Annotated in this window: 56 protein-coding genes (2 of these 56 running past the window's edge); 18 read left to right on the forward strand and 38 right to left on the reverse strand. The window is 45.4% G+C overall.

Features of this window, described 5'->3' with window-relative positions:
• On the forward strand, positions 1–110 hold the 3' portion of the coding sequence (locus tag AZI86_RS02490; protein ID WP_061833518.1) for an aminotransferase class V-fold PLP-dependent enzyme. Its footprint begins 1060 nt before the window's first position; only the last 110 of its 1170 coding nucleotides appear in the window; its start codon lies beyond the left edge, outside the window; its stop codon occupies positions 108–110.
• Here the strand turns inward: AZI86_RS02490 and AZI86_RS02495 are convergent.
• From AZI86_RS02495 to AZI86_RS02505, 3 genes are read right to left on the reverse strand one after another with little or no spacing between them, the layout of a single operon-like run.
• Positions 103–615, reverse strand: coding sequence for a MarR family winged helix-turn-helix transcriptional regulator (locus AZI86_RS02495; protein ID WP_061833519.1), 513 nt, complete (start codon positions 613–615; stop codon positions 103–105). The genes AZI86_RS02490 and AZI86_RS02495 overlap by 8 nt on opposite strands.
• Before the next feature lie 12 nt (positions 616–627).
• Positions 628–3840 (reverse strand): efflux RND transporter permease subunit, encoded by a 3213-nt coding sequence (locus AZI86_RS02500; RefSeq protein ID WP_081111759.1) that lies wholly within the window; start codon positions 3838–3840, stop codon positions 628–630.
• A 2-nt stretch (positions 3841–3842) separates the two neighbouring features.
• Positions 3843–5291: a TolC family protein gene (locus AZI86_RS02505; RefSeq protein WP_253715596.1), complete on the reverse strand. Its 1449-nt coding sequence runs from the start codon at positions 5289–5291 to the stop codon at positions 3843–3845.
• Between the two features lie 158 nt (positions 5292–5449).
• Here AZI86_RS02505 and AZI86_RS02510 point away from each other — a divergent pair, with 158 nt between their 5' ends.
• A complete protein-coding gene (locus AZI86_RS02510; RefSeq protein ID WP_081111760.1) occupies positions 5450–6148 on the forward strand; it encodes a TetR/AcrR family transcriptional regulator in 699 nt (232 codons plus the stop codon).
• A gap of 54 nt (positions 6149–6202) precedes the next feature.
• On the opposite strand, the gene AZI86_RS02515 is transcribed toward AZI86_RS02510, so the two are convergent.
• The 3 genes from AZI86_RS02515 to AZI86_RS02525 all read right to left on the reverse strand — a co-directional run bounded on the left by AZI86_RS02515 (position 6203) and on the right by AZI86_RS02525 (position 9512).
• Positions 6203–7393 carry a hypothetical protein gene (locus tag AZI86_RS02515; protein WP_157684607.1) on the reverse strand — a complete coding sequence of 397 codons (1191 nt, stop codon included), beginning with the start codon at positions 7391–7393 and terminating at the stop codon, positions 6203–6205.
• A 109-nt stretch (positions 7394–7502) separates the two neighbouring features.
• On the reverse strand, positions 7503–8342 hold the full coding sequence (locus tag AZI86_RS02520; RefSeq protein ID WP_061833521.1) for a S1 family peptidase: 840 nt from the start codon (positions 8340–8342) through the stop codon (positions 7503–7505).
• A 111-nt stretch (positions 8343–8453) separates the two neighbouring features.
• A complete protein-coding gene (locus tag AZI86_RS02525; protein ID WP_061833522.1) occupies positions 8454–9512 on the reverse strand; it encodes a sigma-54 interaction domain-containing protein in 1059 nt (352 codons plus the stop codon).
• A 202-nt stretch (positions 9513–9714) separates the two neighbouring features.
• Here AZI86_RS02525 and AZI86_RS02530 point away from each other — a divergent pair, with 202 nt between their 5' ends.
• On the forward strand, positions 9715–10599 hold the full coding sequence (locus tag AZI86_RS02530; protein WP_061833523.1) for a tyrosine-type recombinase/integrase: 885 nt from the start codon (positions 9715–9717) through the stop codon (positions 10597–10599).
• 7 nt (positions 10600–10606) lie between these two features.
• Here AZI86_RS02530 and recO read toward each other — a convergent pair whose 3' ends face one another.
• Complete coding sequence (gene recO / locus AZI86_RS02535; RefSeq protein ID WP_061833524.1) at positions 10607–11206, reverse strand: DNA repair protein RecO; 600 nt, start codon at positions 11204–11206, stop codon at positions 10607–10609.
• Positions 11207–11249: 43 nt separating this feature from the next.
• Positions 11250–12236, reverse strand: a complete 987-nt coding sequence (locus tag AZI86_RS02540; protein ID WP_061833525.1) for a hypothetical protein — start codon at positions 12234–12236, stop codon at positions 11250–11252.
• Positions 12237–12446: 210 nt separating this feature from the next.
• Between AZI86_RS02540 and AZI86_RS02545 the strand changes: the two genes are divergently transcribed.
• From AZI86_RS02545 to AZI86_RS02555, 3 genes are read left to right on the forward strand one after another with little or no spacing between them, the layout of a single operon-like run.
• Positions 12447–13568 (forward strand): fatty acid desaturase, encoded by a 1122-nt coding sequence (locus AZI86_RS02545; protein WP_061833526.1) that lies wholly within the window; start codon positions 12447–12449, stop codon positions 13566–13568.
• A 56-nt stretch (positions 13569–13624) separates the two neighbouring features.
• Positions 13625–14764 carry a hypothetical protein gene (locus AZI86_RS02550; RefSeq protein WP_157684608.1) on the forward strand — a complete coding sequence of 380 codons (1140 nt, stop codon included), beginning with the start codon at positions 13625–13627 and terminating at the stop codon, positions 14762–14764.
• Positions 14764–15096: a hypothetical protein gene (locus AZI86_RS02555; RefSeq protein WP_061833528.1), complete on the forward strand. Its 333-nt coding sequence runs from the start codon at positions 14764–14766 to the stop codon at positions 15094–15096. Before AZI86_RS02550 ends, AZI86_RS02555 begins: the two co-directional genes overlap by 1 nt.
• 79 nt (positions 15097–15175) lie before the next feature.
• On the opposite strand, the gene AZI86_RS02560 is transcribed toward AZI86_RS02555, so the two are convergent.
• The 6 genes from AZI86_RS02560 to AZI86_RS02585 all read right to left on the reverse strand — a co-directional run bounded on the left by AZI86_RS02560 (position 15176) and on the right by AZI86_RS02585 (position 20378).
• A complete protein-coding gene (locus AZI86_RS02560) occupies positions 15176–16660 on the reverse strand; it encodes a YiiX/YebB-like N1pC/P60 family cysteine hydrolase (RefSeq protein ID WP_061833529.1) in 1485 nt (494 codons plus the stop codon).
• Positions 16661–16731: 71 nt separating this feature from the next.
• Positions 16732–17151, reverse strand: a complete 420-nt coding sequence (locus tag AZI86_RS02565) for a hypothetical protein (protein ID WP_061833530.1) — start codon at positions 17149–17151, stop codon at positions 16732–16734.
• Positions 17151–18002, reverse strand: coding sequence for a murein L,D-transpeptidase catalytic domain-containing protein (locus AZI86_RS02570; RefSeq protein ID WP_061833531.1), 852 nt, complete (start codon positions 18000–18002; stop codon positions 17151–17153). Before AZI86_RS02570 ends, AZI86_RS02565 begins: the two co-directional genes overlap by 1 nt.
• A 53-nt stretch (positions 18003–18055) precedes the next feature.
• Complete coding sequence (locus tag AZI86_RS02575; protein WP_061833532.1) at positions 18056–18556, reverse strand: hypothetical protein; 501 nt, start codon at positions 18554–18556, stop codon at positions 18056–18058.
• 10 nt (positions 18557–18566) lie between these two features.
• Positions 18567–19241, reverse strand: coding sequence for a hypothetical protein (locus AZI86_RS02580; protein WP_172797992.1), 675 nt, complete (start codon positions 19239–19241; stop codon positions 18567–18569).
• Between the two features lie 261 nt (positions 19242–19502).
• Positions 19503–20378 (reverse strand): LysR family transcriptional regulator, encoded by an 876-nt coding sequence (locus AZI86_RS02585; RefSeq protein WP_253715601.1) that lies wholly within the window; start codon positions 20376–20378, stop codon positions 19503–19505.
• Positions 20379–20499: 121 nt separating this feature from the next.
• Here AZI86_RS02585 and AZI86_RS02590 point away from each other — a divergent pair, with 121 nt between their 5' ends.
• The 3 genes from AZI86_RS02590 (at position 20500) to AZI86_RS02600 (ending at position 23520) form a co-directional block, all read left to right on the forward strand.
• The gene (locus tag AZI86_RS02590; RefSeq protein WP_253715603.1) at positions 20500–21501 is read left to right on the forward strand and encodes a TerC family protein; all 1002 of its coding nucleotides are present in this window, start codon (positions 20500–20502) and stop codon (positions 21499–21501) included.
• Between the two features lie 193 nt (positions 21502–21694).
• The gene (thpR, locus tag AZI86_RS02595) at positions 21695–22306 is read left to right on the forward strand and encodes an RNA 2',3'-cyclic phosphodiesterase (RefSeq protein WP_061833535.1); all 612 of its coding nucleotides are present in this window, start codon (positions 21695–21697) and stop codon (positions 22304–22306) included.
• A 98-nt stretch (positions 22307–22404) separates the two neighbouring features.
• Positions 22405–23520: a Fic family protein gene (locus tag AZI86_RS02600; RefSeq protein ID WP_081111761.1), complete on the forward strand. Its 1116-nt coding sequence runs from the start codon at positions 22405–22407 to the stop codon at positions 23518–23520.
• Positions 23521–23548: 28 nt separating this feature from the next.
• Here the strand turns inward: AZI86_RS02600 and AZI86_RS02605 are convergent, their stop codons facing one another.
• The 7 genes from AZI86_RS02605 to AZI86_RS02635 form a co-directional block, all read right to left on the reverse strand.
• Complete coding sequence (locus AZI86_RS02605; protein ID WP_061833537.1) at positions 23549–23974, reverse strand: hypothetical protein; 426 nt, start codon at positions 23972–23974, stop codon at positions 23549–23551.
• A gap of 113 nt (positions 23975–24087) precedes the next feature.
• On the reverse strand, positions 24088–24612 hold the full coding sequence (locus tag AZI86_RS02610) for a NuoI/complex I 23 kDa subunit family protein (RefSeq protein ID WP_061833538.1): 525 nt from the start codon (positions 24610–24612) through the stop codon (positions 24088–24090).
• Complete coding sequence (locus AZI86_RS02615) at positions 24609–26189, reverse strand: 2Fe-2S iron-sulfur cluster-binding protein (protein ID WP_061833539.1); 1581 nt, start codon at positions 26187–26189, stop codon at positions 24609–24611. The genes AZI86_RS02610 and AZI86_RS02615 overlap by 4 nt, the downstream gene beginning before the upstream one ends.
• Positions 26170–27462 carry an NADH-quinone oxidoreductase subunit NuoF gene (gene nuoF / locus AZI86_RS02620; RefSeq protein ID WP_061833540.1) on the reverse strand — a complete coding sequence of 431 codons (1293 nt, stop codon included), beginning with the start codon at positions 27460–27462 and terminating at the stop codon, positions 26170–26172. The genes AZI86_RS02615 and nuoF overlap by 20 nt, the downstream gene beginning before the upstream one ends.
• Positions 27462–27935, reverse strand: a complete 474-nt coding sequence (locus AZI86_RS02625) for a complex I 24 kDa subunit family protein (protein WP_061833541.1) — start codon at positions 27933–27935, stop codon at positions 27462–27464. The genes nuoF and AZI86_RS02625 overlap by 1 nt, the downstream gene beginning before the upstream one ends.
• A 1-nt stretch (position 27936) precedes the next feature.
• Entirely contained in the window at positions 27937–29619 is a 1683-nt protein-coding gene (nuoD, locus tag AZI86_RS02630) for an NADH dehydrogenase (quinone) subunit D (RefSeq protein ID WP_061833542.1), read from the reverse strand.
• Positions 29606–30145 (reverse strand): NADH-quinone oxidoreductase subunit B, encoded by a 540-nt coding sequence (locus AZI86_RS02635; protein WP_061833543.1) that lies wholly within the window; start codon positions 30143–30145, stop codon positions 29606–29608. Before AZI86_RS02635 ends, nuoD begins: the two co-directional genes overlap by 14 nt.
• Before the next feature lie 248 nt (positions 30146–30393).
• Between AZI86_RS02635 and AZI86_RS02640 the strand changes: the two genes are divergently transcribed.
• Positions 30394–31821, forward strand: coding sequence for a S8 family peptidase (locus tag AZI86_RS02640; protein ID WP_061833544.1), 1428 nt, complete (start codon positions 30394–30396; stop codon positions 31819–31821).
• A gap of 60 nt (positions 31822–31881) precedes the next feature.
• Here AZI86_RS02640 and AZI86_RS02645 read toward each other — a convergent pair whose 3' ends face one another.
• Both AZI86_RS02645 and AZI86_RS02650 read right to left on the reverse strand, forming a co-directional pair.
• Positions 31882–32307, reverse strand: coding sequence for a ribonuclease H family protein (locus AZI86_RS02645; protein WP_061833545.1), 426 nt, complete (start codon positions 32305–32307; stop codon positions 31882–31884).
• A gap of 21 nt (positions 32308–32328) precedes the next feature.
• Positions 32329–33141: a S1 family peptidase gene (locus AZI86_RS02650; RefSeq protein WP_061833546.1), complete on the reverse strand. Its 813-nt coding sequence runs from the start codon at positions 33139–33141 to the stop codon at positions 32329–32331.
• A gap of 218 nt (positions 33142–33359) precedes the next feature.
• On the opposite strand from AZI86_RS02650, the gene AZI86_RS02660 reads away from it, so the two are divergent.
• A complete protein-coding gene (locus tag AZI86_RS02660) occupies positions 33360–34781 on the forward strand; it encodes an ArnT family glycosyltransferase (RefSeq protein ID WP_061833548.1) in 1422 nt (473 codons plus the stop codon).
• On the opposite strand, the gene AZI86_RS02665 is transcribed toward AZI86_RS02660, so the two are convergent.
• Positions 34782–35498, reverse strand: coding sequence for a hypothetical protein (locus AZI86_RS02665; protein ID WP_061833549.1), 717 nt, complete (start codon positions 35496–35498; stop codon positions 34782–34784). It abuts the gene before it with no gap.
• A gap of 216 nt (positions 35499–35714) precedes the next feature.
• Between AZI86_RS02665 and AZI86_RS02670 the strand changes: the two genes are divergently transcribed.
• The gene (locus AZI86_RS02670) at positions 35715–36530 is read left to right on the forward strand and encodes a hypothetical protein (RefSeq protein WP_061833550.1); all 816 of its coding nucleotides are present in this window, start codon (positions 35715–35717) and stop codon (positions 36528–36530) included.
• 59 nt (positions 36531–36589) lie between these two features.
• Here AZI86_RS02670 and AZI86_RS02675 read toward each other — a convergent pair whose 3' ends face one another.
• Positions 36590–37327 carry a helix-turn-helix domain-containing protein gene (locus AZI86_RS02675; protein WP_061833551.1) on the reverse strand — a complete coding sequence of 246 codons (738 nt, stop codon included), beginning with the start codon at positions 37325–37327 and terminating at the stop codon, positions 36590–36592.
• Positions 37328–37461: 134 nt separating this feature from the next.
• On the opposite strand from AZI86_RS02675, the gene AZI86_RS02680 reads away from it, so the two are divergent.
• Together AZI86_RS02680 and AZI86_RS02685 are read left to right on the forward strand one after the other, a co-directional pair.
• Positions 37462–39219 (forward strand): ABC transporter ATP-binding protein, encoded by a 1758-nt coding sequence (locus AZI86_RS02680; RefSeq protein WP_061833553.1) that lies wholly within the window; start codon positions 37462–37464, stop codon positions 39217–39219.
• Positions 39212–41023, forward strand: a complete 1812-nt coding sequence (locus AZI86_RS02685; RefSeq protein WP_253715605.1) for an ABC transporter ATP-binding protein — start codon at positions 39212–39214, stop codon at positions 41021–41023. The genes AZI86_RS02680 and AZI86_RS02685 overlap by 8 nt, the downstream gene beginning before the upstream one ends.
• On the opposite strand, the gene AZI86_RS02690 is transcribed toward AZI86_RS02685, so the two are convergent.
• Both AZI86_RS02690 and AZI86_RS02695 read right to left on the reverse strand, forming a co-directional pair.
• On the reverse strand, positions 40954–41931 hold the full coding sequence (locus AZI86_RS02690; protein ID WP_061833554.1) for a VWA domain-containing protein: 978 nt from the start codon (positions 41929–41931) through the stop codon (positions 40954–40956). The two genes, AZI86_RS02685 and AZI86_RS02690, sit on opposite strands and share 70 nt — an antisense overlap.
• Positions 41932–41959: 28 nt before the next feature.
• Entirely contained in the window at positions 41960–42742 is a 783-nt protein-coding gene (locus tag AZI86_RS02695; RefSeq protein WP_061833556.1) for a GYF domain-containing protein, read from the reverse strand.
• Positions 42743–42971: 229 nt separating this feature from the next.
• On the opposite strand from AZI86_RS02695, the gene AZI86_RS02700 reads away from it, so the two are divergent.
• The gene (locus tag AZI86_RS02700) at positions 42972–43892 is read left to right on the forward strand and encodes a chemotaxis protein CheX (protein WP_253715608.1); all 921 of its coding nucleotides are present in this window, start codon (positions 42972–42974) and stop codon (positions 43890–43892) included.
• A 15-nt stretch (positions 43893–43907) separates the two neighbouring features.
• Here the strand turns inward: AZI86_RS02700 and AZI86_RS02705 are convergent, their stop codons facing one another.
• The gene (locus AZI86_RS02705) at positions 43908–44312 is read right to left on the reverse strand and encodes an acyl-CoA thioesterase (protein ID WP_061833560.1); all 405 of its coding nucleotides are present in this window, start codon (positions 44310–44312) and stop codon (positions 43908–43910) included.
• Between the two features lie 72 nt (positions 44313–44384).
• On the opposite strand from AZI86_RS02705, the gene AZI86_RS02710 reads away from it, so the two are divergent.
• The 3 genes from AZI86_RS02710 to hrpB are packed head-to-tail and all read left to right on the forward strand — an operon-like array spanning position 44385 to position 48322.
• Positions 44385–45131 (forward strand): HAD family hydrolase, encoded by a 747-nt coding sequence (locus tag AZI86_RS02710; protein ID WP_253715610.1) that lies wholly within the window; start codon positions 44385–44387, stop codon positions 45129–45131.
• Positions 45132–45788, forward strand: a complete 657-nt coding sequence (gene rsmI / locus AZI86_RS02715) for a 16S rRNA (cytidine(1402)-2'-O)-methyltransferase (RefSeq protein WP_061833564.1) — start codon at positions 45132–45134, stop codon at positions 45786–45788. It abuts the gene before it with no gap.
• An 11-nt stretch (positions 45789–45799) separates the two neighbouring features.
• Positions 45800–48322, forward strand: coding sequence for an ATP-dependent helicase HrpB (gene hrpB / locus AZI86_RS02720; protein WP_061833565.1), 2523 nt, complete (start codon positions 45800–45802; stop codon positions 48320–48322).
• A 346-nt stretch (positions 48323–48668) separates the two neighbouring features.
• Here hrpB and rpsD read toward each other — a convergent pair whose 3' ends face one another.
• The 10 genes from rpsD to alr all read right to left on the reverse strand — a co-directional run.
• Positions 48669–49295, reverse strand: coding sequence for a 30S ribosomal protein S4 (gene rpsD / locus AZI86_RS02725; RefSeq protein ID WP_061833566.1), 627 nt, complete (start codon positions 49293–49295; stop codon positions 48669–48671).
• A 424-nt stretch (positions 49296–49719) separates the two neighbouring features.
• Positions 49720–50148 carry a DUF962 domain-containing protein gene (locus tag AZI86_RS02730; RefSeq protein WP_061833567.1) on the reverse strand — a complete coding sequence of 143 codons (429 nt, stop codon included), beginning with the start codon at positions 50146–50148 and terminating at the stop codon, positions 49720–49722.
• A gap of 33 nt (positions 50149–50181) precedes the next feature.
• Positions 50182–50688: a serine O-acetyltransferase EpsC gene (gene epsC, locus AZI86_RS02735; RefSeq protein ID WP_061833568.1), complete on the reverse strand. Its 507-nt coding sequence runs from the start codon at positions 50686–50688 to the stop codon at positions 50182–50184.
• Positions 50688–51650, reverse strand: coding sequence for a 3'-5' exoribonuclease YhaM family protein (locus AZI86_RS02740; RefSeq protein WP_061833569.1), 963 nt, complete (start codon positions 51648–51650; stop codon positions 50688–50690). The genes epsC and AZI86_RS02740 overlap by 1 nt, the downstream gene beginning before the upstream one ends.
• Positions 51650–52384 (reverse strand): hypothetical protein, encoded by a 735-nt coding sequence (locus AZI86_RS02745; protein ID WP_061833570.1) that lies wholly within the window; start codon positions 52382–52384, stop codon positions 51650–51652. The genes AZI86_RS02740 and AZI86_RS02745 overlap by 1 nt, the downstream gene beginning before the upstream one ends.
• Positions 52381–54168 carry a tetratricopeptide repeat protein gene (locus AZI86_RS02750; protein ID WP_061833571.1) on the reverse strand — a complete coding sequence of 596 codons (1788 nt, stop codon included), beginning with the start codon at positions 54166–54168 and terminating at the stop codon, positions 52381–52383. The genes AZI86_RS02745 and AZI86_RS02750 overlap by 4 nt, the downstream gene beginning before the upstream one ends.
• A gap of 1 nt (position 54169) precedes the next feature.
• On the reverse strand, positions 54170–55540 hold the full coding sequence (locus tag AZI86_RS02755; protein WP_061833572.1) for an MlaD family protein: 1371 nt from the start codon (positions 55538–55540) through the stop codon (positions 54170–54172).
• Entirely contained in the window at positions 55537–56301 is a 765-nt protein-coding gene (locus tag AZI86_RS02760; protein WP_061833573.1) for an ABC transporter ATP-binding protein, read from the reverse strand. Before AZI86_RS02760 ends, AZI86_RS02755 begins: the two co-directional genes overlap by 4 nt.
• Positions 56301–57128: an MlaE family ABC transporter permease gene (locus AZI86_RS02765; RefSeq protein ID WP_061833574.1), complete on the reverse strand. Its 828-nt coding sequence runs from the start codon at positions 57126–57128 to the stop codon at positions 56301–56303. The genes AZI86_RS02760 and AZI86_RS02765 overlap by 1 nt, the downstream gene beginning before the upstream one ends.
• Positions 57128–57671, reverse strand: the final stretch of a protein-coding gene (gene alr, locus AZI86_RS02770; protein ID WP_061833575.1) for an alanine racemase. 629 nt of this gene lie beyond the right edge of the window; 544 of the gene's 1173 nt are visible here — the last part of the coding sequence; its start codon lies beyond the right edge, outside the window; the stop codon is at positions 57128–57130. Before alr ends, AZI86_RS02765 begins: the two co-directional genes overlap by 1 nt.

Here is a 57671-nt window from a genome sequence, read left to right on the forward strand (position 1 = left end):
CCGACAGTCGTGGCCCTCGCCTGCGTTTCGGATTTAGTCTTTACCATGATAAAGAAGACGTGCAAAAAGCCCTAGGGATTCTTGCACGTCTAAAAAGCTCACTTATTTAGTAATAGCGCCCGTGTGCTTAACCATTTTTTCCAAGATGCTGCTGACCAAAGGGCGCTCATCCGCACTGAATTGCCCCCAGAAGCTTGAAACTTTCGGCACCCATTGCGGGATCAATTCACGAATCAAGGTCTGACCTTTATCCGTAAGCTTGATCACGAACGAGCGACCGTCTTTTTCATGCATTTCCCTTTTAACCAGCTCGGCCTTTTCCATACTGTTGATAAGGCCCGAGATGGTTGCTTGCGTTACCCCCACACGATGTGAAAGCTCTGAAGGAATAATTCCGGCAGGTGTATCGTTAAGAATGTAAAGCAGCGTAAAACGACCGCTTGAAAGATTGTAAGGAGCTAAGAAACTATCAAACTGATTTTCTAGTTCCGTTGCCACTTTAAGGAATTGCAAGTTCGAATACAAAACCCATGGGTCGCTGTTTTCGTGCAGTCGAGAAATAGAGCTTTGCAACTCTTCATGGGACGGCAATTCCTGAATAAATAACTTTGCCATAAATACCTCCGTTTAACCTTTTGATAACTCTAAATCAGTCGCTTCTTGAGCCGGAACTTCAGAGGCAACTTTAATTTCTTTATGTCGGTCTTCTTTTTTATGAGACGTAAATCTTGCGCCTAAATTATTAGCCCACAGACGGAAACGATCCACGTATGTGAACACCGCTGGAACCACAATTAACGTCAGAATGGTTGAAGAAATCATACCACCGATGATCGCAACCCCCATCGCCGTACGAGATTTCGAAGCTTCATTCAAACCAATCGCCACCGGTAAGGTACCAGCAATCAAGGCAAAGGAAGTCATCAAGATCGGACGAAGACGTGTTTTACCGGCTTCGACCAGGGCTTCCCTGCGAGACTTACCCGTCGCCATCATTTGATTCGTGTAATCCACAAGCAAGATACCATTTTTACCCGCAACCCCGATCAACATAAAGAAACCGAAGATCGCAAAGATCGTCATTGTTTCGCTCATCAAGAACAAACCAAGGAATGCTCCGCACAGTGCTAGGGGCAAGGCCACCATGATTGTGATGGGCGTAATAAACGATTCATACAGACTTGAAAGGATCAAGTAAATGAACAGAATCGCAAAACCGATTGCCAGAACCGTTGAAGTCATCAACTCTTGCATGTTTTCCGCATCACCCGCCAACGTCAGACGAACGCTGCTTGGTAAAGCGTCAGGCCCGGTTGATGCCGCTTTCAAAGTGTCGTTAACGACATCACTTAAACCTGCACCTGGAGCAAGACCCGCCGTGATCTGGATATAACGACCACGGTCTTGACGTTCAATCGACGCCGGACCGGAAGTCAATTTTCCATCAGCCACGTCAGACAAGCGGACTAACTTGCGATTGACGTTAGGTACGAAAACCGCATTATAGCTTTCAGCTAAGTCACGTTGTTCAGGTAACAAACGAACGCGGACTTCATATTCACGCCCCCGTTCACGGAATTTTGCCGGTGTCATACCTTCAACTTGAGCACGCAGTTCCGCCCCCATTGTTTTTGTATTGATACCGTAAAGTTTTGCTGCACCGGATTTCAAGTGGACTTGCATTTCTGGTTTACCCGGACGGAAATTCGTATCCACGTCTTTAAGGCGAGGATCGGCTTTTAAGCGCGCTAACACTTTGGTCGCTGCCGCTTCAAGCTCTTTAGGGTCCGCAGAAATAATATTCAATACGAAGGGTTGAGAGCCCATCCCGCCCGAAGCGTCGTACTTTTTAACAACCGGATTGGCATCCGTAAAATCTTTTAACTGCCCACGGATTTTATCGCGGAATTGTTCCGTCGTCAGAGGTCCTTTTTCTTTGCCATGTTTCATACGAACATAGAAAGAAGATTTATTAGATTCCCCGTACAGACTTCCCACGATCATCGCCGTGTAATCCACTTCGGGATTGCCGCGAATAATCGCATCAACTTCATCGGCGCGTTTATTCATACCCTCTAAACTTGTTCCCGGAGTCATTTCTAAAGTCACCGTGAACTCTCCACTGTCGTCATCCGTGATGAACGCTCCTGGAACTTTGGTTACAGTATAAATACTGAGGAAGAACACCATCAAAGTAGCGCCAATAGTTAACAATGGATAATTCAAGGTCACGCGCAAAAGTTTTTCATAGATCGTCTCCAACCAAGATTGGAAGCGGTCAAACCCGCGCACCATGCGACCCAAAGTTTTCCCATAAAGAGTGTTATGATTTTGATGTTGCGGAGACGTATGTCCACTGCCACCAAAGTACGCAGTCAACATCGGGATGATCGTCATCGCGACAAACCAGCTGATGGCCATCGAGAACACGACCGTCATACCAAACTGTTTTAAGAACTGACCAATGGTCCCTGACATCGTTCCCACCGGAACGAAAACCGCGATAACCACCAGAGTGATCGCTGCCACGGCCATCTGGATTTCCGTGGTTCCGCGTTCGGCCGCCGTTAATGAGTCTTCACCCAATTCCATACGGCGGTAAATATTTTCGATAACGACGATGGCGTCGTCGATCAAAAGACCGACAGCTAACGTCAACGCCAGCATCGAAACGATGTTAATCGAAAAACCCGCAAGCTTCATGATCATGAACGCACCGATCAATGAGATCGGCAAAGAAAGCGCGGTGATAAACGTCGAACGGACACTTCCTAAGAAGAAGAACACCGTGATGATCGTTAAGATAATACCGATGATAATGGTTTCGTTAACGTCATAGATATTGTTTTTAATTTTAATCGAACCATCAGAAACGACTTGCATAGAAGGCGCACCTTCCATCTTAGCAAGTTCCGGACGCAATTTTTCGATTTGTTTTACAACGTCATCGGCAACCCGAACCGTGTTGGAACCGGATTGACGGTAAACTTGTAAGAAGAGAGATTTTTTTCCATTCATAAAGGCACGCGATTTTTCATCCGCCATGGTATCAACCACGCGACCTAAATCCGCCACCCGTGTCGGAACTTCATTCCCGTAAAGATTTACAAGCGTGTCCGAAACTTCTTGAACCGATTGGAATTCACCCAGTCCACGGAAAACAAGTTCTTTACCACCTTGATCGACTTTACCGCTGGGAATGTTTTCACCCGAAGCGCCGACTTGCGCCGCAACTTGGCTGACCGAAAGCTCACGCGCACGGAGTTTATTGCGATCTAAAAGAACGTGGATTTCTCTTTCGCGGCCCCCGAAGATTTCGATGGCACCGACGTTATTGACCTGTTCTAAGCGCGGTTTAATAAACTGATCGGCCACGTCAAAAAGCTGGGCGTCCGTAAGATTGTCACCCGTTAATGACACCATCAAAATCGGTGTGTCCGCGGGGTCAAATTTACGGATGACGGGATCTTCCACTTCGTCGGGAAGTTTTGGTTTGGCGATATTTACTTTATCGCGCACTTGCTGTTCAGCGTATTTCACGTCCACCGAGCTATTAAACTCGACGATAACCTGAGAGACACCTTCCAAACTTTTTGAAGTCAAACGCTTGATACCAGAAATCGTACTGACTTCCTCTTCAATCGGACGACTGACCAGTGTTTCAATTTCCGCTGGACCCGCACCTTGATAAACAGTTTGTACTGTGACCACGGGAATACTGACGTCCGGATAAAGATCCACGCTCATGGATTTAAACGAAGCCCAACCTACGACCACGATGGCAATCGTGACACAAGTAATAAGGATGGGGCGGCTGATGGATAGCTTTGGTAAACTCATGACTAGATCCCTCCTTCAGGAGAGTTTTGATAAAGTTTGATGCGAGCTTGAAGACCTAAAATAAGAGCTGCGGATTTCACGCGATTCACTTCGGACTGAGAATAGTCTTGTTCAAAAAGAAGAACTTGATAAGTCGTGGTTCTTCCCTGACGAAGACGAGTTCTTTCATTATCCAGTTTCGCTTTTTGTGCATTAACTATATTCGTAGCTAAGCGGAAACCTTCTTTGGCTTCACCTAATTGTTGAACGAGGTTGTTCCAATCTTGTTCTTGAACGAATTGTTTGTATTGCAATGAGTACTCGGCCGCACGTTCCGCTTTTAAAGCCCCGGCACGAGCGTCAGAAGCTGCCCCCACATTTAACGGAATGCTGACGCGCACACCAACAAACGCCGTGTCTTTTTCAGTTTTACCCGCATTTTTCATGGCTTCGTTTAATTCTTCATCGCGACCGTTTAATGCCCAACTGCCGTAAAGATCGACTTGCGGCTTATTTTTTTCGGCACTTAAAGCCGAAGACGCTTTGGCCGTGCGGGCTTGCGCCGCGGCAGCTTGCACATCATAACGATTTCCCGGTTTTTGCGCCGGGATCGCGACCGATTGCAATCCGTCATAGTTCATGACGTCTAAGCGCTCGACCGCCTCTTCAGATCCGCGATTCATAAAAGTATTGAAATTGCGGCGGGCCGCTTTTTCTGTGTTAACGGCTTGTTGCAATTGGAAGGTCGTTTGTTCCACCAAGGCCTTCGCTTGTAAAACATCGGCGTTTTCACCTAAGTTCATGCGGGCTTTACGGCTGACATAATCAAGGATGCTTTGTGCGGCTTGAGACGCTCTTTTCTGAACCTCCACGACTTCTTGAGCCGACGATAAATTCCAGTAGGCCGCTTCGGCTTCAACCAAATAGGATTGGCTTTGTCCTAATGAACCTAATTTTTGGGCCTCGTTTTGTTGGCGCACCAATTCTTCATTCGCGCGAGCGGTGCGGCCGAAGCCATCCTTCCATAATGGCATTGTTAATTCTAATTGAGGTGTCGCATCCCAAAAGCTTACAGAGCTTGGATATCCCGGAGCACTCAGTCCCTCCACCTCGGTATTGTCGATGGCGTACATTAATTTTGTCTGAAGACCGAAGCTAAACTCTTGGGAAACTCCTAAAGAGTAGTTTTGCATTTTGAGACGATCATAAGTCACTGCGGCCCCAAAAGATTCTTTGCCGTCATGTCCTACGCGGGCATTAGCAAGAAGCTTCGGGGTGAAATACAGATCTGCTTCACGAACGCTGAGAGCCGACGCTTCGGCCTGCTGATCAGAAGCTTTTAATCCTAAACTCTGTTGTTTGACTTGATTTAAGTAGTCGTTAAGACTCATTGCCGAGGAGGGATTTGCTGAAAGGATCGCAGCTGTAATTAGTAACAAACTGCCTACTTTCATCAATTCAGGTTTTTTCATAAGTACGATCTCCGTTATGTAATCGTTTACATACATAAAGTAGCCCAAAGCTTATAAGTATGCAATCAATTACTTAGTTGAGATTTTAAAACGCTTATGATACATTATTTAAAGATAAGGCATTTCAGCAACTTAGGTGCTTTCTCAGGAGGTTTTCAATGTCAGAAACATCTCAAACTAAGAAAATAGGTGCTCAAGTTGAGGACCAACAAGGGGACCAATGTCTAGGACTCGGCGGTATCGTCGATGCCCTTACTGGCAAATGCAAAAAGCGGGATCGCACGGCTTCTGAAGAGCGTTTGGTACTAGCAGGCTTAGAAATCTTCTCTAAATATGGCTTTGATGGCGCAACTACTAAGATGATCGCTAAAAAAGCAGACGTTAATGAATCTTTGATTGGCCGCTACTTTGACGGCAAAGAAGGTTTGTTGATGCATATCACGCAAAAGTTTATCGCTGAATTGATTAATCGCGATCTTGCCTATGAGCCTAAAGACAATTTAGCTGATGAACTTGAAGCCTATGTTCGCGACCGCATTCGCAATGGTTGTCAGCACGAGGACTTTGCGAAAATCATTATTGGCCATTCCCTCACCGATCGAAAATTTAAAAAGAAGGCGATGGAAACAATACCTATGCAGCTTGATCCCCGCCTTATTCAACGTGTGCAAATGCTTGCAGATAAAGGCAAGCTCAAGCCCGGAACGAACGTCGAAGAGCTTTGTCATGACCTAGATACATATATGGATGGCGTTTTCTTTTTTGAAAGAGTCTTACATGAAACTCCACTAGAAAAGTTGATGGAGCAGACCGTGCGATTTGTCAGGACTTATTCGAAGCTTTTCACCGTGGCTTAATTTTTTCCTAAAAATTTGAAAGCAAAAAAGCCCTCTATTAAGAGGGCTTTTTTTTTAGTTCGCTGTGGGATTTGGCAGGTCGGTGAAATCACCACCCACTGGAGGTGGCGGAACATCTTCAGTTCCGTCACCGGTTTTCTTCTCTTCAACCTTAGCACTTTGACCTTTGTTTTTATCACGCTCTTGTTGTTGACGACGCTCTTCGGCCTCTCGTTTGGCACGTTCTACGCGCTCACGGCCTTCGGCGGTCTTACGTTTGATCTCTTCATCACGACGGCTTTGATCGCTGCCGCTGTCTTTCGCCTGGTCTTGTTTTACAACAGGCTTGTCTTCAGACTTTTTAGTGTTCTTAGATCCGACATCCTTTTTAGGAGTGACTGCTGGAATCTCTTCGCGTTTTTTGTTTTGATTTTGCGCTTGTTTTGCACGTTCACGAGCTTGGCGCGCGTTTTCTTCGCGAATCATGTCATTGAAGTTACGCTCTTCTTCTTGACGACGCTTTTCTTCAGCACGACGAGCCCGTTCATTTTCAATTCGCTGATTGGCGGCGCGGTCTTTCTGACGTTGGATTTCTTGTTGACGATTCTGCTGTTCTTGACGACGAGCTTCAGCCGCGCGAGCTTGATCTGCCGCACGTTGAGCTTCGCGGCGTTGAGCGATTTCAATTTGACGTTGTCTTTCCGCTTGAGCACGCGCCTGAGCTTCACGACGGTCCGCTGCTTCCTGAGCTTTGCGACGCGCATTTTCTTTTTCCAATCGCGCATAAGCATCTTTATCAAAACCTTCGTTATTTAACTGACCACGTTCAAAAGCCTGGCGGCAGTCATCCACGATAGTGTCTGAATTAGTACGCGATAAACGATAGATACATTTAGGAATGGCTAAACTTAAAGTGTCGGTAGTTTCATCACAAATATGGATAGCGGCCATACGCTCAAAACCCGCACTGCCTAAGATGGTCACGCAAGATGTGTGAATCGATTGGCCTGGGTAACGGTCTAAACAGATGCCGATAGCTCGGTCTGATGAATAACCGCGATCTAAGTCATTATATAGATCGGTCGCACATTGAACGAAGGCCGCATCATTTTGCATACGACAAGTGATCTTTGCATCATTCATTGTACGCGCGCCGGCGTTGGCATAGATCTCATCTACGCAAGAGCTGAATGGCATAGGATTGCTTTTGGCATATCCCATTGTCGATACGAACAGAACACCACACATTAGTAATAGCTTTTTCATAGATCCCTCAATCTTTCCCCTGTAATTATTGCAACCCCGGGGCCAGCTCAACGCCTAATTATGAGATTTTGAGGGGTAAGACAGTGTTAAACTTTGAGACACTTGCCGCTTAGCGCAGCTTCTCCATGGCAGCTTTAAGCCATTCTTTATAAGCCGGCATATACATCGCGTAAGCTTCGCCCATGCACATGGTATCGTCCGTATCGCCACGCACGGCCGAGTTTACGCCCGCGATTTGCAATTCGCCGCCGACCTCAAAAAACACCGGACCGCCAGAGTCGCCGTAACACATGCCTTGTTCTTTTTGTGAAATCCACATGCGATCACGGCCACTTAAATAGGAGTTGGTCACGACATCGTGGGAATAGCTTTTATTAACGGTACGTAAGAAACCCGAGCCACCGCCACTGCCTTTTTTCCCCGTACTGCCATAACCAATCAAAGTGACCGAATCAGAGCTTAAGACAGAGTTTTCTTGATAGATCTTATTGATAGGATAATCCGCTGGAATATTTTTTTGAATTTTCACTACAGCTAAATCGTCAGTGGCGGCCTTACCCGTATAGCCTTCATGCACGACCGTCGTTACAACCGGAACACCATCTCGGGTGACATTGATTCCCGATTCACAGCTGATGTCGTTATTAAATACGGCGACCGCTTTGTCGACATTTTCCACACAATGAGCAGCGGTCAAAATTAAATCCGAGGCAATGGGGGCGCCCGTACAGATACTGCTGCCTTCACTTTTCGTGATAACCAAGATAACTACTTTTTTTGCTAAGGGCTCGGCATTAGACACGCGGGCACCACCGACAATACCGTCTGCACTGCTTGCAGGTAAACAACCTTTGGGACTGGCGGTGCTGGCCCCATCGGGTTGAGTGCACCCGGAAACGGTTGCCAGGGAAAACGCCAAACCAAGAAAATATAAGGAAACGTTTCTCATCACACACTCGAAAAAAAAGCCATCCTCGAGGGGAAGATGGCTTAGGGAGAGACCTTGGGAGTGGAAAAAAGAAGGGAAACCACTCCCAAGGTTATAAGTAATATTTAAAGACTACTTTGCGGGCTTCGTGTGAACCGCGAATTTTTCAAACTCGCCGTACTCATGAAGTTTGTTGTAAAGAGTCTTGATGGTGATACCCAAGTTGTTAGCGGCTTGAGTTTTATTACCACCAAAGTGCGCCAAAGCTTTCAGGATGTAGCGTTTCTCAAGATCGTGCAAAGTCATTTGCGGATCGTATTCGATAACGTCTTTTTCCGCTTCGCCATTACGGATATTTTCTGGAATATCGTTCAGCATGATCATGTGACCTTCAGACAAGATCTGAAGACGTTCACATACGTTTTGCAGCTCACGAATATTTCCTGGCCAGTCATACTTAGTAAGAACCTTCATGGCTTCTTCGTTCACGGAACGACCACGGTTCAAATAAGCATGTTGAGAGTTGTTCAAGAAATGGTTGATCAACGCCGGGATGTCATCTTTACGACGACGTAAAGGAGGTGCGGAAACCACGATCGTATTAATACGATAGAACAAGTCTTCACGGAAATTACCTTTGATAACTTCTTGATCCAACTCACGATTGGTCGCACAGATCAAACGGATGTCTACTTTTACGGGGTCTTTACCACCCACGCGGTAAACTTCACCTTCTTGGATGAAACGAAGAAGTTTAGATTGGATCGCCGGATCCAATTCACCGATTTCATCAAGGAACAATGTTCCGCCGGTAGCCACTTCTGCTAAACCGATCTTACGAGCATAAGCACCCGTGAAAGAGCCTTTTTCATGACCGAAAAGTTCCGACTCTAAAAGCGTCTCACGAAGAGCACCGCAGTTGATCGCAACAAAAGGTTTGTTTTTACGACCTGAGCGTTCGTGGATAGAACGAGCAATAAGCTCTTTTCCGGTTCCAGATTCACCCAATACTAAGATGTTCGCCTGGGACGGAGCCACGCGGTCGATCATCTTCATTAAATTACCCATGACTTCGGATTGATAGACGATGGTCTTGTTTTCAATCACTTTTGAAGTTTGGTTTGTGTTCCACATGACTTGGTTTGCATTCTGAGAAGAGGGCAAAACAGTCGTCGAGTTGTTATCGTTCATGAGTATCCACCTTTCGGTAACGTCCTGATTAAGAAAATTTGGGTGGGTGTCTCAAACTGATTGGCTCAACTTGATACACCGCGGCAACGCATTGAGTTATAACCTTGGTCTGGTAAGTTTTGCAAGAAAATATTACGCGCCGTTGCATTATTTTTAAATTCGAGGGCTTTTTTGGGCAGCTCGATACCGAAAGGAGGAGGCTTTGGCAGGTCATTTTGAGCTCCGAAAAAACATAGATAAATATTTGAAATATATGACTTTTGTTAAATCAGCCTCCCCCCTAACGATCAAGCATTACAGCCTAGATCTTAAGCAGGCTTTTGATTACGAAAATAATTCGCGAATTTTTACCGAAGCCGAATTACTGACCACGGCAAGGGCTGCCTTTAATGGTTGGGCTGGGCTGTCCCTCGCCTCTCGCAACCGCAAGGCAGCCACATTAAAGAGCTTTTTTTCCTGGGCTTTTGAAGAGAATCTGACTGAAAGGGATTTGTCCTTTCAGATCACCGCGCCGAAAGTTCCCAAAAAGCTGCCACACTTTTTAAGTGTGGATGAGGTGCTTTCCGTTCTTAAAACTTTTGAAGGCGAAGACGCCGCCCCTTTAAAAGAGAAGGTCCTGTTTCTTTTATTGTATGGCGGAGGGTTACGCATCAGCGAAGCCTGCGCCTTAAAGTGGGCGGACATTCACTGGGCTCAAAAAGTTTTCCGTATTAAAGGTAAAGGATCTAAGGAGCGAGTGGTCGCTTTACCAAAACTAACATTAGAAGTTTTAGAAAGATGGCGTAAAGAATCGGGCGATGAAGAATATGTCTTTGGCGCAGAGCCTTTAAACACACGCACCGCTTACGAGATGGTTCGCCACAGTGGCAAGCGTGCAGGACTTTTAAAACCTTTGCATCCCCATGCTCTTCGTCACAGCTTTGCTACTCACTTGTTAAGCAGTGGTGCCAACTTGCGTGTCCTGCAGGAACTTTTGGGCCATGAAAGTCTTTCGGCCACAGAAAAATACACGCATCTGGGAATTGATCATCTGGCCCGCACCATGGAGTCATTGCATCCCTTGGGAAATAAAACCAAAGTGTCCTAAAGTCTTTTTACAGGGTGGCGTTTGCTAAATAGTGTTTCACCATCTGTTCAACGTTATACATTTCATCATCGACAGTTTGGCGGTAAGAAATCAGGTTTGCGGAATCGGCAAGATTGGTTTTTAGAAACGGCGCCATCCATGGCTCCGCATTTACAACACCTTGTTGAAGCAGGAATTTTAGATAGAAGTGCATCTTCAACACTAAAATATCCGGCGTGGACTCGAGGACTTTAAGCGTATTCCCCAGAAGATTAAACAGGAATTCTGAGTCCCGATCTCCTTCTTGGCTGACTTTACTTACACATTCTAAAATATGCAAAGCCGTCTCTAGACGATCATAGTCCGTGCGAAGTCCGGGAAAGTCATTAACTATCGTCGCTTCTTGCAGCACGTTGAGTTGTCCGTGTTCGTTTGCTTGTTTGTACGTAAATGTCACAAAGTGAGTGGGCTCCAGAACGCCCCCACCAAAACGCTTTTTACTTTTCAAAGCACCGCGGGCAATAAAAGCCAATTTTTCCCCACGGGGAGATAAACCATGAATGATTAAATCCGCTTCCGCGTATTTGATTTTTTTTAAAATGATGAAGCGGTCTTTACCTTGAGTCATGGCTTTGTGGCCACTTTACACCCAATAAAGTTAAACAATCAACTTAGACATTCCAGCTTTGTTGTTCTTTGATTTCTTTTAGCGAGGCTTGCAAGGCTGTTTGAAAACCCGGATTTTCAAGCATCGCCACACCGACGATTAACAACCCGCGCAGATCTTCGGTTTTGGGTTTTGGCTCCCACCAGGGACCGAACATCTTAACCACATCCCAAGAACACATGTTCGTGGTGGCTATTTGTTGCCATCCGTCCTCGGGGGATATTTGTAGTTTTTCAAAAATCTTTATCGCCAAAGCGTCCGCACTGACATCAGGAAAAACACAAACCGCGCGATCCCAGGTCCGAGATGCTTGCGCGGAAAAATAGGGTCGCCCTTCAACCGAAAGAGATCGCTCAAAAGCCTGTACCAAACTCTGATTTTCTTTGCGCTGGGACTTCATTTTTGAAAGCTGATCTAAAATTCTTTTGCGGTCCCACTCCATGGTATGGGCCATTAATGACGGCGTCCGATAGCGATCACCACAAGCGGCCACACAAACTTGCGGACCAAAAGAACAAAAGCGCACAGTGTAAGGGCGAAGCTCTGCATTGCCAAAAAAATGTGTCCCGTGAGACAGGCGAAAGGAAAAAATTCGTTTTTCGTTGAGCAATTTATCAAGTTCGTCAGCAAACGGATAAAGCTCTCCGGTGACCGGGTGGTCATCGCTGAAAAGAACAAAGCAGGTGTCCTTTTTTAATGACTCCACCCACGCTTTAGGGTCGGTCATTTCACTTTGAGAAAGTTTTTGAACCTCGTAGGTTTCTTTATAGTAGTAAGGCAGCAAGGATTCCACAATCGGTGACTGTCCCGTGATAAAGGCCACCGATTTTTTATGGGACATAAACTGCGCGGTGCCTTGAGAAATCTCAAAGACACCTTGCGAAAGCCCATGATAAACGCGCGCGCGGGATTTCTCTGGCAGATTCAAGAAAGACTTTACTTCATCGTTCAACTCTTCCCAGTTTTCAGGGCGCACTACATCAATAAACATATCCTCAAAATTTATCAGGTTTCCTTATAAATGAGACTACACCAAGGTCTAATTCGGGCGGAGAAATTTAGGCCCCACTTTTTCTCAAATGCCTCTCAATTGAGCTCAAGTTCATCAAGAAATCTCTAACGCAATCACTCGGAAAAGTGAAATGTGAGTGTCGATATTGCCAAATACTCTGTTAGACTTATTCCTAGTGAGGTACCAAAAATGACTAAAAAACGTATCGAATGGCCGGTCTTATTGTTCATGACCATCAATCCTCTGGCGGCCGTCATTCTGACACCTATTTACTTTTATTATTACGGCTTTCAGTGGGACATCCTTGTGTTCTCGCTGGTGTTTGCCGCAGCCACAAACTTAAGTATCACGGCCGGTTATCACCGTCTGTTTTCACATAAAAGTTATGATGCGCACCCCATCGCTAAGTTTTTATTTTTGATGGTCGGCGCTTCGGCTTATCAAGGGTCTGCTTTGAAGTGGTCTTCCGATCACCGACGCCACCACACCCATATTGACGGCGAAAAAGATCCTTACAATATCAACGAAGGTTTTTGGTACGCCCACATGGGCTGGTTGTTCTTTAAGGACTCTGTAAACCAAAAAATCCATGCTCCCGATCTTGAAAAAGAGTGGATGGTAAAGTTCCAAGATCGTTACTATGTTCCGATCTCTATTTTCATGGGTTTCTTGTTCCCGATGTTTATCGGCTGGTTGATGGGTTCGGCTTTCGGTGGTTTGATCATCGGCGGGTCCTTGCGTATTGCTTTAACTCAACAAAGCACGTTCTTTGTAAACTCTTTGTGCCACACTTTGGGCAAACAAACTTATTCCAAAGAAATTTCAGCGCGCGATTCTTGGTTTGTGGCCGTTTTAACTCATGGTGAGGGTTACCATAACTTCCATCATAAGTTCCAAATCGACTATCGTAACGGGATCAAGTGGTATCACTGGGATCCCACCAAATGGGTGATCCGCTCTTTGAACTTCATCGGTCTTGCATCTAAATTGCGCCAGATTTCCAATGCGGAAATTTTAAAGGCGCGCTTGCAAGCGGAGGCTAGCGAAATGAGACAGCTAGGCTTTGCCGAAGAAAAACTTCACGCGATGCGCGAAACCATCCTGGACGCCCAAAACCGCATGAAAAAACTGCGTGAAGACTATGAACAGTTCAAAGTCGACGCCAGCAAAAAACGCGAAGAGCTTAAAGAAGCTTACGATCTGAAACTTGCCGAGCTAAGACGCGAGCTTGAGATCGCCCAGCTGGAATTCCAAATGGGACTGAAGCTTTGGAAGGTGCATTTGCGATCTGTTGAATACGTTAAAATCTAACTCGACTCTGGTCAGGGGCTCTGTCTCCTGACCCCTTTCCTTGCTACAGTAAGATCATGACACTTTGTAGATCTTTGCTGCTTATGACCCTTTTATTTTCTTTAAAAACTGGGGCTCAGGGTTGGGCTGTGGATACAAACACCGCCGACGCACTTTCTTGTGAAAATCCAACAGTCAAAAACGTGGTCAGAGTTCCCAATCTTCCTCCGGGCCGCGCGCAGGACGGCTTAGGGTTTTGCTATGCCATGGCAGTTTCTACTGTGCTTGATCATAAATATTGTCAGGCAAAGAAAATCGATTGCGTTCCTGATGTTAAGAAAATCACCGGAAAAAGTGTTAGCGAACTCACCCCCGAAGATATTAAAAAATTCAAAGATAAAATTCCCGACAACCGCGTTTCCGTCTTGGACGTCATGGCCCAAGGCCAAAGACGAAAGCTTCAAGAAGGCGGAATTCCATTTAATATTTTAATGAAGCTTCGCAAAAGTGAAAAGTTCGCTCGAGAATCCTGCGCCCCGTTTGACAAGCTTGTTTATCAAGACTGGGATCAAGTAAAACTGAAAAAAAATTTTACGTGGTGGCATGAATACGAAACATTGTACAACAACTACAAAAGTCTGCCACTCAGTGAACAGGACGAAGCTTCTTTTGTTTGCGCTCAAAAAATGTTTGAAATCTTCCCCGCACAAAAAAATGTCGCACTCATCCGAAAGGCGTTACGCAAAGACAGCTTCGGAGAGTTTATGGCCACGTTAACTGTGCCAGAGACTTGCCAAAAAAACACCTTACTGATGCCGGAATATAAAGTGAAAAAGGGCAAAGAGAATATAGCGTTAGATTTACAGGTGGACCAATTACTTCGTGAGGGAAAACCCATTATTGCCCAACACTGTGCTTTAAGCCCCAAGCGAAAACTATTTTCAAAAGAATGTGGACCACATTCTAATGTGATCGTGGCTTCGCGCACTTTGTGTTGCGGAGAAGTCTGCGAGAAACAATATCAATTGCGTGATTCCACGTTCCCAAGGATGAATAAATTTTGCTTTAAAGATGGCAAACTTATTTGTTCGACTGAAGATTCCCAAGGCTGGGAAAGCGCGGCAGAATTTCGTCGCAAAATGAAATTGTGGGAAAAGTTAGTGCGGGACGAATCTTATGACAAGGCCTATAATTCCTCTATAGTTTGGATTGAATAATGAAAAAGACATTTAAAAATCTATTTGCCATGACATTGATCGCACAAACCCCCAATGGTGAAAAACTCATCCAGATTGACTATTATAAAGAGCACAAAATTTCTGCCGAATGTGTGAAGAAAAATTGCGACGCCAAAAAAGCTTTGAAGCGTTTTCGACCCGTAGAAAGTGAATTAGGTATTGATGACTATATCAAGAATCCCTATGCCGCTATCTGCAAAAATGCAAAGGGAGTGGGGATCATCCTAAGCGATATCCAATTGAATCAGTATTATTTCTGTCATTTCAAAGACGGCTCTATGATCAGTATGGATGCGGTTCAAGTTCAATGAGGGTAACTTAAGGATATTTGTCTACATCACCTTTTACTTTAGTATCAAACAAAAAAGGGAGCTTTTAAAGCTCCCTTTTTTATTCACACTTATTAGATTCGCTTCTAAAAAACGAATGAAATTTCGTGGGCTTCATCAGGGTCGGATTTTTATTCCGTTTACAGTCTTCGATACGATACTCATCGTTGATTTTCATCATGTCTTGGAATGACGGTGAATAGCCGTTTTTCGCGTAAAACTCTTTTTCTCTGGAGTAAAGGTTTTCTTCTAATGTGTTCGCCACCGCTTCAAATTGCACCGTGGTTTTTACGGCCTCAATCGGCATATAGCGTGGCAACGTGTCTTTGAATAATCCAAAATCACGCAAAAACTTCGCCATGTGGGCACGCGTGGCATTTTTCATCGTCCAATTAAAGTTATAATCTTTTTTAATCATCCATTCGTAAACACTTTGTAAAACGGCGTCTTGCATACGCACTTGTCTTAACAAAGGTAAAAAACGATATTCCGCCACAAAATCAAATCGCGGATCGACTTCTAAATCGTAGGGTGCAAACAAAGAGGTGCCCTTCACACCCAAAGTCTTTGGATATTCTTGGTCTTTAAATTTGCTCACGGTGCTGCGATATTTCGGCACCATAAAGCGGCCACCCGAAGCTTTATCATAAGCAAAACGAATCACCTCTGAACAAAAGAACGACGAATAGTCTGCATCGTTCATTGAAAAGTCATAGCGAATACCTAAGCCTTTATCCAAAGCCCCTTGCGCGTGATCATAAATCTTACGAGCCGCCGCTTTTGCCAAAGCCGCATCGGGTTGACGATACAAAGCCACGCGGGCGTCTTCGGCGGTTCTCCATTTTTCTAGCGGAGTTACGATCACCCCGTACTGAATCAAAGCCTCAACAACGTATTTGTTGCCCTTTTTATCTTCACCGATGATGGCAAGATGTGAAAAATTACCTTCTTCATCCCCGATGCGCGCGATCATGGCGGACACATAGCTTTTCCCGCGGATGATCATGACATCGCCGCTTTTTAATTTAAAATCTTCAAACTTGGGGTTCGTCCAGGTGCTGGGTTTAGAGTTATCTAAGATGGGTTTTGGAGTATAGTTGTAAGCCTTATTTGCGACCAGCCAATCCAAAAGATATTCTTCAGAAAAACGCGCGTATTGAAAGCCCTCACGCATTTTTAAAGTACACTCACGGCTTAAGGAATTTTGCTTATCGAATTCTTGCAGTTTATCGTGCATCGCTAAGCGGATTTGGAAAATCGTGTCCATCAACTCAGGTCCGGCCGATTTAAGCATGTCGGCTTGTCGAGCATTTTTAGGAATAAAGTGATTGGCCGGTAATTTAAATAGGTAGTCCGTCACTTTGTTGATATATGTTGCGCAAGTTTGCGGATTAAAAATCTGGGGATTTGAGATGTCGTTTAGAACCTGACGACTGCCCGAAATTAATTCCTGCGTATTTGCCGGCGCACGAAATACGTCAACGGGCTTGGTTTGGCAGGAAGCTGCCATTAAACAAGTAAATCCTAAAACGATGATGTTTCTCATTGCATTTCTCCCACGAGAAACACTTCGGTTTATTTACCTTGAAAATAGAGGGCCAGCAGACATTGGTCGAGCTACTTTTTAAGACGGCTTCTGTATTCACTTTCTTCAAGAATACGAATGTCCGACTTCAATACATGTTCAGAGCCTACAAAATCCAACTTTTTCTGCTTACTGAAGTCCTTTAGCTGGAGCGCAAATCCCGTCCCTTTTAAAAGCTCTTCCGGAGTGAAGTAAAAAGGTCCTTGTTCTCGTTCTTGGGCGGTGGCCACACTAAAAACGTCATGGGCCACGTCGTATTCTAAGACTTCCACTTTTTCACCCTTACTTATGTGGGTAGGAACCATGGGAATGTCTTTTTCATTTTCGTTGGACCAATCACCAAACTTTAGGACCGGCGGTTTATCATAAGACTCTTCCGCTTTTTGATCCTTTTGGGCCCAGGCAAAAACAGAGGTCACGACAAGCATTGTGATGACAATAATTTTTTTCATTAGTTCGCTCCTCTTTGTCCACGATTCGATGATCCACGTGCAGGCCCGGACGAATTCCCACCCGGCGTGATTCCTCCGCCGTCACGACCCTCAGAAGGATCTACCGATAAACGGGCTCGATTCGCGGTACGTGCGATCTGCCTTGCGTAACCTTCAGGCTTACATTCAGGCGGCTTTTCAGCACCGGCATTACTTCCACAGCCTCGGGCCTTAGCTTCGTTACCGAAATAGTTGTATACTAAAGATCCATACCCTAACAAGCCCATGACTTTATATAATTTATCTTGAGGAACCCCGGTGCAACCTTGTGATACACCCGCCGGAAGCTTCCATTTAGAGGCGTGAATTAAAATCTGTCGACCCGCACTGCCTTGGCCACTTAAACCGGCAAGCTTTAAAGAGTTTTTACCATTATAACTTTTGCCACTATGAGGCCCCGTGATATGCATCCCCGCCGGAGTTTTCCCAGACCCGCCGGTAGAACAAGACGTCGAGCTTTCGCTTTTTGTACTGCCAGAACCATCCCCATAACTAATGTACATCGAATCAATGCACTTTCTGTTCTGGTCAAAGATGTACATCGTTTCCCGCCCTTGCCCCGAGTAATCATTGATCACAATTTTTTTACCCGATGACAGAGCCGCTGCAGGACATGATTCGGAAAAACTTTTAGCCGTTTCGTAGGCTTTTAAGACGTGAGACGGAACTGTCAAACAATCTCCGCCAGATCCCATTTCCGCACTTTCTCCACCATCATCCATATTGATCGATTTTCCGCCCCCGAACAAAGCGGCCGAATTGGCATTGCTAATGAAAAATAAAGTGACCGCAAAAAATAATAATTTTTGCATAAAGTTTAGATTCCCCCCGGGAAATATTTAGAACAGAACTAAGAATATATTTTTTATTTTCTTACACAACTCTTACGAGCTTTAATTTCAGCATCAGAAAGAGTCGCTATCTTTTTGATCTTGAATCGGCGCTTTAAAAGATCACACGGATTAGTCAAAGCTTTCTTAAGCACCGCCATTTTTTCGCCACCCTTGTTATCAGATAAAGTGGCGTCTGATTTAGCTATCGCTTCCAAGGTCACGATGGTTTCACCTTCATCAGGTAAATCAACTCCCACAAGAGAGAAAGTTTCTGTGTCCGGTCGGTATTCGTAAACGATGAACTCGCTAACTTGATCCATATCCAACGGAATCTCTCCCAGCACTTTGGGACATGTTTTGATATCTTTAGGATCTACCTTAGGTCTCACTGGACAACCCGTTTTTTTCTTTTCAAATTCGGCCACCCAGGAACCAGAGGCGTTACCCTTAGAACCTGCTAGTTCAGCCCAAGCAACCGACGAACCAATAAAAAGGACTAAAACACTGCTGAAAATCTTAATTGAGGATTTCATCGATCTCTTCCTATCTTGTTTGTCCACGGCTTTCACCGGAACCATCGCCATTGTTTTTTCTAGGTATATGCAAACCAGCACGGTCTCGTGCGGAAGTACTTGGACTTACTTTAACGTAACAAGGTTTATCCCCGGGAGGACAGTAATCTTTAGAAGTCGGGTAATCGACCCCATTGCATACTTGGATCGACTTTCCTGAAAGTCCTAAAGACTTAACTTCATCCCACTTGTTGCAAGGGACCCCAATACATGCCCAGGTCTGCTGGCCGCCACCTTGGCAATCTCGGGCTTTATGAATCCATTTTCCATATTCAGTATTCGAGGCGATCCCCATTGAAATAGCATCATAATCAAAGCTCTTCGTGTTCGTGTAGCTTTTGGTGCTATACTTCGTACCGTTCGCGCGACCCATGATACCCAATCCATTTGAAGTCTTAAGTCCCGGCATTCCGACATCCACTTTAAAACAGCTGGATCCTGAAATACACATACAACGTGCGGCGATGTCGACTTGGATAAAGCCTTTGCTGCTGCGGCAACTAGTTTCACAATTGCCGCCGCTCGAGCCCGAGAAATTCTCTGAAGTCCGTGGTGTGTAAGTTCCGTCATCAGGAAGTGTCTTAGGTCCGCCGAATAAGGCGGCCGCGTTTGCGGAGTGCATCCACCCCGAAACAAATAATATCATTATAAAGAGTCGCAGGTATTGCACTTGGTTTCCCCCCGGAAAAAGTGACGATGATCTGCCATCTTTCAAATTTTAATAGCCTGAGCTAAAGCTGCAACATCATTCGGCAAATTTACGGGCAACCAGACCTCAAACTTTTGAACACTCGGGGAACGGAACGACAGATATCAGACCTTTATCCAGCACATTTCATAAAGATACGCGTCGTCTAGAACATTTACGCCCGAAAGCAGGTTGGCGAATAATTTTTTCGGCGATGTCTCAGTATAGGACAGCCTTCATCAATTTTGCGGCAATCGGATTTTCAATCTTACGACTGGCCGAGGCCAACCAGATTTCTTCGTAAACCCCTTCCAATTCACCTAGTACAATCAGCTTTTTTTCTTTGATTAAGTCTTGCGCCGCGACTTCCGCGATCGGAATAAGTCCCACACCTTCTTGGCCTAAGAGCAACTGCAAACTGGTGTCTTGTGTTTCCGCGGTTTGATCGACGCGGATTTCGTTCATCTTAAAATAATGCTCGAGCTCACGACGCAGATGACTGTGTACGGTGGGAATAATAAAGGGCTGGCCCTCTAACGACTTTGGAAAATTCTTTTTCAGATCTTTGAACTTTGGCGCCGCACACACCACCACTTTTAGTTTCGCAATGGGTTTAGAGAAAATAGATTTCGCATCCTGTTGTGGAGGATAATTTGCCAAAAGCAGATCAATTTTATGCGCGGCTAATTCACGCAACAGCTGGCCCCCGTCACCTTCAAGGACGGACACACTGCAATTCCCCATTTTATAGGCTTGCATGATAGTTTTTAAAATAATGCTTTTAGGCACACTGTCTAAGGCGCCAATCTGCACGTGCACGCGGTTGTTGGTCAGGCGCTCTTGTAAGACCTCTACCATCTCTGAGCCTAAGTTAAAAACTTGCTCCGCATATTGATACGCAAGCTTTCCGGATTCGCTTAAATGAAGCCTTTGCTTGCGGCGTTCAAAAAGTTCTTTTCCCAAAGAGCCTTCTAGCTGTTTTAACTGTGTGCTTAAGGTCGGCTGCCCAATGCGCAAACGCTCTGCGGCTTTGGCGATGCTGCCTTCTTTGGCAATCACGTAAAAGTAATAGAGATGATGAAAATTCAGTTCCAATAGGAAATTGTCGGTCATATGTGTCACAATACACTTCTTCGTTATAAGCAATTAACTTGTTAAAGATTATCCATTTTTTAAATATCAGTAAAGAGTTTACATTGGGTCCTGGAGGCTTACTTTGGATCAAACGTTGTTATTTCCTTTTGCAGAATATTGGATGTTTTACGCAGGCTTTGTGCTTTTCGTCTTTGCGATGCTTGCATTAGATTTGGGTGTCTTTCATAAACACTCTCACACCGTGGGCTTTAAAGAAGCGACCTTATGGTCCATTGCCTGGGTGAGCTTAGCCATGATCTTTAACGTCTTGTTATGGCTGTACGCCAGTAACAAGTTTGGCGACGTCTTAGGAAAACAGGTCGCCTTAGAGTTTCTCACCGGCTACGTGATCGAAAAATCACTCTCGGTGGATAACATCTTCGTTTTCGTCATCGTTTTCAGTTTCTTCGGCGTTCCCACCAAATATCAACACCGGGTTTTATTCTTCGGCATCTTAGGGGCGTTGTTCTTCCGTGCGATCTTTATCGCTCTTGGCGCCGTACTTATGCAGTACCAAGCGGTGGTCATGATCTTCGGGGTCTTCTTGATTATTACTGGGATTAAAATGGTCTTCTCGAACGAAGGTTCCATGGATCCCTCGCAAAACTGGCTGATCAAATTTATGCGCAAACATATCCGCGTGACTGATAAAATGCATGAAGATCATTTCTTTGTGAAAGAAAAAGGCCTGCTTTACGCGACTCCTCTGTTTATCGCCTTGGTGTTCTTAGAGTTCACGGATGTGATCTTTGCCATCGATTCGGTTCCGGCTATTTTTGCCATCACAAAAGAACCGCTGCTGGTATTTACCTCCAACATCTTTGCCATCTTGGGCTTGCGCTCTTTGTACTTCTTGTTAGCGGGTGTCGTCGACAAGTTCCACTTGCTCAAATATGGCCTGGCAGCAACGCTGGTGTTTGTGGGTTTAAAAATGGTTTGGTTAAACAAACTGTTCGATGGCCACTTCCCGACAACGTGGTCATTGGGTCTCATTGCTTTATTTATCGGTGGATCTATCGCAGCTTCGTTGTTATTCCCTAAGAAGAACGACGAAACCCCAAAACCGCCGATCACGCCCATCTAAAGATCGGTTTTTTACAAAGCCATTACGATTCCTTCAGTGATGAAAACGAACGTAATGGCTTTCAGTTAGTTTTTTGTCTTTTTCCTCGTCCGCACTGGACAACACTCCTCGATACTCGACATAATAAATACAGACATAGGTGGAAGGACTCGCCGATGAGGTCTTTCACCGCTTTATATTAGGAGGAAGACTTATGACGACCCGCAGACTCTTCTTTGCACTGAATGCCACGGACCCCTTGGCTGAAAGCTTCCTTCCGACTTTAAAAAAGCTCAAAATCAATGCCGATAAAAAAGAAATGAATATGAAATGGGTTCCACCCACCAACTTTCATATCACGGTCACCTTTATTGGCGACACCGACGTCAATGAAATCCCTAAAATCCAAGAGGCCTTAGAGGACACCTGCAAAGTCTTTAATCCCTTTGATCTCAAGATTGAAGACATGGGTGCTTTTTCCTCTGAACACGAAGCACGTGTCATCTGGTTGGGGGTGCAGAATAAAAGATACTTGAATGAGCTTAAGCAAGAACTGGATCGCAACTTGGCTGAACGCGGTGTCACCATGGCGATGGAGCTGCGCGAGTTTGTACCGCATTTAACTATTGGACGCCTACGCAATCCAAAGAGTGTTAAAGATATGATTTCACCATTTAAACGGAAGAGCTTTGGAAAATTGCATGTGAATGAAGTGGTGCTGTATGAATCACACCTGCATGGCAACTTCCCCGTTTACACACCGATCTTTCGTTGTCAGTTGGCCGAAGAAACAGAAAGCCTCTTGGAGCTATCGGCCTCCTTCTAATCTCATTAATTCGATCTGAGACATTTTTGACCCAATTACTCTTGCTAATTGGGTCAAAAAATGATCCAATTAAGTTAACTAATTGGGTCAGGATAGTTATGATGAAGAAATATATTTGGCAGAACCCCAAATGGCCCCACTTCATTTGGAAAGCCGAAGAGCTTATTTTTTTACTTTCTGAAGCCCGAAAACTCCAAGGACAGCTGATAGCTCAAGCAGACTTATTGCGGTTAAAGGACCAGGCTTCCTTGATGGCCGAGGAAGCTTTAAACACCTCCGCCATTGAAGGTGAAAAGTTAGACATCCAATCGTTGCGATCTTCTATTGCCAAACGGCTTCATCTTAATTCAAAAAAAACTCAAACCATCCATTCAGAACAAACTGACGGTATTGTAGAAGTTCTTATTGATGCCACGTCTAATTACGACAAAAATCTCTCCCTTGATCGAATCAACAAATGGCATCTCGAACTTTTAGGCCATTCTAAAAATTTTAAAGAACTTGAAATCGGCTCCATTCGAACTTCTAACGAGCCCATGCAAGTCATATCTGGAAGCTTTGAAAAAGCCATCATCCATTTTGAAGCTCCACCGGCGATGCTTCTGTCAAAAGAGCTAAAAACATTTATTGAGTGGTGGCACCAAGATCAAAAAATAGATGGAATTTTACGTGCGGGAATTGCGCACTTGTGGTTTGTAACTATACATCCCTATGATGACGGGAATGGCCGCATATCTCGCGCATTGACCGAAATGGCCTTAGCTCAAGACGAAAAAACCGGCCGCCGACTTTATAGCATTTCCACACAAATTCTGAAGGAACGATCGCAATATTACAAGATACTCGAGCAGACTCAAAAGTCGGACATGGATATAACCAGGTGGCTGCAATGGTTTTTAGAAATTTTGATAAAAGCATTCACCCAATCACAATCCCTGATAAAAAAATCTCACTACCTTTCAATGTTTTGGCACAAGGCCGAGACCGAAGCTCTTAATGAGCGCCAACGGAAAGTTTTAAAAAAGATGTTAGAGAGTGAGCCCGAAGGTTTTTTGGGCGGCATGACCAATAAGAAATATGTGAGTATTACGGGAACTAGTCGCGAATCTGCAAAACGGGATTTATCCGAACTAGAATCAAAAGGCCTTTTGAATCTTGAAGGTAAAGGGCGATCGGTTCGCTATCACCTGGCCGTTCATCATAAGCTAAAGTAGGGCACCTGATTCCAGGTGCCCCTTTAAACTAGTGACGACCGTCCCAAGCACGGCCTGAAAGGTGCACGATCATAGTGTCATTCGCCACCCAAAGGCGAAGTTGACCATAATGATTGCCACTCATACGAGGTGCGTATGAAGCGCGAATGATGCAACGCTGACCTGGGAAAAGCAACGACGGACAGTTCGTATCACCGCCAAAAAAGCGGCCATTAATACTCAAACCCCGCACCTGCAACGGGAAGCGGCCCGCTTGCAAAACGAAATCTGTATAGCGACGTTGCCCCACCCATACGCGACCGAAATCATAACTGCGTGAATAGTTTCTGTCCGGCTGAACTTCTGAAGTTTGCGCGGCAAAACCATCATCACTCGAAGTGATTGTGTAATCAGTTTCCGCGTTTGCGAAAAATGGTGCCGCTAAAATGCTAAGAATAAGAATCAGTTTTTTCATGGTTAAATCCCCCTATAAAAGAATTCTGAAACTCTTAAAGGTATCTCGCAAATAAAAAAGGGAGTCTTACGACTCCCTCATAAAAACCCTTATATTTAACACAAGTCCGCGGACTAGATTCCTGACTTATGTCTTTCTTCATCGTCGACATGCGTCTGGATCCCACCTTTAAGATTAGGACGGTAAGCCAGATAGTTGATATCGTAAATAAAGTTAGCACCGTTCACGCCTGGAGTCTGCCATTCAGGTCCCAAACGAACTGCGTCCACGGGACAAGCTTCTTCACAGAAACCGCAGAATACGCAACGAAGAATATCGATCTCATAATTGATCGGATATTTTTCAACGGAGGGATCATTATGTTCAGCCGCCACGATTTTAATACATTCCGCCGGACAGTTGGTCGCGCACAACATGCAAGCCGTGCAGCGAAGTGAACCGTCTTTTTTAACTGTTAGAACGTGGTTGCCCTTGAATCTTGGAGAGTATTCATACTTTTCCTCTGGATAATTCAAGGTCATCATTTTCTTTTGGTTAAACAAGTTTTTCAGCAAGTGCTTCATGGTGATCGCTAGACCACCCAGAATACCCGGTAAATACCACTTTGATTTTTCCGAGTTGTTTTGCATTACACTCATAGGCTACCTCTTCTGAACACGAACTCATTCTTTTTACGAGCTTCCAAAGCCACTTGGTCTGGGCGTTGGTTGTTTGGCAAGAATGGCTGAGCCGTTGTCGGGATCGCCAAGTTTTTACCAGCCAATAATAAAGCCGCTTCCGTTAAAGTCAGAGCTTCAGAAACAACCGTCGTTACTTTTTTGATCTTTTGCTCAAGACCCGAGAAGTTCACGAACGTTCCGTCTTTTTCGACGAAAGTTTTTAATGGGATCAACCAAACATTGCCAGTTAACGCTGACAACGCTTCATGTTTTCCAGATTGCAACCAGATCAAGTTTTGAGCTTTTGAAAGCTCTTTGACTTTATCATTGATGTCAGGGAACACGGCTTGGTTTTCAGGACCCGCAACCACCACGGTTTTCACGCTGCCTGAAGAAAGACCTTGAGAAAGATCTGCCCAAGTACCGGTAACACCGTATTTTTCCATAACTCGCAAAAGACCTTTCGTGTTTGGATTTTTATCTCCACGATAAAGAAGTCCATCGAAGCTATCGAAAGTTTCTTTATTGTTAATCCAGAAATAGATCTTTTTAGTTTTAAACTCTTCCACAAAAGTTTTGATGATCGCTTCGTACTCTTCAACCGTGTACTGAGCCGTCAAAACAAGGGCCAAAGAATCGCCGGAAGTGTTTTTCAAAACTTCGCCCGCGCTTTTCGCCGCCGCACCGGGAGCCATTTCTGACCAACCAGAAGCGCCACGAACCATACCTTTCACCAAACGAGCTTCACGGTTTACGAATTTATACGCATTACGACCGCTATCACACATCCAGTGACCGTTTACTTGTTCGTTGTAAACAGGCTTGATACGGAAAAGACCTTCTTTATTGTAGAATACTTTGATGTTGCAACCTGTTGAGCAACCGTTACAAACACTGTCGCCATCTTTGAGATACCACACGCGTTGGCGGAAGCGGAAATCTTTCGATGTCAACGCACCCACCGGGCAGATATCCACGGTGTTCAAAGAGTAATTGTTATTCAGCTCAACACCTTCATGGCAGCCGATCTCAGAACGGTCACCACGATTGAAGATACCTAATTCATTAGTTTTAGATACTTCTTCAGTGAAACGAACACAGCGCGAACACAAAATACATCTTTCAGAATCCAGAACCACGGTCGGTCCAAGATCCACAACCTTGTGCTTTTTAACTTTCGCTTCCGCCATTTCTGGGTCGTACTTGCCGTATTCCATGTACTGATCTTGCAAACCGCACTCACCAGCTTGGTCACAGATCGGACAATCCAACGGATGGTTGATAAGATGGAAATCAAGGCCCCATTTAACAGCATCACGTACTTTTTCAGACGTGTTGTTGATCTTCATGCCTTCAGTCACCATCGTGTTACATGCGATCTGTACGCGTGGATTTCCTTCAATCTCCACCATACATAAGCGACAAACACCGGCGACCGACAATCCTGGATGCCAGCAATAGTGCGCGATACGATCGCCCGACTGTTGCATGGCTTCGATGATCGACGTGCCTTCTTTTACTTCGACTTCTTTGCCATTAATGGTGCATTTCGGCATATGTCGTTCCTTTTACTTTCGAACGTCCTTCACGAACGTAGAATTCAAATTCATCTCTAAATTTAGTTACAAAACTTAACACAGGCAAAGCCGCCGCGTCTGAAAGAGCACAGATCGTTTTACCTTTCATGTTATCAGCAACCTTGATCAACAAGTCGATGTCTTGAAGACGTCCACGGCCTTCCAAGATCGAATGAAGAATCTTATTTAACCACCCCGTTCCTTCACGGCACGGAGTACACTGACCGCAAGACTCATGGGCATAGAAGTGAGTTAAAACTCCCAACATATCCACCATACATTGAGAATCATCCATCACGATGATCGCCCCAGAACCAAGCATGGTTCCTAGTCCCGCCAAAGATTCATAATCTAGGTTTGCTTTAGCGACTTCTTCGGCCGTCAAAACCGGAGCAGAAGATCCCCCCGGAATCACCGCTTTCAGTTTGCGACCGGGTTTCATACCGCCGCACTCTTTCATGATGATATCCATCAATGGGTAACCCAACGGAACTTCGAAGTTGCCTGGGTTCACAACGTTCCCCGAAACAGAGAATAATTTTGTTCCTGCTGATTTTTCAGTTCCGTATTTGCGATAAACTTGGGCGCCATCACGAATGATGTAAGTGACTGCTGCCAAAGTTTCCACGTTATTTACGATGGTAGGCTTACGAAGGTAACCTTGAACCGCTGGGAATGGCGGTTTTAATTTGGGCTGACCTTTAAGACCTTCCAATGAAGAAATCATCCCGGTTTCTTCGCCACAGATGTAAGCACCAGCTCCACGGTAAACATCTAAATCAAAATCAAAACCTGATCCCAAGATATTTTTACCTAAAAGGCCCGCATCATAAGCTTCTTTCAATGCTTTTTCTAAGCATTGGATCGGGTAAACGTATTCACCCCGAACATAGATGTAGCCTTTTTTCGAACCAATCGCGAAAGCAGAAATGATCATACCTTCAATCAATTGATGAGGAGCACGCTCCATCATCATGCGGTCTTTGAAAGTTCCAGGCTCCCCTTCATCCGCATTACACAACAAATAACGAGGTTCATTATTTTTGGGCAGAAAGCCCCACTTCATACCCGTCGGGAAACCCGCACCACCACGACCACGCAATCCTGAAGCTTTCACTTCGTCGATGATTTGCTGAGGTTGCATCTTGAAAACTTTATGCAAAGTCTCGTAGCCGCCTTTAGCTTTGTAACCTGCTAAAGTTTGGTATTCGGGCAAATGATAGAATTCGGTTAATACTTTTGATTCAGCCATTACTTCATCCCTCTGAGAAGGTTCATCGCCGTCTCTGGAGTCAATTTCTCGTGATACTTATCATTCACTTGCATCATGGGCGCGGTTCCACACGAACCTAAGCACTCAACACGGCTGACAGTGAAACGACCATCTGCAGTCACTTCGTTTAATTTCACACCCAGCTCGTGGCAGATGTGATTTGAAAGTTCACGACCGCCTTCAAGCGCGCAAGAAATATTCGTGCACACTTGAACGTGGTATTTACCCACCGGCTTTTGATTGAACATCGTGTAGAATTTGAAAACTTCATTGATACGCGCTTCAGGAATTTCCATTACTTTAGCTAAGTAAGTGATCATCTCTGGAGTGATGAATCCTTTGTTTTCTTTTTGTGCAATATAAAGACTTGGAATGATCGCCGATTCCTTAGCTTCGTAACGAGCTAGTTCTTTCTTAACGTTCTGCAAGCCTTGTTCTGAAAGTGTAAACATATTAACGATCCAATTCCCCAGCGATAAGGTTCATAGAAGCGATAGTCGCGATGGCGTCAGCAAGCTGCGCACCTTTCACTACTGTCGGATAAGACTGATAAATCGCAAAGCAAGGTGGACGAACTTTCAAACGATACGGATTCGCAGAGCCATCTGAAACCAGGTAAAAACCCAGCTCTCCGTTGGCTGCTTCCGTGGCGTCGTAAACTTCACCCACCGGAGGACGAAGACCTTTAATGATCAACATAAAGTGATTCATCAAACCTTCGATGTTTCCGTAAACGTCTTTTTTCTCTGGCAGAACGATGCCTTTATCGCGGATCGTGTAATCCCCGCCTGGAACGTTTTTGCAGACTTGTTCGATGATACGAACAGACTGACGCATTTCTTCAAAACGCACCAAGTAACGATCATAGATATCGCCCGATGTTCCCACCGGAACATCAAAGTCTAAAGCATCATAACCATAATAAGGTTGAGCTTTACGCAAATCCAAGTTCACACCTGAAGCGCGTAACAACGGCCCCGTATAGCCCCATTGAATCGCATCTTGAGCCGAAACGGGACAAATACCACGAGTACGGTTGATGAAGATCTTATTGTCGACAACCATCGACGCCATTTCATCCGTGCCTTTGCGAATTTCTTTACAAAGAGCAAGGACCTCATCAAACCAACCCTCCGGCGCATCTTGAGCCATACCACCGACGCGAGTCATGGATACCGTCAAACGAGCTCCGCAAAGTTTTTCAAATAGGCCGTAAGTTTTTTCACGCAGACCAAACATATAGAAGAAGCTTGTTAAAGCCCCCAAGTCCATCGCGCCCGTACCGATCGCGATCGTATGATCGATGATACGAGAAAGCTCGGCCAAGATAACACGCATGGCTTGCGCTTTTGGCGGGATTTCAACGCCCAACAAACGCTCCACCGCTTTACAGTAGCCAATGTTATTCATCGGGGCTGAGCAGTAGTTCAAACGATCGGTGTAAGGAATAACCTGGTTGTACGGATGAGTTTCCGCCATTTTTTCAAAACAACGGTGAAGGTAGCCGATTTCATTGTTACAACGAACAATCGTCTCGCCATCCATTTCAGCCATAACCCTTAAGGTGCCGTGCATCGCTGTATGGGCCGGGCCGATGTTCAAAGGAACATATTTTTCATTCAACACATCACCTGGAGAACCCGGCTCGTTATTGAAGTGAATTGGCATCGACGTCGTGCAAGCTTGTTGCAAGTTCGCATCGTAATCTTTGCGCAGTGGATGGCCCACAAATTGATGGTGAGTCAAGATACGGCGCAAATTCATATGACCATCGAATTTAATCCCGAACATGTCATAAGCTTCACGTTCAAACCAGTCCGCACCACGGTAAGCCGGGATCGCGGTTCCGATAGACTCATTTTCGCCCACTTGCGCTTTTACGCGCAGACGTGAAGAGTCTTTGGAAGAAAAAAGATGATAAACAACGTCGAAACGTTTCGCGCGATTTGGATAATCCACACCACACACGTCCATCAAGAAATCAAAGGCACCACTGTCGTGAAGGTACTTCAACAACGCCGGCACATCTTCTTTTGGAACTTCAAGAACATCGTCACCCACGGCGTGGATGAATTTATAGTTCTCGATTTTAAATTTTCCCTGAAGGGATTGTTTTAAAGTCTCAAGCTTGTTCATATGGATTTTTCCAGTTGTCTTTCCAAGGACGCGGTTGATGAGTCGCGATCATACGTTGCAAGGCCATGATACCGTCCATAACAGCTTCCGGAGTTGGAGGGCATCCAGGGATGTAAACATCGACAGGGATGACTTTATCAACACCTTGAAGAACGTGATAAGCACGATAAAAACCACCTGAACTTGCACACGCTCCCATAGAGATCACGTATTTTGGTTCAAGCATTTGTTGGTAGATACGAGTAATAACTGGAGCCATTTTTTCCGTGATCGTTCCCGCAACAACAAGCAAGTCTGCTTGGCGTGGAGAGAAGCGGGCCACCTCGGCACCGAAGCGCGCAAGATCATATTTTGGTCCCATCACCGACATGAATTCGATACCGCAACAAGCAGTACCGTATGGCATCGGCCATAGTGAATTCTTACGTCCCCAAGCCACTATAGCGTCTAGTTTCGTGGTGAACGCAATATCGCGTGACATATCATCGATGGCTTGAGTTCCCTCAGCCCCGTGTTCATTTTGCATAGAAACACCTCTGCAATTTCATTTAGCTATCATTAAGTAGTTACTGAAAATCCGCAATCCTGACAACTAGATAAGTGCGATGTTGCGGTCTCGAGATTTCTTCAACGCACCTTTCCAAATTCGAGCGATTCCGTTGCTTATCTCGATGACTCACTTTTACACTTTAATTTGCGCTCTAAAAAGGGGACCAAGGCCGAGATTTCTTGGCTCGTCTTGAGAGTGGAAATCATCTTCGAGGGGGAACATCGATGAAAAAAACCATGCAGTACGTGAGCTCGGCTATTTTTGCGAGCTGCCTAATGGCAGGAACCGCACAAGCCAACGGAAAAAAACAAGATTTGCTTGTTAAACTCGCACCGGGATTCGTTGAATTCCAAATGGCGGGTGCGAAAGTCGAGAAATTGACGGAAACGTGGGTGCGCGTTCAGGCCCCTCGCGGAGTCAGCATTCAATCTTTAGAAAGAAACTCTGCGGTTGAGTATGTTCAACCGAACTATAAAATCACTTTGATGGAGGACTACTCCATTCAAGACCCTCTTCGCAAAGCCGCTTTAGCAAAAATGTTGTCTCGCAATCCTGAAGTTGGAACTTTGGCTAAAGTGGACAACCCTGCGATTCCTGACGCTCCGCAATCTACTTCGGGTGCAGATCCTCTTTTTGCTCAACAATGGGGCATGAAAGACATCGGCGTGATCGACGCTTGGAAAGTGACTCGCGGAAATCCAGACATGGTTGTGGCCGTGATCGATACGGGTGTTGATTACACGCACGAAGATCTTTTGCCCAACTTATGGAGAAACGCCGGCGAAATTCCAAACAACGGTATCGATGACGACAATAACGGTTACATCGACGACGTGATTGGCTGGGACTTTGTTTCTAATGATAACAAACCTTATGACTTGGCGATGGAACCCATCGACATCCTATTTAAAGGTGGAAATCCAGGTCACGGCACTCACTGCGCGGGTAATGTCGCCGCTCGCGGAAATAACGGCAAAGGTATTGCCGGCGTGGCTCCGGATGTAAAAATCATGTCATTGCGTTTTATCTCTGAAAAAGGTCAAGGCACCACGGCCGATGCTATCAAAGCCATTCGTTACGCTGTTGATAACGGCGCAAAAATCATGAGCAACTCTTGGGGCTCTGAAGGTGAAGAAGCGGGCGCTCCAGAAAACCAAGCTTTGCGCGACACGGTTCAATATGCGCAAGACAATGGCGTTCTTTTCATCGCGGCGGCAGGCAATGGTCACAAAGGTGTTGGTTACGACAATGACAACGATGCAGCTCCAGCCTACCCCGCGTCTTACAACCACGACATCATCGTGTCGGTTGCGGCTCTTGATTCCTCAGACAAATTGGGATCTTTCTCTAACTGGGGTGTTACTTCCGTAGACATCGGCGCTCCGGGTGTGAAAGTTTTTTCGACTGTTGTTGAGCAAGGTTATTCGGATGTGGTTATCGATAAGTATGGCTTCAAAGCCACTTGGGATGGAACTTCCATGGCGACTCCGCACGTGGCGGGGGCGGCAGCCCTTTACTGGTCAGCACATCCAGAAAAAACTTGGCAAGACGTGAAAGCGGCGCTGTTAGGTTCAGCTAAAAAGATTCCGGCTTTGAATAACAAAGTGGTTTCTCACGGTAAACTTGATGTGAAAGCTCTTTTAAATTTCTAATTGTTTTTAAAATTTAGAAAATAAAAAACCCGCATTGAAAGTGCGGGTTTTTTTATTGTCTTAACGAACCTGCCGACAAAGCTCATCGCAAAGCTCGTTATAGATATTGCCGGAATGACCGCGGACCCAGCGCCATTCAACATCGCGGGTGTTCATCAGCTGATCAAGTTCCGTCACGATATCTAAATCAATCACAGGTTGTCCGCTTAAACGGCGCCAGTCATTATTTTTCCATTGAGGGATTTTAATTTGTGCCGCTTCAATTAAAACTTTTGAATCGGTCCACAAGATAGCCTTGCCACCTTCGGGAACAGCTCTTAACCCCATCATGGCCGCTAAAAATTCCATGCGGTTGCTTGAAGTTTTGCGCACGCCTGCGCAGTCTTGCGCGACTTTAACTTCATTTTTTAAAACGACATAAGCCCATGCGCCCCGCTTATTGGGTAAACAACTGCCATCAGTATAAAGATGATAAATATCGCTCACAGACTAGATGTTAGCAGCGTCTTATTTTAATTCAACGGAAGTTGTGGCAATCCAATCTAGATACGATCCGACTTGAGTGGACACACTAAAATAACGACATACATCCCCCACTAAGACTCCATCTTTAAGCAGCCAACGGTCCGCCCCCGAGGTCACCCCCACTAAGATGACTTGGTTATTTTCAAATGCAAAGATAGGTCCACCGGAATCGCCTTTACACAAACCTTTACCCGAACGCTGATCGATGGAAATTTTTGTCGGCGTTAAAGCTTCAACCCTTCCCGTTACTTCCGTCGTGCGCAAAGCATCGCCGTCTTTATTATTAAGCCCGGTAGTGCCATAACCATAAACTCGCAGCATAAAATCTTTATCTATTGGCAACGCCTGATCTGGAAGCTTTGCCACTTTTGCGGAAGCAGGCGCATCTTCATCTAACAACATCAAGGCCAGATCGCCACTGCTCCCATTTCGCCCCACCCCATCTTCAACCAAGGTTTTACGACGAAACTCGGGATGAGCTTTTTGCGCCACCACCAGCCGCGTTATTTTTTTTAAAGCGGAAGGAAAAACGATCTCAAAATCAGTGGTTACTGAATTTTGCAAACAGTGAGCGGCTGTCAGCACCAAACGCGAACCAATTAAAGTTCCCGTGCAATGCATGCGATTGAATTTTTGAATTTTAACAATCGAAGCGTATCCCGGAAATGCGGGGTCCGGAAATTCGCCGCCGACGATACCCAAAGAAGTGGTTACATCCAAAGACGACGCCTGCTCAACGGGCGCACAGCTTGTACAAAAGATCAGGGTCAAAAATAGAGAGGCTAGCGTTTTCATTTAGCTCAAATCTAATACTTTCCGCCTTTTATTTCTCTGTTTAGATATCTTCAAGAATATTTTAGAGAACCCACTAAAAGTTCGACAGGTTAAGTCGTTTTTAACAGCTTTTAGGGGCAGTTTTAGCTTGAGGCTGGCAAGGTGTTCTTGATAGAAAAACCTCAACACGAAACCGAGGTCTGATTTTGCAAAAAACCACTTCCCTGCGCTGGTTGGCAATGGCATTTATTCTTTTTGTTTTCGGCAACAGCTGGGAACCCGGCGTGGGCTTAGATACAGCGACCTATGGAGCTATTGCTCGCGGGATTGTTGAATCAGGATCTTGGTTTTCTTTAAAACTAGCTCCGGGAATTTTTGATCCCTTCATTGAACATCCTTATTTAGCTTTGTGGCTTGATGCCCTTGCAATCAAACTTTTGGGACCGACGGCACAAGGTATTCATTTTACTTCTTCGGTTTTAGGAATCTTAGGGGTTGTGGCTTTTTTTGCGGCGATTCGTCGTTTGGTGGATGAAAATACGGCCTTTCTTACGTGTTTTTGTCTTTTACTGATCAATGTGTTCATGAACTTTATGTCAAGCGGTTGGCTGGATATGCCGATGCTGTCTTTTATTTTGATCGGCTTTTATTTCGCCGTCCGCGTTTCAGACAGTAAGCCCGTTTTAAATAGCTTGTTAGCGGGGATTTTCCTTAGCTGTGCGGTCTTAGTAAAAGGTGTCGCGGCCGTTGGCGTCTTCCCCGTCATCTTATTCTTACTGGTACAAAATCATTACCGGATCAAACCGTTATTAGCAGCAGCCCTTGGATTTTTAGCCCCTTTGATTTTATTCACGTGGGCGCATTATCAATCCCAAGGCTTTATTTTCTGGCGGTTGTATTTACCGCGCCAACTTTTTGCCCATAATGATCTGAACCAAGTGGCGCAGGATCGCTTTTCATTCTTGTGGTATCCGCATGACACTTTAGAGCATGCCCATATCATCGCTTTGCTTTTCATCCCGGGAGTTTACTTTTTGTGGAAGAAAAATTATCGCTGGCTCGCTCTTACGATCCTAGGCGAAATCCTGATTCACTTTTTCGTTTATGGATTTAGTTCTCGTCAAAATCGTCAGTACATCGTCCCTATTTTTCCGTGGCTCGCGGTGGCCGCAGCTTTCTTTATCGGCCTTCGTTGGAAGGTGTCCGTACTTAAATGGAGCAAAGGAATCTTCGGCCTCAGTGTTGTGTATTTCTTTGCCGTGAGCTTTTTGCCGATCACCATACATACTATGAGTGGTGCAGAGATTTATGCTTTTCTGCCGGACGTGAAAGATTCAAAAATTCAAAAGATTTATTTTGAAGCCAATGCGGCCGATCGCGCGACCGGTGAAATGACCAGTTCTTATGTTGCTTGGTACTTACACAAAGTTCCTGTCATGTACAATGTCGGCGAACTGGACCAAGTTTTTGCCAAACTCACTAACGAAGAAGCCATTTTGGTTCGCCGAGTGGGCATCGAAAATGAAGCTTACTTAAGCAAAACTGAAAACGTATGTGGTTGGAATAATGATTGGATCTTGATTTCAACGACGGAAAATTGCACACATTTTGACAACAAAAAACGCACCCCTTCACCGAAGCGCGTGAACGGCAGCATTTAATTAAGGCCTCGGGATGTGAGGAACATCCTGGCAGACAATCATAAGACCGTCAGCCTGAAGCGGGGCCGCCAGTATATCGATCCTTGCTGATTTATTTAAAAGATCTAAATGCGATTTTAAAATCAACTTAGAAAGAGTCCGCGGACTGCCCAGTCCTTTACGTAAAGCGGCCGCTTCGTGACGAGGCGCTAATAAAGCCGTGCGGCGCACGGATTCGAGCATATGACGAACCAGGCAATTAAAGCGCGGCTGTTTTTCCAGTTGTTGGACATATTGATCGGCCAACCAAGCCATTCCTTGAAAGTCGTCGTTTTTAAGTTTTTCACTCAGCTTGTTGTGAACCACGTCCACAAGCACCCTGCGATAGGATTGTTTTGCCACTGGTCCCGCAGGATTTTGCGCGCGAAATGCCGGCGTGAAGGACATATCAATCACGTCTTCGCAGACGATAGGCACCCCTGCCTTTTGATAAGGACGCGCCGATACGTCAATAATCGGCGAACCCAACAGAAGACGCTGCTCCATCCCGATTAAAAGATTCGTGATCCGCTGACTTTGCCCGTCAGAGAGCTGACTGTACCAAGCACCGCGCTCACGGTTGATCTTGATGGCGTCTTTCATATGCGTGGTCATGCAGGAATGCTTTGCTGAACCAGCCGCAGGGGCCGCTATCGCCATACTTAGAATTAAAAATGCAACCCATCCACGCAAAATCATGGGCTTTTTATATCACGACTCAATAATGGCCACCACCGCGGGGAATAATCTTCTGGATCGATCAAAAGTTGGACAAAAATTAACAGCACTTTGACCATATCCCATGACGCTTTGAATGCTTTGCCGAAACGAAACTGAATAAGACTCAGAGGTGCTTGACGAAGCCTTTTCAAGCATAGATTATCTGCCCCGCAATAAACATACAAAGAGGTGAATATGCAATTCAATGTGAAGCCAGTTCTTGGTTTAATCTGTGCTTTATCCCTGGCGGCTTGTTCGGGTGGCGGCGGAGGCGAAAACAAAAACTACGCAAAATCCACAGCGGACTTCAAAGAGCTTGCGCAAAATTTTGCGCGCGTTCCGGGTTCGGCGCAATCCATCGGGAAAAACAATTCAAACGCTTTAGATAAGGCAGCAATTTCTGAAGATGAGACCGTTTTGCGCGAAAAATCTCGTCGCATGCAAGAAGCAATCTCTCAATGTCAGGTTGATATGGTCACCCCTGACAACCGCCCGGGATCTGACTCTCAAGCATTGAAGTTTTCTTTAAAAATCGGTGGCTCAGTATGCCCCGTGAAAGCAAACTATGAATTTGGCATGGTAGTTTCACAGACCCAAATGGTTATGAACCTTGGCGTTGAAATGCTTATCAATGATTCTAGTCTTGCGGCTTTGAACGACGTTTACGCCGCGACCATTAACGGTGCATTTAAAGCGAACCGCAGTGGCGGAAATGGTTCACTGACCGGCAAAATCTTATCGCAAAAATTTGGTGAAGTGACCGTAAACGGCTCCCTTCAAGCCAGCGGCAACGCAAATTCATCAGTTGTTTCAGGTGTCGTTTCTTTCAACATCAAAGGTGAAATCACTGAATTCGGAATGAAAGAAGAACGCAACCAAAGCGGAGCAAAAACTTCGTACTCCATCAACGGCAAAGGTGTTAGCGAACAAGAGTTCAATGACACGATCAAAGATCTTTCTTTCTTGAAGCAGTCATTTACCGCTGAAACTCCAGCCACTGCGGGTTTCTAATAAGTCCCTCTTAATTTTGGTCTCGGCCGTGTTCGTGGCAGAGACCAAAGCTTCCCGTCTTATTCTTTCTTTTTAATCGCGCCCATATACGAATACTGCCAAGGTCTAAACGACAACAACACGCCCACATCCGTGACGGAGACATTGTGCTCACCTTCAAAACGCGATTCTTCCTGCATTTCGATCATCAGCTTTTCAAGCTTCGTTTTATACTTCGTCAAAGTGCCAGGGCTGATTTTTAAAAATGAAAATCTAAGATAATCCTCAGGACGAGAAAAATCGTAATTCAGATAGTTTGTCTTTGTTTGCTCAAACAAAGCTTTTCCCACGGGACCATCGCGACGGAAACGTAAAAACCCCTGACGCTTGATTTTCACCTTATCACGTGGATGCAGCTCGATCAGATTTAAGCGATCTAATTGGAAAAGATACTTTTTAGACTCCACCGCGGCGATTTGATACTCGCGCTCAATTTTTTGCGGCGACTTCCCGTCTTGAAGCATCATAAAGTAATGCAATAAGCGCGCGTTTTCCGCCAAGGCCTTTTCCTGCTCATCTGAAAGCGTGTGAAACTGACTGCCTTCTTCTAAATTGGCCGCCTTTACGACATCCGAAAAGCTGATATCGGCCACACGACAGATTTCTTCTAACCGTTCAAGACTTAAACTTTTATTGGATAAGATCCGCTTGACGCTGGATTCGCTTAAGCCCAAAGCTTTAGCTAAATCACGGTAAAGGACGTTCTTAGCCTTTAAAGACCTTTTCAATGATCCCAGGAACTGGTCGATCTGTGACATGGTGACCCTCTTTTAGCTTTTCTACCCCGTTATGGTATTGATATTTGATACCCTAAGCAAGGGTATTAAATACCGCGACTCTTTTCGAAATACCACTTGCCGGACACTAGACACAAGCTTTAGATTCCTTCGTGATGGAAAATGCCTCAGAAAACCGTTCCCTTTTTAAAAATCCACTTTGGTTTTATATCAAATACAATCCTCGCGCCTTTACGCTGGGGATGGTCTTTCTATTAGCGACCAATATTCTGGATGGCGTCTACCCCCTGATCATGAAGATTGCGATCGACCAGATTGAAACCCGCGCCCCGTTAGGCGATATCGGCAAAACTTGTATTATGTTTTTTGCCATCATGGCGGGCCTGGCGTTCACGCGCTTTTGTTGGCGCAATTTTTTCGGGCAGTTTCACACCTACGCCGCCGAACACATCCGTCAAAAACTGTTCCGTCATATCACTTCGCTAGGACCTAATTTTTATCACAAAAATCAAGTCGGCGAACTGATGAGCCTCATGACCAACGACGTGCAGTCTTTCCGTCAAGCGATTGGCCCGGGCATGTTGATCTTAGCCGACGGAATTATTATCATCTGCGTGGTTCTGCCGATTATGATCTCCATGAGCTGGTCCTGGACTTGGAAGACATTGATCTTTTTGCCGCTGGTGCCATTTCTTATCTGGCGCGTGATGCAGTTGATTCATCGCAATTACAAAATTCAACAAGATCGTTTTTCTGAATTGACCGGTGTTGCGCAAGAAACCGTGGGCGGCATTCGCGTGATCAAAAGCTTTGCGCAAGAAAACAATCGCACCGCACTTTACAACACTGTCAGCTCGGCCTTTGAAAAAGCCTGCAACAAGGTGGCACGCGTGGACTCATTCTTTGTCCCGGTCATGGAATTCGGGGTGACTTCGGGCAGTGTGATTCTTTTATTCGTGGCTAAGGATGATATTTACTCTGGCGCCGTCAGTATCGGTACGTTTGTGGCTTTTCACCGTTATATTCAGAAAATGGTATGGCCCATGACAGCTCTGGGCTTGGGGTTTTCTTATTTCCAAAAAGGTTATGCGTCTTTTGATCGTATCAAGGATGTTTTAAAAACCGAAACGGATATTCCGGATTTGGGAAAAACCGAAATCACTAAATTTGAAAAGCTCGAGTTCCGCAATGTTTCATATCAACATCCCGGCAGCTCTGTTTATGCTCTTAAGAATGTTTCATTCAGCCTCAATGCCGGGGAAAGCTTAGGCATCATGGGTCCGGTGGGCAGTGGCAAAACGACTTTGCTTCATTTGTTAAGCCGTCTTTATCCCCTCGCTGAAGGGCAGATTTTAATCAACGGTGTGCCGATTGAAGACGTCACCCAAGAATCTTTGCGCCGTACTTTCCTTTTGGTCCCGCAAGAGGCTTTTTTATTTAGCGATAGTATTTACGAAAATATCAGCTTTGGCCTACCACAAAGAGCCGCGGATGAAGAAGTTTTGCGTATGACTGAAATCGTCGACCTGCAATCTGAAATCAACTCGTTGCCGCACAAGTATGAGTCGCAACTGGGCGAACGCGGCGTGAATCTTTCCGGCGGTCAAAAGCAGCGCCTCACCATCGCCCGCGGTCTGATCATGCACACACCCGTTTTAGTCCTAGATGACTCTTTAAGTGCCGTTGATACGCGCACTGAAAAAGCGATCGAGTTAGAGATGTCTAAAAATAAAGGCACTTTGAGTCGTATTATTGTGGCTCACCGCCTGTCTTCACTTAAAGGTGTGGATAAGATCTTAGTTCTTAAAGATGGCGCGGTGGAAGCATGGGGTGATCGCAATACCGTTTTCAAAGAAAGTCCGACCTTCCAAAAAATTGTGCAAATTCAAGGGGAAGGAGCCAGCCATGAGTGATAATTTCATGCACGAAGACTTGGTAAAAACCAAGATCACCTACCCCATCCTTTTTAAACGCTTATGGCCTTACGCTCGTCGCGAAAAGTTTTTATTGATGGCGGCAATTTCGGCCGTCGCTTTGGGGGCCGCCGCCGCCCGCGGAATTCCGTTTCTTATTGGGTACGCCATCGATCATGGCGTGCAACAAAAAGACTATTCGGTTTTCACGAAAGTCGCTTACGTCTATTTGATCTTGGAAATTTTAAGATCGACTTTTTCTTTTGCGAATGCATTTTTATTTCAGCTATTCGGAAACCGCATGTTGTTTCATCTGCGTGAGGATCTGATGGCGCACGTTCAGCGCTTGCCCATGCAGTTCTTTAATAAAACTCCCACGGGTCGTATCGTCACTCGTTTAACGAATGACGTGATGTCTTTAGGTGAACTATTCACCGAGGGCGTGATTTCAGTCTTCACTCATTTGGTGATTATCATTTCGGTGGTGGTCGCATTAGCTTTGATCTCATGGAAGCTGACTTTAGTGTCGTTGATTTTGGCTCCGGTTTTTATCGGCGCTTCTTTTTATCTGTCCAATAAGATTCGTGATATCTTGCGCGAACAAAAAAGGAAGTTATCCACGATCAATGCGTTCTTAGCTGAAAACCTAAACGGCATGAAAGTCGTGCAGCTTTATAACCGCGTCACCCGCAACCGTGATCGTTTTGCCCATCTGTCTGTGGATTACCGCGACACCAATATGCGTTCGATCAAGGCCTATGCCTTGATGCAACCGATTATGAATCTATTTAATGCCACGACCATCACGTCGGCTTTGTACTTTGGTGGATACTTAAGTGGACAGAACGCGATTGCCATTGGTTCATTGGTGGCCTTCTTAATGAACATCCAAGATTTCATCCCCCCTTTACGAGAGATCTTAGAGAAATACCAACAGTTCCAAAACTCCCTGACCAGTGCGGAACGTATTTTCACCTTGATGGATGAACCGCAAGAATACGAATTGGAATACCTCAAATCCCCAGGCACGGTCCGCGGAGAAATCGAAATCAGAGGTCTTAATTTCCGTTACGAACCAGAGCTGCCTTTAGTTTTGCGTGATATCAACATCCATATCCGTCCTGGCGAGTCCATTGCTTTGGTGGGCCGCACGGGCAGCGGTAAATCGACGTTTATTTCTTTGCTTCAGCGTTTTTACGATGCTCCGGAAAAAACGGTGTTCATCGATGGCCTGCCGCTAGAAAGCATTCCTCGCCCTGAAGTTCGTCATCATGTCGGCGTGGTTCAACAGGACAACTTTATTTTCCGCGGAAATGTACGCGACAATATTGGTTTAGGTGATAAGCGTATTAGTGAGGACCAAATCCGCGCGGCCTGCGAAAAAACCGGCTATATGGCTTTATTAAAACGCACGGGCCGGGATTTACTGAGCCCCGTCGATGAACGCGGAGCCAACCTTTCGGTCGGAGAAAGACAGCTGATTGCGTTTGCGCGCATCTTAGCTTTCAATCCCGATATTTTGATTTTGGATGAAGCCACCGCCAATATTGATTCTGAAAGCGAGCACATCATTCAGGAAGCCACAAAAGAAGTCACCAAAGGTCGCACTAGCATTATCATCGCTCACCGTCTTTCAACGGTGGAACAATGCGATCGGATCATTGTGTTGGATCAAGGAAAGGTCGTCGAATTAGGCTCGCATCAAGAATTAATGCAAGCCCGTGGAGTTTATTATCAATTGGCTTCAGCCGGTTTGAAATCGACTTTAACCGACGCATCGGCGGCAGGAACTGCCGAGCCATAAAAACGAACCGAGTTGGTGGCTGCGATATAGTCCCAACCGTTCGTCGTATTGCGAGCAATGTTAACCCCGTTTATTTTCACGGTGATAGATTCAATCACTGGTTTGCTTGATAATTTGAAATCCGTCAGGATTTGATAAATACGCGCGCGGATGTTGCTGACGGCACCAGCCAGATTGTTATTACAGATGGACTCCTGTGAGCCATTTGTTTTCTTGGCCATTTCCATAAACGTTAAGCCCACTTCCGCATAATTACTAAACGTGCGGCAAGCACTTGAATCCTGTAGCACACCAATAAAGTTAAACAGCCATGAACGGGAACCGTCAATCCAAGGTGCTTTTAATTTATCCAAAAAATTCGTGTAATAGTTCACGGGATCAGACACCGCACTTTTATCGTCTTCGTCTGACAAGGCAATGACTACTAGCAAAGCATCATTGCGCAAGAAACCTTTACCTTCATTGGCAAGATAGCTGGGTGACAGGGCGGCCGCCATAGACTCCAAACCACGCTCGTTGTTACTACCACCTTCACCGATCGTCATCCGATTGGCCAAGTTATTTAAAAGGTCCGGTGTTGAGCTCGTCACGTATTTGGGTGTGCCGATAAATTTTCCACCATCAGGAAGTGCGCCCCCCATGGAAGTGGTCACAACCGCCATATGGTAATCCATTTTCAAACTGTTCAAAGTGCTGACCAAAGAGGTCAACTGACTGCTCAAGTTACGTTGAGGTTGTAACATGGACGCCGAGTTGTCGATGATCCACAAGATATCTACTTTATTATTGTATGCAACGCTCTGGGAAAAGTTGTCTTGTTTTTCCGGTAAACCAAATTTTGGATTTGAACACGCCATTAACGATCCACACGCGATGGCCACGCTCAACTTTAAAAAATCCCTTTTCATTTCTTTCCTCCAGAGTATTGCTCGACTCTTACGCCGCTTTCGTCGTGAAGTTTCTAATCGTTTCACGCACTGATTGGCTTAATGTCGTAAACTTCACTCCGTACTTAATGGGATCCACTCCAGAGGAAGGGTCTTTAACAAATTGCTTACTGACGATTTGACAAACCGCATTGAATGGTGGCACACCGTTACCTGGTTGAAAATGCAGGAACAATGATTGACCCGGTTGCAGGTTGGGATTGTCGATTAAAACACCCGCCCCACCCGCACTGATTTCCAAAGCTTGGCCACGGAAAACAGATTTATTGTTATGAACAATCAATGAAGCTCCGTAAGAAGCGCGCGCATGGCGACGGCGGAAAAAGATTTCTGAAAGATCTAAGTCCATCGTTGTTTTCATGACACGGATAGCTTCGGGCGTAAACTCTTCAACTTCTGCAACCCGTTTCCAGGCCGGCAATTTCGCGTGCCAAATATAGTCATGTTCAAACAAAGTTTTTTCTTGAAGCATTTGGACAAGTTCAAGCTGACTAAATGGACCGTAGTTATTTCCTTCTTTAAGGATGAACCACTCTTTGTCCTTGAGGGCATCTTTCATTGAAGCTCCGTTCTCCGGGCGAGCCACTGGCTTATCGGAAAGCTTCATAGAGAACTCGGGATGCTCTAAAAGCATCAACCACTCACCGACGCTTTCATCAAATACGTAGTCGGTCCATTGATTCTCTTGGGATTCTATCTTTTTTAGGACAGTCTCATGAGAGAACGGCCCGATATGCGTCCCGTTATTAGAAAGATAGTATTGCTTCACCATGGTCTGTACTCCTTATGGAGACTATCGGCGGCTTTAAGGGAGGACTTAACTGTAGGGAATCAAACACTTTATTCAAAATCAGAGTTTATTTTTTTGTCGAACATTTATACGAAAAATTGATTTAAGCCGCCAGGCTAAACGCCGAAAAGACCTTGTAAACGAAAAATACGATAGTTCGGTAACCGTTTTAAACGAATTATAATTTATGGTGTTTGTACACAAGAGCAGTATGAAAAGACGCAAAAACATTCTCATCGTGGACAACCGTAGTGAGCTGGAACAGTTAGTTAAAGAGTCATTGCAAAAAGAACTCTCTGCTTCTGATATTTCCATCATTATGGTTCGTGCTAAAGATGGTGCCGAAGCCGCTATTAAATCAGAGAATCAAAAATTCGATATGGTGCTTATCGACACCGAGGTTCCGCGTCTTATGGACGGTGGATTCGTGTATGGTATTCAGTCCTACAAGAACACGCAAGATGCCGAGATCTTGGTGGTGTCCCAGAAAGATACTTCCGAGCTTCCGGATTCTTTAAAGACAGCAAAATTTTTTAAGAAACCTGTTAATCCAGATGAATTACTAAAAACAATGGTAAGTGTGCTCAACGCCCAACACCATGGAAGCACGGATAAAGAGCGCGCGGTCGTTCCCGCGGCGAACAGCAAATATGCCGTGGACGTGCGCGTGATTAACGCTATCATTAAATCTACGACCAACGTCCTGGTTCAGTTCGGGGTCGTGGATGTGAAAATGGAAAAAGCCTGTCAGAAATCTCCGACCGACTTTTTAAACGGAGAGATCTCTTCGATCGTAGATATTAAAAGTCGTAGCTTTCAAGGCTATCTAACTATTTCTTTCGATAAAGGCAGTTATCTCGAGGTGGTGTCTTCCATGCTTATGGAAGAACAAACTGAGCTCACCCCAGACAATCAAGATGCCGTGGGTGAGATTAATAATATTATTTTTGGTAATGCTAAAGCAGAAATCACCAGTTTCGGTATTGATCTGACAGTTCCCCGCGTTTTGATCGGACACAATCAACAGTTGAATTGCCCCGAGGGTTCCGCCGCGATGATGATTCCTTTTTCTACGGGCAAAGGGAAATTCTATCTGACCGTCACGGCCTTACCGTTAGCTAAAGCCGCCTAGCCATTTCATTTTAATTTATTCTAAATCCAAAGCCTTCTTCCATTCGGGAGTAGGCTCGATGAGTTTTCTTTCTTTAATATCAAAAAGTCCAAAGGTAAATAAAGCCTCGCTGGCCACCGACCCGTCATCTTTGATCATCTGCTGCAACATGCGGCCAATCTTACCCTTGTACTCTACAATCTTTGTTTGAATAGTGATGTCTTCGCGCAGACGTATCTCTTTTAGAAATTTTAAATTCACCTCTAAAATCACTGGCCCCTGCTTGCGCTGATGAATTTCTTTAAATCCAAAACCCCGCGGAGTAATGATTTCCCATCGAGCCTCTTCGTAAAGTGCAAGATAAGTGGCATTATTGACATGCCCGTAAGAGTCGACGTGATGTTCTTTGATCGTGATTTTATACTGACTGAGTGCTGCCATAAAGCCTCCGTTTTTAATTATAGATTTCCCCTTGCCGCGCCCGCAACAAAAGTTTGATTTACGAGGTCTTCTATGGCTAGATGGGCCCATATGTTAGAGCAAATACTTGCAAACATCCGCACCCTCACTTCACAAGGCCAAAAAAGTCTGGTCGTTTTTGATTTGGATTCCACATTGTTTGATGTCAGTCCAAGACTTGAGCGCATCCTTCTAGATTTTGCCTCATTTCCGGTAAATCAACGTCGCTTTCCCGAACAAGTCTCTCTTTTAAAAAAGATCAAAGTCCTTCGTCAGGACTGGGGCATTGTCGGAGCCTTAACTCGCGTAGGGCTGGATGATAAACATCCGGAGTTTCAGGCGGCCGTTCGCGACTATTGGCAAAAGAATTTTTTCTCTAATCACTATTTGCATTTCGACGATATTTACGAAGGCGCTTTGGACTTTGTTCAAGAAGTCGATCGTCTCGGGGCCGAGATCGCCTATCTTACCGGTCGAGATGTTGAACGCATGGGACCAGGCTCTGTTGAAGTTTTGCAGAATTGGCAGTTTCCATTGCATGAAAAAGCGCAGCTTGTTTTAAAACCTCATCGCAGTATGGATGATGCCCAATTTAAAACAGATTATTTTATCGAAGCGGATAAAAAAGGTTACTCTAAGATTTTCTTTTTTGAAAATGAACCAGTCAATTTAGTGCATTTGCAGCAATTTTGCCCGCATGTTGAAATGATTTTCTTTGATAGCACTCATGCCGGTAAGGCACAGCCTCCCGCAAGCCTGCCTTCGATTATGGATTTTCTGCTTAAGCCGAAGGGATCTTAAATGTTGTACGTGATTGCGACCCCGATTGGCGATGTTTCAGAAATTTCCCAACGGGCTTTAGAAATTCTTAAAACTTGTGATCTCGTAATCTGCGAAAGTACAAAGGAAACTTCGAAACTTTTACGCGCGCATGGCATTTCGGGAAAGACTTATGAGGTCTTGGACGAGCACTCAAAGCCCGATGATAAAGAGGCCTTGGCCAAGATGTGCGTGGATAAAACTGTGGCTTTGGTTTCTGACTGCGGTACCCCGGGGTTTTGTGATCCCGGAGCTGACGTTGTTCGCCTGTGCCGCCAAAAGGGAATCCAAGTCAAGTCGGTGTTGGGCGCTTCGGCGCTGATGGGTCTTTTGTCGTTAAGTGGCCAGCGCCTAGATGAATTCGTCTTTCGTGGTTTTTTACCTGCGGAAAATGAATCCCGCGCGCGCGCTTTAAAAGAGCTCACTAAAGAAAAGCGCGCGATCATCATCATGGATACCCCTTATCGTTTGAAAAAAACTTTGGGCGACATGAAGGATCACTTTGCTAATCGTAAATTCTTGCTGACTTTAAATCTATCCCAAGAAGACGAAAAAGTGATCGAAGGTTCGATCGACAAAATCATTTCCGGCAATACTTTTGATAAAGCCGAATTTATGCTTTTGATTTACCCGGCTTAAGGCGCGATCAAATGTCCAAGAATGATTTGCTGGCCCTTCCCATCGATAGCTTCATCCCCGAAATTGAAAAGCATTTCGCTCTTGGTTTAAATCTGGTCATCACCGCGGCTCCTGGTGCGGGTAAAACCACTCGCCTGCCACCGGCTTTGACCAAAGTCTCAAAAGGAAAAGTTTTAGTTTTAGAACCTCGCCGTATGGCTGCCATTGCCGCTGCCCATCGCATCGCCGAAGAGCAAGGCTGGCAAGTCGGCGAAGAAATCGGCTATCAGGTCCGCTTCGCTAACAAGACTTCAGCAAAAACCAAGCTGATCTTTATGACCGAAGCTTTATTAGCAAGACAGATGATCGATGATCCGGAACTTTCCGGTGTTGAGCTTGTGATCTTAGACGAATTTCACGAACGCTCTGCCCACGTCGACTTAGCCTTAGGACTTTTAAAAGAGCTGCAAGATCTGGGCAGAGACATCAAGATCCTGGTGATGTCCGCCACACTAGAGGCCGATAAAATAGCAAGCTTCCTTGGAGGCTGTCCGGTCATTCAAGTTCCCGGAAAATTATTTGAATTAGATGTTCGTCATCAAAAGACAGCGCAAGTTTTACAGACGACACCTCATTTTTACGATCAGCTTTTTCAAACACTTAAAGAAGCTCAAAGCCAGACCTCACATGATATTTTAGTCTTCTTACCCGGCGTGGGTGAAATTGATCGCGCTTCGCAAATGATAGAATCTTGGGCGGCCGGAAAAAATATTGAAGTCGTGCCTTTGCATGGTTCTTTGAATTTAGACGATCAACGAAAAGCCTTAAAAAAATCATCGCGCCAGCGCGTGATTCTTTCAACGAATATCGCCGAATCCTCGGTCACCATTGACGGAGTTAATACGGTGATCGACAGTGGTCTTGCGAAGAACATGAAACAAGATCACCGCACTGGTTTTTCGCGATTAGAACTAGGACGCATCAGCATTTCCAGCGCCATTCAGCGTGCGGGGCGTGCGGCCCGTCAGTTTCCGGGGGTGAGTTATCGCCTGTGGAGCAAACACGATGAGCTGGCCTTTGGAAAAAGCGAAACGCCTGAAATTCAGCGCATTGACCTTAGTGAGAGTTTACTTTTTCTCAGCGCTCAAGGAGTCAGCGATTTTAATTCCTTTAGTTGGTTTGAAAAACCAACCGCTGTCGCCATTCAAAGTGCGATTCAGTTCTTAAAAATATCGGGCGCACTTAACGAGCAAAATCAGATCACCGAATTGGGCCGCCAGATGCTGCACTTCCCGTTACCAATCCGCTTAGCCAAGCTGACATTGGTCGGAATTGAATATCAAAATATTTCTGCCGCGGCAGAAATGGCCGCCTTACTGCAAGAACGCGACATCCTTCGCCGCGACGGCAGTCAGGCTTTTTTAGGAGACGGCTTAGAAAGCGATTTAGCGGCCCGCCTTGAGGTCTTAGATCACTTCCGCAAGACAAAACGCGTACCCCGCGAATCCTCGTTCATGGCATTGCAAACCGTGGATCAATCGGCACGTCAGATTGAATCCCTAGCACAAAAACTAGCATCAAAAATTTCAAAGAAAGAAAAAACCGACGATGAAAGATTGCTCTTAGCCAAAACCTTCGCCGACAGATTGTGCCGCCGCCGTGGAAAATCCGAAAGAGCTCTGATGGTGGGTGGCCGAGGCGTTAAACTTAGCCAAGAAAGCTTAGTGAAAAATTCAGAATTTTTTGTCGCCCTTAACGGCATGGATGCAGACGCAGAAACCACGGTCAGCATTGCCTGCGGCTTCGATAAAAACTTTGTCTTAGAAACTTTTAAAAATGAAATTGAAAAAATCAAAGACATCACCTTTATCGAAGAAAAAGGGCAGTTTTTTACCCGAGAATACCGCAGCCTGTACGGTCTGGCTTTAGATGAACCCTCCCTCACCCCGGCAAGCAGCCAAGACATCACCGATCAACTGCCACAAATCTTAGCCACAAGATTTGATATGGTTTTAAAATCCAACGAAGACCTAGCACGCTGGTGGGCACGATTAGAGTTCTTAAAAAGACACGACAGCCAATTTGCTTTTGAAACAAAAAACCTAATTCAAGAAGCCTTCACCCAAGCCGCGATGGGCGAAACCAAAATGCAGACAGTGATGGAAAAGGATTTAGTTTTCTTTTTTGAAAACGTCTTCCCCTCAGACGCCGTGCAAACGCTCAGAAAAGAACTGCCAGACAAAATCGAAGTCCCCAGCGGCAGCAAAATCCAAATTCATTACCCCGAAGATAAAAATCCCTATTTAGAGGTTAGAATCCAAGAAGTCTTCGGCATGATGCAAACCCCGAAAGTATTAAACGGAAAATTACCAGTCACATTTCATTTGCTAGGACCCAATTTTAGACCCGTACAAGTTACCAGTGACTTAGAAAGCTTCTGGAAAAACGGCTACCCCGAGGTAAGAAAAGAACTAAGACTAAAATACCCCAAACACCAATGGCCCGAAGACCCCGCTGACGGCACGCCTGAAGCCAAAGGCCGAAGACGGCAATAATCGACTCCAGCACGAGGAATGAAACTAGCTTCTTAGGATTTTACCTTGCGGGACACGCCATCCGGGCTCAATCGTCGCCGATACTAAAGCATCGGTTCGCGCCATCGTGGCGCCGACGAAGGTCCCTTCAGGTAAAATCCTAAGAAGCTATTTTCATCAGTACTAGATTCGCTTAATTGTCGCCTCAACATTAAAAACCGCGATTTTTTTCCGAAGGGAAGGAACAAAAAAATAGCAGGATGCTATTTTTTCGCGTTAGCCCCGAAGGGGTGATGGGCTCCTGCCCCATCACAAAAAAAAAGGCAGCCTGCTGGCTGCCTTTTTGACATTTGAAAACGAAACTTTCTTAGCCGCGCATTGAGTAGTAACCGATGACTAATCCCGGTTCGAATGCGAATGGAACTGACTCTAAATTTGGTTCGTCAGTCATGCGGCCTTCTTCTTTACCACCGACTTCGTCTTTAGACATGAAAGTTGGAAGTGGAAGACGTGGGCTTTGTTTAGCTTGCATGTAAACTTGGTTATCATACGCTTCTGGTTTCAAAGTGATTTTGTCACCAACTTTAACTAGCGCTGAACCTACGTTTACTTTTTTGCCGTTAACTAGGACTTTCCCGTGAGAAACTAGTTGGCGAGCCGCAGGGATGCTTGGTGCAAAACCCAAACGGAATACAACGTTATCCAAACGTTTTTCAAGCATGTTAACCAATGCTTCAACCCAGTTAGTCGCTTTAGAAGCTTTCGCTTTGTTGATGAAACGACGGAATTGTTCTTCACGAATTTGATAGTGGAAACGAATTTTTTGTTTTTCCTCTAGTTGCAACGCGAATTCAGAGTATTTACGGCGTTGTTGACCATGTTGGCCTGGAGGATATGGACGACGCTCAAGTGCTCCAGCTTTTCCCATACCAGGAAGTTCAACTAGAAGGCGTCTTTGTCTTTTAAAACGTGGTGTTTTACCTGCTCTTTTCATAGATATCTTTGTCCTCAAATGTCATTAGGGATCATGAAAATATGCTAAAACCCGCTGCAAAGTCAAACCATAAACGGTCCAAAAGCACTTCGAAGGGATTTAGCTACTAAGGCGCGGAATCTATGATGGAATCTGGGCTTTATCAAGGTCAATTCGCGAAAAAAGAATAAAAAAAGCCCCGGGTTACTATCCGGGGCCCTTTCCCTACCAAGCTGGTAGGCGTCTGCGACGGTTTCTCTTTCTTGTTGTAACTGCTGTCCCCTCTTCTTGATGAGTTGGGATCGCTGGAACCGTCGGAGTATTTTCGGACTGCTTCATAGTCGAACTCCTTTCGAACTGAAAACAGTATGCCAGAGACGCCCTGAGCCAAACGAGGCTTTTAATGTTAGAATTTCCTCATGAAAGCGGGATGAGAATAAATACTCTACCTAAATAAAGGACGCACCACCCATAACGGGCCGATCAAAAGGAACTGCAAGTCCTTAAAAAACGAAGGTTTTTTGCCTTCGATCTTGTGGCCAATGAACTGGCCAATCCACGCCACGACAAAGAGCGCCGCCAGAACCCAAAAAGGTTCGACCAGTCGCGCCAAATTCTCGAACAAAATGTAAGAAATGCCCAGCTGAACCAACATCACGAGGAATGCTTTAAACCCCAAACTTAAATACCAAGCCAAAGCCACCAAAAGCAGAATCTCCCCCGCCCTTAACGGGCCCAAGGCATAAGGGATTAAAAGTAGAAATCCAACGACGGTAAAGAAAATCACCGGCACGCATATTTTATGAATGATTTGGTTTTGTCGATTCTTATGGCTTTCGCCGTATTCAATCATCCATTGATCTAAAGTCTTCATAATCCGACTCCTTTAGTTCATTAAGACCGAACTTTATTTTTGAATCGCCAGAGGTCCTACCATCGTGGCTCCGGCCGGAACATCACGAGTGACCACGGCATTAGCACCAATCATGGCATTATCCCCGATCCTGATCGGCCCTAAGACCTTAGCCCCCGTGCCGATCAATACATGATTACCCACGGTGGGGTGGCGCTTTACGGGATCAAACTTAAGGCCCCCTAAAGTCACTCCATGAAAGATAATACAATCATCGCCGATCACGGCCGTTTCGCCAATAACTACACCCACGCCATGATCTATTACGAGACGGCGACCGACCGTCGCGCCCGGATGAATCTCAATTCCTGTCATCCAACGAGAAATTTCAGCCACCAACCGAGCTAAGAAATACAAATGAGACTTATACAAAGCATGCGCAATGCGATGAAAACCCAACGCTTTAGGCCCCGGATATAGCAAAGCGATTTCCAGCAACGACTTCGCTGCCGGATCATAGTTTTTGTAGGTCTTTAATAATTCGTGGACAGCATTCAACATCACAACTTCTCGTTCATATCATCGAGCAAGAAATAGCGATCAAAGAGCTCATTATAACGAGACCACTTTTCACCCGATGCGCGTTCATTATCAAGGATCGTCTTTAAAGTCGAGACCTTGCTGTCGAAATCATCGACCATGGCGATAACCATGGCTTCCATAAACTTCGGACGCTTCGGTGAACCGTATTCCAATTTTCCGTGATGACTTAAAATAATGTGCTTACAGATATCCCTCAGCTCTTCAGTAAAACCTAAAATGCGAGAGGCTTTTTTATCTACTAATTCACAAGCTATTTGCATGTGTCCAATAAGGCGTCCACGATCCGTGTAAGAAATTCCATTTTCGTAAGAAAGTTCCCACAGCTTGCCGATGTCGTGAAAAATCGCACCAAACAAAAGCAGATCACGATTTAAGAATGGATAATGCTTCCCCATGAAATCCATGATGCGACAGATGGAAAGAATATGTTCTAATAACCCACCGATCCAGGCATGATGAATTGATTTCGCCGCGGGTGCACGCAAAACCATGGGCTTGATTTCCGGATCTTCTAAAGTATCCAGAACCAATTGGCGCAAATGATCGTTTTTCATTGAGCGCACCATTTGTAAAAGCTCCACCAACATGTCTTCAGAGTCTTTAGAGGCCTTTGGCATAAAGTCTTCAAAGTTCACTTGAGTCGGGTCGATACGTTCTAAACGATGCACGATCAGTTGTTTGCGATTTTGGAAAAGCTGAACTTGGCCTTTAACTTTGATGACATCGCCCAGCTCAAATTCGCGAGTCAATTCATCCACGCGGTCCCACAAACGGCCTTCGATCGTGCCGGTGTTATCACCTAATTGCAAAACCATAAAAGCGCGACCGTTTTTACCGACGCCGACATTTTTTTCTTTTACCAAAAACATCGCATCGACAGAGTCTTTATCTTTTAAGTTTTGAACCGTCTGCTTTTCCATTATTTCTCCTCGCAGAAGAGGTGTTGAAACTGTGGATTTACAAAACTCACTTGCGCTAACAAAACGTCACCGGGTGTTTGTGCTGAAAAAAGAAAAGTTCCACCCAAAACGCTAAGATATCTTTCTTGCGTTGTATTGACTTTAATCCCTTCGCCTTTCATTTCCGCTAAAAAGCGATCCGTGATGTCAAGAATCTGGTTACAACCCGCGCCGAAGACTTGCCCACCGATTTTACGTTTGCGAGTGCGGCTAACAAAAACTACTTTTTTTGCCGTGGCGGTTTCAAACGCAGGAAACTCAAAACCCACATAAAAAGTTCCAGGCTGATTGGTGATAAATCGTGAAAGATCTATTTTTCCGCCCCCTTTAGGTAAATGAATTTTCACAGCCTCACCTTGAACAACGCCTTCATTTTTTTGCACCAAGTAAACGATCACTTCCGAAAACGTATAGTTCTTCGCTGGCGCCGCTTTTCCCTCACCGCCGCCGTGTCCCTCACCGCCGCCGTGTCCCCCACCGCCTCCACCATGCTCGCCTTCGGCACCATGGCCGCCGCCTTCGGGTTCCGCGCCGACTGTTTTGAATTCTAAGAGGTCCCAGGCTTTAGAGGGAACTTTGATATCTTCCGCCAGCTCTTCGATTTTGATCTGCTTAGGTTCTTCGACGTGATATCCCGGCTTTTTTTCGCAAGCTAAAAGTGGCAGAAAAATAAGGAGGGCAAGATGAGCCCTCATCGCTCATACTCCAACTGATCCCGTAAATCTAACAAAGGCAGATAGTTAGATTCAGATTGAAGGCCGGCGCGCACATATTCATAAGCGGCCGCGCGGTCGTTCGAACGCATTTTCACCCATGCTAACCCATAAGACGCGGTCGCGTTCGCACGATCATTCGCGTAAACCGCGGCATAGGCATTCTGCGCACAGGTCACGTCTTGGCTTTCAATACAAATTTGTCCTAATAAAAGATTGCGCATGTTCAGAGTCGAAAGCTCGGGCATTTTCAAAATGCTTTTTGCTTCTGGCACGCGACCGATTTTGACCAAATACCCTGCCTGCGTCACCAAGACGTAAGGATCTTTTGGAGCTTCAGACATGGCTTCCAAAAGAATTTTTGCTGCATCTGAATCGCGATTGATTTCCATCAGGCAGACAGAACGCAACGCTTTAACTTCTGGATTCGTTGAATACTTTTGGAAGATATCCGCACAGAATTTTTCTAAATAATCCCACTGCGTGAAGCGCCAATCCATGGTCAAAGGATGAACATAGTTTTTTGCTTGGCCTGAAAGTTGATTTAAGAATTGCACCACCCCTTGATTCACTCCATCAACGTCCCCTAAAAGACTTTGAGCGGCGATTTGAAACAAAAGAAGTTCTTGGCGTAAATAAGCGGTTTTGGCGACGCTGGCACGAATATCTCGCACCAATAAAGGCAAGGGGTTTAAATCATTCATGCGACGAGAGTATTCCATCGTCGCGATGGCCCGTCCAAACAGCGCAAATACAGACTGCGGATTTTTTCTATGAATCGAATCGAAATCACGCATGGCTTGTTGATAGTTGCCTTTTTTTAACTGGATGATGGCCATATTGATAAGGGCCGCAGCATTGAAAGGCTCATTACCGATGGCTTTTTGTAAAGTGTCTTCGGCTTGTTTTAAATCGCCGTCCATCATGTAAGAAACGGCGATTCCTAAAAGAGCATCCATTGTTTCACTGCGACTGCGACCTTCTTTGCCAAGCGCACTTTCAAGGACACGACGACCCATCAAAGTTTGACGATCTTCTGAAATAAGAACCGGTGCCATTTGCACAACCGTGTCGGCATCAGGCTCTTGAAGTTTTACGGCGCGCTGATAAGAGGCTAAAGACTTTTCATAAAGACCTAAGTTTTTATAACGAATGGCTTGGGAAATAAGCTCGCTAAAACTGCCACCCTTTTTTTGTTCTTTTCGGGTGACCAGAAACACGACGGCCAAAGCCGCGATCACCGTCACCGCAATCATCGCCCAACGCATTTTTTCGGATTGTTGGCGCATACGCGCTTGCATACCTGAATCTTGCGAAGATCCATACACTTTTGCCGGGGCCGTCGCCGAATTGGCGCGATTGATCGGTCTTTCCGCAACGGGGGTCACATCTTTTAAGCCGGGCACCGCAGAGCGCATGCGATCTGGGATCGGCGTTAAGTCAGAATCAGGGGGCGGCGTTACCGTGTCTTCTCTGAATTCAACCAAAGCATCCGTTTTGGTGCTGGTGTGCTGAGCGATAGAATGAGTCATGGTGTTTTCACCATTGGCGTCTTGCTCTTCACGGATGGCGCGAATGACTTCCATAAAGCCGTGATTTTCGCGGATATAACTCCACCGACCGTGAGGCTGACGAATTTCATCAATGATAGATATCTGTTTGGTTTTTAATTGCTGAGCCAACTCTTCGGCAGTGAAAGGCCCTAATATCCTCGTGGAGGATTTTACGAGCCAGTTCTTATCGGAGTTTACGGCCTCGTCCATCATATCAGAATGGTGCTTTGGTTAAGAGCAGTTTGATATCGTCGTTGGTAAGGAAAAGCCCCGCCCCCAAGTAACCACCGCGCATCTGAGATTCCTCAGGAGCGACATTGTAACCCGCCGTTAAATAAATACCGCGGTACATGGTATAAGAGACACCCGTCTTAAGTTTGAAGTTTCCGAAATCGAAAGCTTCCATAGAAAATTTCAACTTCCGACGGAAAAAATAATAATCAATACCCAAACCACCACTGTTTTCAATCAACCCCCCTTTAAGAGTGAGGTCCCAGAAATTCTTCGCGAATAAAACGGTGAACTTGATTTTATTCTCGAAAGTTTTGGTTTCGGTGTAATCTGCCGGCGAACCGCCGCCCGTTCCCGCAATCTGGGTGCGCGTTTTTTCAACCACGCCCACGGGATCGTCGATAACTCCAATATAATAGTAACGATCTAAGCCCGGTTGAATTTGCACACCGATATACGACTTCACGGCCGCTGGTTCTGCAAGGTATTCACCTTTAAAATCAAACGCCGTTTGAATGCGATTAGCGGCCCCCAAAAGATCGCTGATACCTTCGATGGTTGAGGTCACATTTTCAGAAGTTTGCTCATCACTGACAAGTTTCCCGATAGCCCCTTCGCCGTTATTAACTTTGGCGGTGATGTCTTCAAGATTCTTCATCGAATTTGACAGGCGCTCCCAAGTTTTTTTCAAACCCGTGTCGCTTTTGTCATTCATGACTTCACGAAGGCTTGCCGTGACTTCATGAACGTCGTTCACGATATCGCCGATCTTATCTTTATTTTCGGACGTCATCTGTGCCAGATCACCCGTTAAAACTTCGATGTTTTTAACGATGCGACCTAAAACGTGTTTGCGTGTGCCGTCTTCCGATGTCGCTTCTTGAAGATTTTTTGCCACTTCTTTTAAAGAGGTTGTCACTTCCGAAACAGAGGCCATCAAGTTATCAAGACTGCCACCAGATTTGATATTTAAAATTTGCGCATTGTCTTCTAGCGGAGGATCTGTCGGAGAGCCCGGATACACTTCAACGTGAGCGTCCCCCAAAATGCCTTGAGATTTAATTTCGATGGCCGCGGAGGTCGTTAATTGAACATCCGATTTCACCGTGATATCAATGCGTGCCATGCCATCTTGAAGAGAGATATTTTTAATCACACCGACCGGGATACCGGCAGAACGAACGGCCGAATTTTTTACTAATCCCCCCGCATTGGGTAAAACAAACCATGCTTTTTTAGAGCGTCCCATAAAAGAAGGGTCATCGCTGACACTCATGGACATGATGGCGATCAATGATCCCACCACCACGACAAGAAGACCTACTTTAAACTCTGCTCCACGAAGCCAATTCATTGATGTTTCATCCCTTTATTCACGAACTTTTTCACCAGCTCAATATCTGTGTTGAAAAAATCGTCTGGAGTTCCAAATAGCAAAACGCGCCCACTATCTAACATCGCAATGTGATCGGCAATACGAAACGCCGCTGCCAAATCGTGCGAAACCATAATTGACGTGGTGCCTTCTCGCAATTTATGGGTACTCAGTATCAAATTATCCACCATTTCCGTCAGAATGGGATCTAATCCCGTGGTCGGCTCATCATAGATCAAGATTTCTGGATCTAGGGCGAGAGCACGTGCTAAGCCCGTTCTCTTTTGCATACCACCACTAATCTGGCTCGGAAGTTTCTGAAAATGCTTGGGGTCTAGCCCCACTTGTTGAAGCTTTTCTTCCGCAATACGAAAGACCTGTTCAGGTTTCAAATCGCGACGATGTTCAAACAGTGGAAAGCAAACATTTTCCATCACTGTCATATCGTCAAAAAGGGCGGCTGACTGAAATAGAACTCCGAAATGACAACGAAATTTAGTCAGTTCATCTTCATTCATGGTGGAAATATCTGTCCCCAAAACTTCAATGGTCCCTGAAGTCGGTTTAAACAGCCCTAAAAGATGTTTCAGCATGACACTTTTTCCAGTTCCGGAAAAACCGATGATCGCCGTCAAACTGCCTTTGGGAATTTCAAGGTCGATTCCTTTAAGAACAAACTCTTTTCCCCCATCAAAGGATTTTTTTACGTCTCGAATAGAGACAGCGGATTCTGATTTCATTAAGTGATCCCCATGATGCTGTAGTAAAGACGAATCAAGTTGGACACAAAGTAATCTAAGATAATGATACCCACCATGCTTTGCACGACGCCTTGATTGGTCGCATCGCCCACACCTTTCGCTCCGCCGGTCGTGAAAAATCCACGATACGTACACATGATCGCGAAATACACCCCAAAGATCATTCCTTTGAAAAGTCCTTCATTGATGTGTTTTACTTCAATTAAATCGGCAATTCTTTGAAAGAACACGGCTTCATCTAGTTGCACAACCTTCACACACAAGATCCAGCTGCCAAACATCGCCACAAAGTCAAACACTGCGACCAATAACGGCATACAAATCACGGCGGCCACCAAACGCGGGGAAATCAAATACTGCTTGGTATTGACACCCATCACGTCTAAGGCATCGATTTGTTCATTCACGCGCATGGTTCCTAAACGTGCCGCCATCGCACCACCGGCCCGCGCCGCCACGATCAACCCCGTTAAGACCGGACCCAATTCGCGCGTGATACCTAAAGCCACCACGGGTCCTACCATGTTCACGGCATTGAACATTTTAAAGCCCAGATAAATTTGCAAGGACAACGCCAGGCCTGTGAATATACCCGTTAAACAGATGATGCCGACAGATTGATTGCCGATAAATTCCATGTGTTTGATGATTTCTGAAAACCTTGATGGTTTCGCGAAAATCAAACGAACACTTTCCGTAAAAAACAAAACAATCTTTCCGGTTTCTAAAACCAAGTCGCGCGTCAGACTTAACGTCAGCGCCCCGATTCCTGAAATAATCCTTGCCAGGTTGTGTGCCAGACTCACTATTGTCCCCCTCCGACGTAAACGCGTGGGACTCTTTCGCCGACACTCGTTAACATCTCCCAAGTAATACTTTGCGCTTGGGTCGCTAATTCTTCCGGAGATAAAGTCGCTCCGTGATCTTGACCAAACAGCACCGCTTCCTGATCTTTGAATTCCTTAAGATCTTTGTTTTGAACAACGTCGGTGACATCTAACATCAAGTAATCCATACACACGTTTCCTACCACCGGAACTCTTTTGCCGGCAAATAGCACATGACTTTTGTTCGACAGAATTCGGTGGTAACCATCGGCATATCCTATCGGGACCACCGCAATCACGGAATCACGATTTGCTTTCCATGTTCCACCATAAGAAACAGTTTCACCTGCCTTGAGGCGTCGATAAGTATTCACTTGCGCTTTCAAAGTCATTACGGGCTTAAGATCCACAATTGATTTGTCCGCCAAAGGATTATAGCCGTAAATCATCAACCCCGGTCGCAAGCCCCAGTTCTGCAACATCAATGGATGCTGGGGGCCTGGCTTCGCCTTTTGCAAAGAC

This window comes from Bdellovibrio bacteriovorus, assembly GCF_001592735.1.
Classification (GTDB): domain Bacteria; phylum Bdellovibrionota; class Bdellovibrionia; order Bdellovibrionales; family Bdellovibrionaceae; genus Bdellovibrio; species Bdellovibrio bacteriovorus_D.

Coding starts and splice junctions, on each gene's coding strand:
- AZI86_RS02555 (WP_061833528.1), top strand. CDS start 14,764: ATGAAAAAGACATTTAAAAATCTATTTGCCATGACATTGATCGCACAA.
- epsC (WP_061833568.1), bottom strand. CDS start 50,688: ATGTTGAATGCTGTCCACGAATTATTAAAGACCTACAAAAACTATGAT.
- nuoF (WP_061833540.1), bottom strand. CDS start 27,462: ATGGCTGAATCAAAAGTATTAACCGAATTCTATCATTTGCCCGAATAC.
- AZI86_RS02665 (WP_061833549.1), bottom strand. CDS start 35,498: ATGATTTTGCGTGGATGGGTTGCATTTTTAATTCTAAGTATGGCGATA.
- AZI86_RS02505 (WP_253715596.1), bottom strand. CDS start 5,291: ATGAAAAAACCTGAATTGATGAAAGTAGGCAGTTTGTTACTAATTACA.
- AZI86_RS02680 (WP_061833553.1), top strand. CDS start 37,462: ATGGAAAATGCCTCAGAAAACCGTTCCCTTTTTAAAAATCCACTTTGG.
- AZI86_RS02515 (WP_157684607.1), bottom strand. CDS start 7,393: ATGAAAAAGCTATTACTAATGTGTGGTGTTCTGTTCGTATCGACAATG.
- AZI86_RS02540 (WP_061833525.1), bottom strand. CDS start 12,236: ATGTTTATTGATGTAGTGCGCCCTGAAAACTGGGAAGAGTTGAACGAT.
- AZI86_RS02650 (WP_061833546.1), bottom strand. CDS start 33,141: ATGAAAACGCTAGCCTCTCTATTTTTGACCCTGATCTTTTGTACAAGC.
- rsmI (WP_061833564.1), top strand. CDS start 45,132: ATGTTGTACGTGATTGCGACCCCGATTGGCGATGTTTCAGAAATTTCC.
- AZI86_RS02520 (WP_061833521.1), bottom strand. CDS start 8,342: ATGAGAAACGTTTCCTTATATTTTCTTGGTTTGGCGTTTTCCCTGGCA.
- AZI86_RS02675 (WP_061833551.1), bottom strand. CDS start 37,327: ATGTCACAGATCGACCAGTTCCTGGGATCATTGAAAAGGTCTTTAAAG.
- AZI86_RS02565 (WP_061833530.1), bottom strand. CDS start 17,151: ATGAAAAAAATTATTGTCATCACAATGCTTGTCGTGACCTCTGTTTTT.
- AZI86_RS02560 (WP_061833529.1), bottom strand. CDS start 16,660: ATGAGAAACATCATCGTTTTAGGATTTACTTGTTTAATGGCAGCTTCC.
- AZI86_RS02500 (WP_081111759.1), bottom strand. CDS start 3,840: ATGAGTTTACCAAAGCTATCCATCAGCCGCCCCATCCTTATTACTTGT.
- AZI86_RS02640 (WP_061833544.1), top strand. CDS start 30,394: ATGAAAAAAACCATGCAGTACGTGAGCTCGGCTATTTTTGCGAGCTGC.
- AZI86_RS02710 (WP_253715610.1), top strand. CDS start 44,385: ATGGCTAGATGGGCCCATATGTTAGAGCAAATACTTGCAAACATCCGC.
- AZI86_RS02580 (WP_172797992.1), bottom strand. CDS start 19,241: ATGATATTATTTGTTTCGGGGTGGATGCACTCCGCAAACGCGGCCGCC.
- rpsD (WP_061833566.1), bottom strand. CDS start 49,295: ATGAAAAGAGCAGGTAAAACACCACGTTTTAAAAGACAAAGACGCCTT.
- AZI86_RS02760 (WP_061833573.1), bottom strand. CDS start 56,301: ATGAAATCAGAATCCGCTGTCTCTATTCGAGACGTAAAAAAATCCTTT.
- AZI86_RS02740 (WP_061833569.1), bottom strand. CDS start 51,650: ATGGAAAAGCAGACGGTTCAAAACTTAAAAGATAAAGACTCTGTCGAT.
- nuoD (WP_061833542.1), bottom strand. CDS start 29,619: ATGAACAAGCTTGAGACTTTAAAACAATCCCTTCAGGGAAAATTTAAA.
- AZI86_RS02750 (WP_061833571.1), bottom strand. CDS start 54,168: ATGATGGACGAGGCCGTAAACTCCGATAAGAACTGGCTCGTAAAATCC.
- AZI86_RS02610 (WP_061833538.1), bottom strand. CDS start 24,612: ATGAGTGTAATGCAAAACAACTCGGAAAAATCAAAGTGGTATTTACCG.
- AZI86_RS02670 (WP_061833550.1), top strand. CDS start 35,715: ATGCAATTCAATGTGAAGCCAGTTCTTGGTTTAATCTGTGCTTTATCC.
- thpR (WP_061833535.1), top strand. CDS start 21,695: ATGACGACCCGCAGACTCTTCTTTGCACTGAATGCCACGGACCCCTTG.
- AZI86_RS02700 (WP_253715608.1), top strand. CDS start 42,972: ATGAAAAGACGCAAAAACATTCTCATCGTGGACAACCGTAGTGAGCTG.
- AZI86_RS02755 (WP_061833572.1), bottom strand. CDS start 55,540: ATGAATTGGCTTCGTGGAGCAGAGTTTAAAGTAGGTCTTCTTGTCGTG.
- AZI86_RS02525 (WP_061833522.1), bottom strand. CDS start 9,512: ATGAACGATAACAACTCGACGACTGTTTTGCCCTCTTCTCAGAATGCA.
- AZI86_RS02690 (WP_061833554.1), bottom strand. CDS start 41,931: ATGAAAAGGGATTTTTTAAAGTTGAGCGTGGCCATCGCGTGTGGATCG.
- AZI86_RS02495 (WP_061833519.1), bottom strand. CDS start 615: ATGGCAAAGTTATTTATTCAGGAATTGCCGTCCCATGAAGAGTTGCAA.
- AZI86_RS02575 (WP_061833532.1), bottom strand. CDS start 18,556: ATGAAATCCTCAATTAAGATTTTCAGCAGTGTTTTAGTCCTTTTTATT.
- AZI86_RS02730 (WP_061833567.1), bottom strand. CDS start 50,148: ATGAAGACTTTAGATCAATGGATGATTGAATACGGCGAAAGCCATAAG.
- AZI86_RS02745 (WP_061833570.1), bottom strand. CDS start 52,384: ATGAGGGCTCATCTTGCCCTCCTTATTTTTCTGCCACTTTTAGCTTGC.
- AZI86_RS02600 (WP_081111761.1), top strand. CDS start 22,405: ATGATGAAGAAATATATTTGGCAGAACCCCAAATGGCCCCACTTCATT.
- AZI86_RS02635 (WP_061833543.1), bottom strand. CDS start 30,145: ATGCAAAATGAACACGGGGCTGAGGGAACTCAAGCCATCGATGATATG.
- AZI86_RS02625 (WP_061833541.1), bottom strand. CDS start 27,935: ATGTTTACACTTTCAGAACAAGGCTTGCAGAACGTTAAGAAAGAACTA.
- AZI86_RS02570 (WP_061833531.1), bottom strand. CDS start 18,002: ATGCAAAAATTATTATTTTTTGCGGTCACTTTATTTTTCATTAGCAAT.
- AZI86_RS02685 (WP_253715605.1), top strand. CDS start 39,212: ATGAGTGATAATTTCATGCACGAAGACTTGGTAAAAACCAAGATCACC.
- AZI86_RS02545 (WP_061833526.1), top strand. CDS start 12,447: ATGACTAAAAAACGTATCGAATGGCCGGTCTTATTGTTCATGACCATC.
- recO (WP_061833524.1), bottom strand. CDS start 11,206: ATGACTCAAGGTAAAGACCGCTTCATCATTTTAAAAAAAATCAAATAC.
- AZI86_RS02695 (WP_061833556.1), bottom strand. CDS start 42,742: ATGGTGAAGCAATACTATCTTTCTAATAACGGGACGCATATCGGGCCG.
- AZI86_RS02660 (WP_061833548.1), top strand. CDS start 33,360: ATGGCATTTATTCTTTTTGTTTTCGGCAACAGCTGGGAACCCGGCGTG.
- AZI86_RS02615 (WP_061833539.1), bottom strand. CDS start 26,189: ATGCCGAAATGCACCATTAATGGCAAAGAAGTCGAAGTAAAAGAAGGC.
- AZI86_RS02510 (WP_081111760.1), top strand. CDS start 5,450: ATGTCAGAAACATCTCAAACTAAGAAAATAGGTGCTCAAGTTGAGGAC.
- hrpB (WP_061833565.1), top strand. CDS start 45,800: ATGTCCAAGAATGATTTGCTGGCCCTTCCCATCGATAGCTTCATCCCC.
- AZI86_RS02550 (WP_157684608.1), top strand. CDS start 13,625: ATGACACTTTGTAGATCTTTGCTGCTTATGACCCTTTTATTTTCTTTA.
- AZI86_RS02605 (WP_061833537.1), bottom strand. CDS start 23,974: ATGAAAAAACTGATTCTTATTCTTAGCATTTTAGCGGCACCATTTTTC.
- AZI86_RS02705 (WP_061833560.1), bottom strand. CDS start 44,312: ATGGCAGCACTCAGTCAGTATAAAATCACGATCAAAGAACATCACGTC.